At 66.6% G+C, this 57,509-nt stretch carries 46 protein-coding genes (2 of these 46 only partly in view); 20 read left to right on the top strand and 26 right to left on the bottom strand.

Going from position 1 to position 57,509, the window contains the following annotated elements; all coding sequences use genetic code 11:
* Positions 1-4,694, bottom strand: the 5' portion of a protein-coding gene (locus ACSQ3S_RS19335) for a response regulator (protein ID WP_436143464.1). It extends 376 nt beyond the left edge of the window; only the first 4,694 of its 5,070 coding nucleotides appear in the window; it begins with the start codon at positions 4,692-4,694; its stop codon lies beyond the left edge, outside the window.
* Positions 4,695-4,812: 118 nt separating this feature from the next.
* Between ACSQ3S_RS19335 and ACSQ3S_RS19330 the strand changes: the two genes are divergently transcribed.
* The gene (locus tag ACSQ3S_RS19330; RefSeq protein WP_436143463.1) at positions 4,813-5,763 is read left to right on the top strand and encodes a 2-hydroxyacid dehydrogenase; all 951 of its coding nucleotides are present in this window, start codon (positions 4,813-4,815) and stop codon (positions 5,761-5,763) included.
* On the opposite strand, the gene ACSQ3S_RS19325 is transcribed toward ACSQ3S_RS19330, so the two are convergent.
* The 4 genes from ACSQ3S_RS19325 to ACSQ3S_RS19310 are packed head-to-tail and all read right to left on the bottom strand — an operon-like array spanning position 5,747 to position 8,704.
* Positions 5,747-6,505: a GGDEF domain-containing protein gene (locus ACSQ3S_RS19325; protein ID WP_176650941.1), complete on the bottom strand. Its 759-nt coding sequence runs from the start codon at positions 6,503-6,505 to the stop codon at positions 5,747-5,749. The two genes, ACSQ3S_RS19330 and ACSQ3S_RS19325, sit on opposite strands and share 17 nt — an antisense overlap.
* A complete protein-coding gene (locus ACSQ3S_RS19320; RefSeq protein WP_176650940.1) occupies positions 6,505-6,891 on the bottom strand; it encodes a DUF1987 domain-containing protein in 387 nt (128 codons plus the stop codon). Before ACSQ3S_RS19320 ends, ACSQ3S_RS19325 begins: the two co-directional genes overlap by 1 nt.
* Positions 6,892-6,908: 17 nt before the next feature.
* Positions 6,909-7,466 carry a SiaB family protein kinase gene (locus tag ACSQ3S_RS19315; RefSeq protein ID WP_353398560.1) on the bottom strand — a complete coding sequence of 186 codons (558 nt, stop codon included), beginning with the start codon at positions 7,464-7,466 and terminating at the stop codon, positions 6,909-6,911.
* Between the two features lie 17 nt (positions 7,467-7,483).
* Complete coding sequence (locus ACSQ3S_RS19310) at positions 7,484-8,704, bottom strand: SpoIIE family protein phosphatase (protein WP_176650938.1); 1,221 nt, start codon at positions 8,702-8,704, stop codon at positions 7,484-7,486.
* 196 nt (positions 8,705-8,900) lie between these two features.
* Between ACSQ3S_RS19310 and ACSQ3S_RS19305 the strand changes: the two genes are divergently transcribed.
* From ACSQ3S_RS19305 to ACSQ3S_RS19295, 3 genes are all read left to right on the top strand, one after another.
* The gene (locus ACSQ3S_RS19305; RefSeq protein ID WP_436143462.1) at positions 8,901-10,547 is read left to right on the top strand and encodes a methyl-accepting chemotaxis protein; all 1,647 of its coding nucleotides are present in this window, start codon (positions 8,901-8,903) and stop codon (positions 10,545-10,547) included.
* Positions 10,548-10,631: 84 nt separating this feature from the next.
* Positions 10,632-12,062, top strand: a complete 1,431-nt coding sequence (locus ACSQ3S_RS19300) for a hypothetical protein (RefSeq protein ID WP_436143461.1) — start codon at positions 10,632-10,634, stop codon at positions 12,060-12,062.
* A gap of 28 nt (positions 12,063-12,090) precedes the next feature.
* On the top strand, positions 12,091-12,957 hold the full coding sequence (locus ACSQ3S_RS19295) for a type 1 glutamine amidotransferase domain-containing protein (protein WP_436143460.1): 867 nt from the start codon (positions 12,091-12,093) through the stop codon (positions 12,955-12,957).
* Between the two features lie 11 nt (positions 12,958-12,968).
* Here ACSQ3S_RS19295 and ACSQ3S_RS19290 read toward each other — a convergent pair whose 3' ends face one another.
* The 7 genes from ACSQ3S_RS19290 to ACSQ3S_RS19260 form a co-directional block, all read right to left on the bottom strand.
* A complete protein-coding gene (locus tag ACSQ3S_RS19290; protein ID WP_436143459.1) occupies positions 12,969-15,080 on the bottom strand; it encodes a TonB-dependent receptor plug domain-containing protein in 2,112 nt (703 codons plus the stop codon).
* 98 nt (positions 15,081-15,178) lie between these two features.
* Positions 15,179-15,982, bottom strand: coding sequence for a hypothetical protein (locus ACSQ3S_RS19285; protein WP_436143458.1), 804 nt, complete (start codon positions 15,980-15,982; stop codon positions 15,179-15,181).
* A complete protein-coding gene (locus ACSQ3S_RS19280) occupies positions 15,979-16,797 on the bottom strand; it encodes a citryl-CoA lyase (RefSeq protein WP_436143457.1) in 819 nt (272 codons plus the stop codon). Before ACSQ3S_RS19280 ends, ACSQ3S_RS19285 begins: the two co-directional genes overlap by 4 nt.
* 10 nt (positions 16,798-16,807) lie before the next feature.
* Positions 16,808-18,727, bottom strand: coding sequence for a thiamine pyrophosphate-binding protein (locus tag ACSQ3S_RS19275; RefSeq protein WP_436143456.1), 1,920 nt, complete (start codon positions 18,725-18,727; stop codon positions 16,808-16,810).
* Positions 18,728-19,041: 314 nt separating this feature from the next.
* Entirely contained in the window at positions 19,042-23,139 is a 4,098-nt protein-coding gene (locus tag ACSQ3S_RS19270; protein WP_436143455.1) for an EAL domain-containing protein, read from the bottom strand.
* Entirely contained in the window at positions 23,139-24,281 is a 1,143-nt protein-coding gene (locus tag ACSQ3S_RS19265; protein WP_436143454.1) for an ABC transporter substrate-binding protein, read from the bottom strand. Before ACSQ3S_RS19265 ends, ACSQ3S_RS19270 begins: the two co-directional genes overlap by 1 nt.
* A gap of 115 nt (positions 24,282-24,396) precedes the next feature.
* Entirely contained in the window at positions 24,397-25,326 is a 930-nt protein-coding gene (locus ACSQ3S_RS19260; protein ID WP_436143453.1) for an ABC transporter substrate binding protein, read from the bottom strand.
* Positions 25,327-25,470: 144 nt separating this feature from the next.
* On the opposite strand from ACSQ3S_RS19260, the gene ACSQ3S_RS19255 reads away from it, so the two are divergent.
* Positions 25,471-26,853: an MATE family efflux transporter gene (locus tag ACSQ3S_RS19255; RefSeq protein ID WP_176650753.1), complete on the top strand. Its 1,383-nt coding sequence runs from the start codon at positions 25,471-25,473 to the stop codon at positions 26,851-26,853.
* Here the strand turns inward: ACSQ3S_RS19255 and ACSQ3S_RS19250 are convergent.
* Positions 26,834-27,736, bottom strand: a complete 903-nt coding sequence (locus tag ACSQ3S_RS19250) for a LysR substrate-binding domain-containing protein (RefSeq protein WP_436143452.1) — start codon at positions 27,734-27,736, stop codon at positions 26,834-26,836. The genes ACSQ3S_RS19255 and ACSQ3S_RS19250 overlap by 20 nt on opposite strands.
* A 118-nt stretch (positions 27,737-27,854) precedes the next feature.
* Here ACSQ3S_RS19250 and ACSQ3S_RS19245 point away from each other — a divergent pair, with 118 nt between their 5' ends.
* Entirely contained in the window at positions 27,855-28,598 is a 744-nt protein-coding gene (locus tag ACSQ3S_RS19245; protein ID WP_176650755.1) for an SDR family NAD(P)-dependent oxidoreductase, read from the top strand.
* 33 nt (positions 28,599-28,631) lie between these two features.
* Here ACSQ3S_RS19245 and ACSQ3S_RS19240 read toward each other — a convergent pair whose 3' ends face one another.
* From ACSQ3S_RS19240 to ACSQ3S_RS19225, 4 genes are all read right to left on the bottom strand, one after another.
* Positions 28,632-29,042: a hypothetical protein gene (locus ACSQ3S_RS19240; protein WP_176650756.1), complete on the bottom strand. Its 411-nt coding sequence runs from the start codon at positions 29,040-29,042 to the stop codon at positions 28,632-28,634.
* A gap of 11 nt (positions 29,043-29,053) precedes the next feature.
* Positions 29,054-30,256, bottom strand: a complete 1,203-nt coding sequence (locus ACSQ3S_RS19235; protein WP_436143451.1) for a hypothetical protein — start codon at positions 30,254-30,256, stop codon at positions 29,054-29,056.
* 247 nt (positions 30,257-30,503) lie between these two features.
* Complete coding sequence (locus ACSQ3S_RS19230) at positions 30,504-30,944, bottom strand: carboxymuconolactone decarboxylase family protein (RefSeq protein WP_353398598.1); 441 nt, start codon at positions 30,942-30,944, stop codon at positions 30,504-30,506.
* 106 nt (positions 30,945-31,050) lie between these two features.
* Positions 31,051-34,722, bottom strand: a complete 3,672-nt coding sequence (locus ACSQ3S_RS19225) for a CHASE domain-containing protein (RefSeq protein WP_436143450.1) — start codon at positions 34,720-34,722, stop codon at positions 31,051-31,053.
* A 229-nt stretch (positions 34,723-34,951) separates the two neighbouring features.
* Between ACSQ3S_RS19225 and ACSQ3S_RS19220 the strand changes: the two genes are divergently transcribed.
* From ACSQ3S_RS19220 to ACSQ3S_RS19200, 5 genes are all read left to right on the top strand, one after another.
* On the top strand, positions 34,952-37,570 hold the full coding sequence (locus ACSQ3S_RS19220) for an ATP-binding protein (RefSeq protein WP_436143449.1): 2,619 nt from the start codon (positions 34,952-34,954) through the stop codon (positions 37,568-37,570).
* Positions 37,571-37,710: 140 nt separating this feature from the next.
* Positions 37,711-38,127 carry a DUF2141 domain-containing protein gene (locus tag ACSQ3S_RS19215; protein ID WP_353398605.1) on the top strand — a complete coding sequence of 139 codons (417 nt, stop codon included), beginning with the start codon at positions 37,711-37,713 and terminating at the stop codon, positions 38,125-38,127.
* 12 nt (positions 38,128-38,139) lie between these two features.
* The gene (locus tag ACSQ3S_RS19210; RefSeq protein ID WP_436143448.1) at positions 38,140-39,636 is read left to right on the top strand and encodes a carotenoid oxygenase family protein; all 1,497 of its coding nucleotides are present in this window, start codon (positions 38,140-38,142) and stop codon (positions 39,634-39,636) included.
* Positions 39,637-39,653: 17 nt separating this feature from the next.
* Positions 39,654-40,817 carry a sensor histidine kinase gene (locus tag ACSQ3S_RS19205; RefSeq protein ID WP_436143447.1) on the top strand — a complete coding sequence of 388 codons (1,164 nt, stop codon included), beginning with the start codon at positions 39,654-39,656 and terminating at the stop codon, positions 40,815-40,817.
* Positions 40,818-40,837: 20 nt separating this feature from the next.
* Positions 40,838-41,596 (top strand): LytR/AlgR family response regulator transcription factor, encoded by a 759-nt coding sequence (locus tag ACSQ3S_RS19200; RefSeq protein WP_436145052.1) that lies wholly within the window; start codon positions 40,838-40,840, stop codon positions 41,594-41,596.
* Between the two features lie 3 nt (positions 41,597-41,599).
* Here the strand turns inward: ACSQ3S_RS19200 and ACSQ3S_RS19195 are convergent, their stop codons facing one another.
* The 3 genes from ACSQ3S_RS19195 to ACSQ3S_RS19185 are packed head-to-tail and all read right to left on the bottom strand — an operon-like array spanning position 41,600 to position 44,323.
* Positions 41,600-42,367: a transporter substrate-binding domain-containing protein gene (locus ACSQ3S_RS19195; protein ID WP_176650764.1), complete on the bottom strand. Its 768-nt coding sequence runs from the start codon at positions 42,365-42,367 to the stop codon at positions 41,600-41,602.
* 19 nt (positions 42,368-42,386) lie between these two features.
* The gene (gene purT / locus ACSQ3S_RS19190) at positions 42,387-43,598 is read right to left on the bottom strand and encodes a formate-dependent phosphoribosylglycinamide formyltransferase (RefSeq protein WP_436143446.1); all 1,212 of its coding nucleotides are present in this window, start codon (positions 43,596-43,598) and stop codon (positions 42,387-42,389) included.
* A gap of 17 nt (positions 43,599-43,615) precedes the next feature.
* Positions 43,616-44,323 carry a DUF481 domain-containing protein gene (locus tag ACSQ3S_RS19185; protein WP_436143445.1) on the bottom strand — a complete coding sequence of 236 codons (708 nt, stop codon included), beginning with the start codon at positions 44,321-44,323 and terminating at the stop codon, positions 43,616-43,618.
* A 161-nt stretch (positions 44,324-44,484) separates the two neighbouring features.
* Between ACSQ3S_RS19185 and ACSQ3S_RS19180 the strand changes: the two genes are divergently transcribed.
* Together ACSQ3S_RS19180 and ACSQ3S_RS19175 are read left to right on the top strand one after the other, a co-directional pair.
* On the top strand, positions 44,485-44,889 hold the full coding sequence (locus ACSQ3S_RS19180) for a DUF4124 domain-containing protein (protein ID WP_436143444.1): 405 nt from the start codon (positions 44,485-44,487) through the stop codon (positions 44,887-44,889).
* Positions 44,890-44,900: 11 nt separating this feature from the next.
* Positions 44,901-45,515 carry a PEP-CTERM sorting domain-containing protein gene (locus ACSQ3S_RS19175; RefSeq protein WP_436143443.1) on the top strand — a complete coding sequence of 205 codons (615 nt, stop codon included), beginning with the start codon at positions 44,901-44,903 and terminating at the stop codon, positions 45,513-45,515.
* Between the two features lie 4 nt (positions 45,516-45,519).
* On the opposite strand, the gene ACSQ3S_RS19170 is transcribed toward ACSQ3S_RS19175, so the two are convergent.
* Positions 45,520-46,428, bottom strand: coding sequence for a LysR family transcriptional regulator (locus ACSQ3S_RS19170; RefSeq protein WP_176650769.1), 909 nt, complete (start codon positions 46,426-46,428; stop codon positions 45,520-45,522).
* A gap of 131 nt (positions 46,429-46,559) precedes the next feature.
* On the opposite strand from ACSQ3S_RS19170, the gene gcl reads away from it, so the two are divergent.
* From gcl to ACSQ3S_RS19140, 6 genes are read left to right on the top strand one after another with little or no spacing between them, the layout of a single operon-like run.
* A complete protein-coding gene (gene gcl, locus ACSQ3S_RS19165; RefSeq protein WP_176650770.1) occupies positions 46,560-48,335 on the top strand; it encodes a glyoxylate carboligase in 1,776 nt (591 codons plus the stop codon).
* A gap of 11 nt (positions 48,336-48,346) precedes the next feature.
* Complete coding sequence (hyi, locus tag ACSQ3S_RS19160) at positions 48,347-49,126, top strand: hydroxypyruvate isomerase (protein WP_436143442.1); 780 nt, start codon at positions 48,347-48,349, stop codon at positions 49,124-49,126.
* A gap of 2 nt (positions 49,127-49,128) precedes the next feature.
* Positions 49,129-50,052 (top strand): 2-hydroxy-3-oxopropionate reductase, encoded by a 924-nt coding sequence (locus ACSQ3S_RS19155; RefSeq protein ID WP_353399240.1) that lies wholly within the window; start codon positions 49,129-49,131, stop codon positions 50,050-50,052.
* A complete protein-coding gene (locus tag ACSQ3S_RS19150) occupies positions 50,052-51,320 on the top strand; it encodes a glycerate kinase type-2 family protein (RefSeq protein WP_176650773.1) in 1,269 nt (422 codons plus the stop codon). Before ACSQ3S_RS19155 ends, ACSQ3S_RS19150 begins: the two co-directional genes overlap by 1 nt.
* A 14-nt stretch (positions 51,321-51,334) precedes the next feature.
* Positions 51,335-52,777 carry a pyruvate kinase gene (gene pyk, locus ACSQ3S_RS19145; RefSeq protein ID WP_436143441.1) on the top strand — a complete coding sequence of 481 codons (1,443 nt, stop codon included), beginning with the start codon at positions 51,335-51,337 and terminating at the stop codon, positions 52,775-52,777.
* Between the two features lie 32 nt (positions 52,778-52,809).
* Complete coding sequence (locus ACSQ3S_RS19140; RefSeq protein ID WP_436143440.1) at positions 52,810-53,643, top strand: urea transporter; 834 nt, start codon at positions 52,810-52,812, stop codon at positions 53,641-53,643.
* Here ACSQ3S_RS19140 and ACSQ3S_RS19135 read toward each other — a convergent pair.
* Positions 53,630-54,523 (bottom strand): LysR family transcriptional regulator, encoded by an 894-nt coding sequence (locus tag ACSQ3S_RS19135; protein WP_436143439.1) that lies wholly within the window; start codon positions 54,521-54,523, stop codon positions 53,630-53,632. The genes ACSQ3S_RS19140 and ACSQ3S_RS19135 overlap by 14 nt on opposite strands.
* Positions 54,524-54,618: 95 nt before the next feature.
* Between ACSQ3S_RS19135 and ACSQ3S_RS19130 the strand changes: the two genes are divergently transcribed.
* Positions 54,619-55,569, top strand: a complete 951-nt coding sequence (locus tag ACSQ3S_RS19130; protein WP_436143438.1) for an SDR family oxidoreductase — start codon at positions 54,619-54,621, stop codon at positions 55,567-55,569.
* 3 nt (positions 55,570-55,572) lie between these two features.
* Here the strand turns inward: ACSQ3S_RS19130 and ACSQ3S_RS19125 are convergent, their stop codons facing one another.
* The 4 genes in view from ACSQ3S_RS19125 to guaD are tightly spaced (at most 19 nt apart) and all read right to left on the bottom strand, a layout consistent with a single transcriptional unit that may run on beyond the window.
* Positions 55,573-56,310 (bottom strand): substrate-binding periplasmic protein, encoded by a 738-nt coding sequence (locus ACSQ3S_RS19125; protein WP_436143437.1) that lies wholly within the window; start codon positions 56,308-56,310, stop codon positions 55,573-55,575.
* Between the two features lie 19 nt (positions 56,311-56,329).
* Positions 56,330-56,518: a 4-oxalocrotonate tautomerase gene (locus ACSQ3S_RS19120; RefSeq protein ID WP_353398646.1), complete on the bottom strand. Its 189-nt coding sequence runs from the start codon at positions 56,516-56,518 to the stop codon at positions 56,330-56,332.
* Positions 56,519-56,529: 11 nt separating this feature from the next.
* Positions 56,530-56,697: a hypothetical protein gene (locus ACSQ3S_RS19115; RefSeq protein WP_436143436.1), complete on the bottom strand. Its 168-nt coding sequence runs from the start codon at positions 56,695-56,697 to the stop codon at positions 56,530-56,532.
* Positions 56,698-56,701: 4 nt separating this feature from the next.
* On the bottom strand, positions 56,702-57,509 hold the 3' portion of the coding sequence (gene guaD / locus ACSQ3S_RS19110) for a guanine deaminase (RefSeq protein WP_413447259.1). The gene runs 515 nt beyond the window's last position; 808 of the gene's 1,323 nt are visible here — the last part of the coding sequence; its start codon lies off the right edge, out of view — the gene reads right to left on this strand; the stop codon is at positions 56,702-56,704.

Here is a 57,509-nt window from a genome sequence, read left to right as displayed (position 1 = left end):
GCCGGTTCTGCCGCCTCGGGCGGCGGCTGCAGCTGCGGCTCCGGCGGCGCGCGCTCCGCGTGCGGCTCGACCCAGGTGGCCAGCACCGCGTACAGGGTGTCGGGATCGATAGGCTTGGTGACGTAGTCGTTCATCCCCATCGCCAGGCAGCGTTCGCGATAGCCGGCCACCGCATGCGCGGTCATCGCGATGATCGGCAGCCGGGCATGGGCTTCGTCTTCGCGTATCAGGGCGGTGGCCTGGTAGCCATCCATGTCCGGCATCTGGATATCCATCAGCACCGCGTCGTAGGCGCCGGCGGCGGTCATGCGCACCGCCTCGGCGCCGCTGCCGGCCAGCTCGACGCGCACGCCGGCGCGCTGCAGCACCTCGCTGGCGACCTGCTGGTTGATCGAATTGTCGTCCACCACCAGCACCAGCGAACCGCGGATGCGCTGCACCGCCAGCGACGGCGCCGCCGGTATCTTGACGGCCGGCTGGCCGGCATCGAGCCCCAGCGCGGACAGCAGCGCGGTGCGCAGCAGATAGGGATTGGCCGGCTTGTCGAGGAAGGGCATGACGCGGCTTTGTTCGGCGGCCTGCGCGTTGTGCTCGCGCGCATAGGCGGTCACCATCAGCACCGCCGGCGGCGGCTGTCCGCCGTTCTGCTCACTGTCTTGCTCACTGAGCTGCGCGATGCGGCGCAGCGTTTCGATGCCGTCCATGTCCGGCATGTCGGCGTCCATCATCAGCAGGTCGTACTGATCGAACTGCAGCGCCGCCAGCGCCGCCGCGCCCGACGCCACGGTGCGCACCCTCAGTCCCAGGCTGGCCAGCTGGATCCGCATCATGTGACGGGCCGCTTCGCTGTCGTCCACCACCAGCACGCGCTTGCCGTGCACGGCGGACGGCAGCGACGGCAGGCGCGGACTCTGGTCTGCGGCGGGCTGCAGCCGCACGGTGAAGCTGAAGCTGCTGCCGACACCGGGTTCGCTGTCGACCTGGATCACGCTGCCCATCTTGCGCACCAGTTGCTGCGAGATCGCCAGTCCGAGACCGGTGCCGCCGTACAGCCGCGTGGTGCTGGCGTCGGCCTGGGCGAAGGCCTGGAACAGGCGCTCCTGCTGCTCCTGGCTGATACCGAGGCCGCTGTCCTCGACGGTGAAGCGCACGCCGATCTGGCCGTCGCCGCCGTCGATCAGGTCGAGGCCGTCGGCGTTGTCCAGTTCCACGCGCAGCTCGATGTGGCCGCGCGCGGTGAACTTGAGCGCGTTGCCGACCAGGTTGACCAGGATCTGGCTCAGGCGCAGCGGATCACCCAGCAGGTTGGACGGCACGTCCGGCGCGGCCCAGATCACCAGCTCCAGTCCGCGCTCGGCGGCGCGCCACGAGAACAGGTCGGCCAGCTGGTTGAGCGTGTCGGGCAGGTCGAAGGGCAGCGCCTCCAGTTCCAGCTTGCCCGACTCGATCTTGGAGAAGTCCAGCACGTCGTTGATGATCTCCAGCAGGCTCTGGCCGGCGCGGCCGATCTTGCGGAAGTAGTCCAGCGGCTGCGGCGGCAGGTCGAGGTGGGTGCCGAGGCCGGCGAAGCCGAGGATGGCGTTCATCGGAGTGCGGATCTCGTGGCTGATATTGGCCAGGAACTCGCTCTTGGCGCGGGTGGCCGCTTCGGCGTTGGCGCGCGCCTGCTCGATCATGCGCAGCGCGCGCGCCTTCTGGTAGGCCGAGACGAAGGGTTCCTTCAGCGCCTTCAGCAGATCGAGATCGCTGGCCTCGAAGCTGGCCTGGTATTGGTAGTTTTCGAAAATCAGATAGCCTTCGACCTGGCCGTCGATCACCACGCGCACCGCCAGCAGCGCGCACACGTCTCCCGGCAGCGATTGCTTGTGATGGACTTCGAAGATGTCGGGCGCGATCACGCAGTCGGGCGGAGCGTAGCGCAGCTCGGCCTGGCGCAGGTCGATGCGGTAGGCGTCGGATGCGGCGTCGATGCGGCCCCAGGCCGCGCGCAGGCTCAGGGTTTCGGTGCCGGCTTCGCGCACCAGCGCCAGCGCCGTATCGACGCCCTTGATGACGGTCGATTCGTGCAGGATGGTGTGCAGCAGCGCGTCGAAATCGAGCTGCTCGTTGATCGACTTGACGATGGCGTTGAGTTTTTCCAGGTGCTGCGTGCGCGAATACACCAGCGCTTGCAATGCGATGCCGGTGCGGTGCAGCTGCCGCACGCGCCAGCGCACCAGCGCCCAGGTCAGCGCGCAGGCGGCCAGGAAGTAGCCGGCATAGGCCCACCAGGTCTGGTGCCATGCCGGCAGCACCACCACCCGCAGCGACAGCTCGGCGGCGTTCCACAAGCCTTCGCGGTTGCTGCCGCGCAGGCGCAGCAGATAGCTGCCCGGCGGCAGACGGTTGTAGCTGGCGATCCGGCGGCTGGCGTCGGTCTCCACCCATTGGCTGTCGTAGCCTTCCAGCATATAGGCGTAGCGGTTGCGCTGCGGCGCCGAGTAGTCCAGCGCCGCCAGCTCCACCTCGAAGCTCTGGTTGTGCGGATGCAGCGTCAGCGTCGGTCCCTGCTGGTTGTCCAGCTGGTCCGGCGTGAGCACGTGCTGGTCCAGCCGCACCGCGCTGATGACCAGCGGCGGACGGTAGCCCCAGTCGTTCAGGCGGCCGGGATAGACCACCGCCATGCCGGAGGTGGCGCCGAACACCAGGTCGCGTTCCGCCGTGACGGTGCTGGCGCCGATGAAGAAGGTGCGGAAGGCCAGGCCGTCGGCGCGGGTCAGCGCGCGCGCCTTGAGCGTGCCGGCGTCGATCACGGCGATGCTGTCCGAGGTGGCGGCCCAGATCCGGCCCACCGGGTCCGCCTGCAGCGACATGATGGTGCCGGCGGTCAGCCCGTCGGCCATGCCGATGCGTTCGAACTGCGGCACGCCGCGCGGATCGCGCCCCGTCATCACGCAGATGCCGCCGCCGTAGGTGCCGACCCACAGCCGGCCGCGCGTGTCGAGCACCAGGGAACTGATCACCGGCTCCGACAGCGCGCCGGGCAGGCCGGGATTGGCGCGGATCTGTTCGACCTTGCCGGTGTCCGGATCGAGCCGGTTCAAGCCGTTGCGGGTGGCCACCCACAGCGTGCCGTCGGCGTCGGTGATGACGGCGTGGATGCGGTTGTCGGTCAGGCCGCCGCTTTCGGCGGGGCCCTGGACGTAGCGCTGAATGGTGCCGGCGGCAGGATCGTAGCGCAGCAGCCCTTCGAAAGTGCCCAGCCACAGCTCGCCCTTGCGCAGCAGGATGGTGCCGATGCGCGGATACGGGTTGTTGGCCTGCGGCAGAGCCACGCGCCTGACGCTGTGCGCCTTGCCGGAAGTGCGGTAGAGGCCAAGCTGGGTGCCGATCCATGCCTCGCCGGGATCGGCTTCGGCCAGCGCCAGCACCATGCGGTTCGGCAGCGCCCTTTCCGGCTGGGAGGGGTCGGGCCGCAGCGCGGCGCGGCGGCTGCCGTCGGGGAGCACGATGTCGATGCCCTGGTCGGCCAGCGCGATCCAGACCTGGCCGTGCTGGTCGTTCATCAACGCGCTGACGGCCGACTCCTGCGCGCCTTCACCGCCAAAAACGGAATCGATGCTCTCGCTGTGCGGATCGTAGATGTCGACGCCGCGCTCCGTGGTCACCCACACCATGCCGCTGCGGTCGCGCAGCAGGGCGGCGGTGCGGTCGTTACTGAGGCTGAACGACACGGCCGGCTGGTGCAGGATGCGGCTGCCCTGGCCGCTGGCGGGGATATATTCGACGACGCCGCCGCCGTAGGTGGTGGCCCACCAGGTGCCTGGCACGGTCTCCGTCACGGCCAGCACCATGTTGGCCTGCGGATCCCTGACGCCCTTGATGCCGACGATGCGGCCGCTGTCGGCATCGGCGTCGACCACGCCGATGCCGCTTTTCAGCGTGCCGAAGGCGATCTGGCCGCGGCTGTTTTCACCCAGCGACATCACGGTGTCGCTCCAGCCGCCATGACCCTCGGCGGCGATGGCGACGGTGGCGATGGTGGGGGAGAGCGGCTCGGCGCCGGCCTTCAGGCGCGACAGGCCGGTGCCGGAGCCTATCCACAGATTGCCGGCGCGGTCCATCAGCAGCGCGCGGATCTGGTTGTCGGGCAGTCCCGGATATTCCTCGTGGGTGTAGCGCCGTACCGTGCCCTGGATCGCGTCGTAGTATTTGAGGCCGGACGACGTGCCCACCCACAGGTTGCCCCTGGCGTCGCTGGCGATCGCGCTGACGGCGCCCCGGCTCAACTCATCGTTGACGCGGACGAAGTGCTCGTTGTGCCGGTCGAACATGGCCAGGCCGGAAGCGGCGGTGCCTATCCACAGGCGGCCGCGCGCGTCGGCGTGCAGGGCCTGGATGAAATCGCCGGGGAGCGAGGTGGAGACGCCGGCATCGTGGCGGAAGCTGCGCATATGGTAACCGTCCCAGCGCGCCAGGCCGGCCTGGGTGCCGATCCAGATAAAGCCGTCGCCGTCCTGCGCCAGCGCCATGCCGACGGGATTGGGCAGGCCCTGTTCCAGGCCCAGGTGCTCGAACAGCGGCGTGGCCAGCTTGCCCCAGCGTTCCGGACTGGCGGCGGCATAACCGCAAGCGAGCAGCCAGCACGCCAGCGCGGCCGCCAGCCAGCGCCGGGCGCTTGTACAGACATGCGGTGTGAGGGCGTGAATGTTCAAATCGGGGCGCACTCCGGAAGGTAGCTTCCAGCATACGGAATCGGCGACAGAAAGTCCATGCAAAGCAACGGGATCGCCGTGGTGCTTGTACAATCGACAAATGGATAAAGATATCAATATGAAACCAGAATTGCTGGTGCTGGCGGCCAGCCCGTCGGCCGACGTCATGGCCCAGCTGGAGCGGCATTTTCACTGTCATCATCTGTGGCGCCAGCCCTGCGAGGCCCAGCCGGACTGGCTTGCCGGCGTGGCGCCCGGGGTGCGCGGCGTGCTGACCACCGGCGTGATCGGCATCGGCCCCGCGCTGCTGGAGCAGTTGCCGCGGCTGGAAATCGTCGCCGTCAACGGCATCGGCGTCGACGCGGTGGCGCTGGACGTGACCCGCGCGCGTGGTATTTTTGTTACCAATACTCCCGGTGTGCTGACCGAGGATGTGGCGGATCTGGCACTGACGCTGCTGCTGGCGGCGGCGCGGCGGCTGCCGGCGCTGGACCGCCATGTGCGCAGCGGTGCGTGGGAACGCGGCATGCCGCTGGCGCCGACGCGGGCACTGCGCGGCAAGGTATGCGGCGTGTTCGGCTTCGGCCGCATCGGGCAGGCGGTGGCGGCGCGGGCATCCGCGTTCGGCATGCGGACCATGTATTTCCAGCCGCGCGTGATCGAAGGCGCGGCGGTGGAGCGTTGCGCTTCGTTGCTGGAGCTGGCGCAGGCCAGCGACTACCTGGTGGTGTGCGCACCGGGCGGCGCGGCCACCCGGCATGCGGTGAACGCCGAAGTGCTGGCGGCGCTGGGACCGGAGGGAACGCTGGTGAACATCGCGCGCGGCTCCCTGGTCGACCAGGCGGCGCTGATCACGGCGCTGGAGGAGGGCACGCTGGGCATGGCGGCACTGGACGTGTTCGACAACGAGCCGCATGTGCCGGCGGCGCTGCGTGAACTGGACAACACGGTGCTGGCGCCGCACGTCGGCAGCCTGACCGTGGAGACGCGCCACGCGATGGGACAACTGGTGGTGGACAACCTGCGCGCCTATTTCAGCGGCCAGCCGCCGCTTACGCCGGTTCCTTAGCCGGGGCGCATGCCGGCGGCAGCTGGCAGTGCAGTTTCACGCAATTGCGGCCGGCGCGCTTGGCGGCGTATAGCGCTTCGTCGGCGCGGCCGTAAGCCAGTTCGAAGCTGGTGCCGGCGGGGTTCCAGCTGACGCCGACGCTGGCGGTGATCTGGCGGTTGATCGGGGGCGCGAACACCTGGTCGGCGATGGCGTCGCAGACCGATGCCGCCACGGCCTTCGCCTCGTCGGCGGAGCTGGTCGGCCATACCACCGAGAATTCCTCACCGCCGACGCGGCCTATCGCCACCTCGGGGCCGAGCAGCGCCTGCAGGCAGGAGACCACCGTCTGGATCACGGCGTCGCCGGCCGGGTGGCCGAAGTCGTCGTTGACCCACTTGAAGTGATCGATGTCGAGCACGATCAGCGCCATGTCGCCGCGCTGCAGGCAGCCGGTGGCCTGCTCGATGACGGCGGCGCGGTTCAGCGCCCCGGTCAGCGGATCGTGGGTGGCGCGGTATTCCAGCTGCTGCGCCAGTTCGTGCAGCTGGCGGTTCATCTGGTTCATATCCAGCTCGGCGCGGTCGCTGCGGCGTATCAGGCGGCGGCTCTCGCGCATCAGGCGCTCGTAGTGGACGATCATCTCGGACAGCGCCGCGCGCGCGTCGGCTTGCGGATCGGCGTGGGCCGCCCTGGCGTTGGCCAAGGCCGCGCTTTCCAGCGCGAACAGGTCGGCTTCTTCGCGGCCCGGGATGGTCATCATCAGTTGCTCACCGCGTGATCGTGGAAGTCGAGGGCGTCGAAATCGTCCCGCAGTTCCTGGCCGAATTCGAGGATGGTGTCGTCGTCCTCGTCGTGGTACCAGTTCAGGCGCACGTGGTTGCCGGCGATGGCGGCCTTGTTCAACGCATCGAAGAAGGCGAACAGCATCTTGGTGCTGGAGCTGTTGAAGTAGGCCAGCGAGACGTTGACGGTGATGCTGCTGTCCTTGCAGCCGTCGAGGAAGGCCTGCACGCGGGCGATCAGCGGGCCATAGAAGGCGGCGGCGTTTTCCGGATAGGATTCGCCCTTGATCGACAGCGTGTGCTGGTCGAAGCGGAAGTCGATCTCCGGCGAGGTTGGCGAGGCGCCGATGAATAGTGGTTCCATAACTGTTCCAGTACTTTCTAGATTATCGCTTTGATGCAGAACACCGTGGTACCGGGGTTGTGCGCTTCCTGGACGAACTCGAACTCCAGCGGTTCGCTGGCGTCGCGCGCCATGGTCAGGAAGCCCAGGCCGGCGCCCTTGCTGTCGGCCGGCGTTTCGTCGCGCAGCGCTTTTTTATAGGCGGACTTGATCTCGTCCATGGTCATCGTGTGCAGCGGTTCGAGGCGGTCGCGGATCAGCCCCACGTTGGCGCTGGCGACCGGGTTGGCGCACAGCAGGAAGAAGCTGTCGTCCTTCATGCCGATGCAGAACGAGCCGCGGCGCATCTGGTTGTCGCTTTGCTCGTGCGGCGTCAAGGTGTCCGACGAGTAGTGCATGATGTTCTGCGACATTTCGACGAAGGACGAGAAGATGCGCCGGCGCGTCGGCCCGGCGGCGCCGGCCGTGTCCAGGCGCGCCTTGATGGTTTCGGAAATGGCCGCCACCACGTGCTGCGAAAAATAGCCCACGTAGAAAAAGATGATGTGGCGCTTGCGCGCCACGTCCCAGAAATCGTTGAATTCTTCGTACAGCAAATCGTGCTCCTGATGGACTAAGGGCGGAAACAGAAAAAGGTCAGGTCGTCGCGGCGCGGCTGCTCGCCCTGCCAGGCCTGGTAGTCGTCCAGCATGGCCTGGCTGACGTGGCGCGCGCACTGGGTGCGCTGGGCCAGCAGCACGTCGCGCATGCGGCGCTTGCCGTAGGCGATCTCCTTGCTGCCGCCGATCTGGTCGATCAGGCCGTCCGTGGTCAGGAACAGCAGGCTGCCTTCGGCGATGGCGATGGTCTTGTTGGTCCAGCTGTGATCCAGCGGCGTGTCGACGTAGCCGACGCCCATGCGCTCGCCGTCCACCGTCTGCACCGCCTGCTGGTCGGGATCGAGCTGGTACAGCGCCAGTTTGGCGCCGGCGAAATGCAGCCGGCGGCTGGCGTTGTCGAACCACAGGAAGGCGGCGTCCATGCCGTCGTTGGATTCGGCGGCGCCGCTTTCGATCTGGCCCAGCATGCTCTTGACGCCGCGATTGACTTCGCCGATCAGCGCGGCCGGATCGCGGGGCCCCAGCTGTTGCAAGGCCTGCGCCAGGGTAGACGATGAAATCAGGGTCATGAAGGCGCCCGGCACGCCGTGGCCGGTGCAGTCGGCGATGGCGGCGAACCAGCCGTCCGGATAGCGGGCGAAGTGATAGAAATCGCCGCCGACGACGTCGCGCGGCTGCCATTCCAGGTGGGCGTCGTCCAGCGCCTCGTTCAGCGCCAGATCGGAGGGGCGCAGCAGCGAGCGCTGGATCACGCTGGCGTAGTCGATGCTGTGCATGATCTGGCGGTTCTTCTCGGCCTGCATATTGGCCACCACGTTCATCAGCTGCAGGCCGAAGCCGACGCCGGCCAGGCTGCCTTCGCGGGTGACGATGAAGCCGTCGGCCAGCGCCTTCTCGCCCGATTCGACGGCGCGAAAGGTCAGCTGCTCGATGCTCATCGCGGCGTCGACGATCAGCGGTTCCTTGTCCATGAAGGCGATGCAGCTTTTCTTGCCGTACAGCTCGTGATAAAAGGGCTTGGACATCTGCGACATGAAGATGTTGCGGCTGATCAGGCCGATCGGGCGCTCGCCATCGATCACCGGCAGACTCATCAGATCACGGCGCTCGGTGAACAATTCCAGCACCATGAAATTGCTGGTGTCGGACGGCACCGACACCGTTTCCACGCACAGGTCGGCGGCGATGGAGAGGCGGAATCGGGGCAGGTGCAAACGCGAGGCATTGAACTCCATGACCTGTAACCTTTGGATGACAACAATGCCGGCAATGCTACCGGGAAATTATTACCGCCTGATTACAGCTTAACCAAAAGAAAAGAATGTTATCAGTCTGTGCACATTTAGTTTCCGTACGGTAATGGCCCCGTAACAATTGGTGAGTATATTGAGTCTCATCTTGTGTTGCGTGCACCTCTCTTATATGAATGCCATGAAAACCCCCAATCTGAATACCGGCGCCCGCGTGGTGGCCTCGTTTGCCATCCTGCTGTTGGTGATGGCCTGCATGTCCGGCGTGTCGCTGTGGAGCCTGCAGTCGGCCAACGACACGGCGTCCAACCTGGTCAACGACAAGCTGGCCAGGCAGCAGCTGACCTCCGACCTGCTGGGCATGACCGAGCTGAACGGCTTGCGGGCGATTTCAATCGCCCGCAGCGACAGCCTGGAGGTGGCCGACATCTTCCAGGCGCAGCTGGCCGCCGGCGAGAAAGCCGCCGCGGCGATGGAAACCAGGCTGCTGGCGATGCCGGCCGACGCCGACGAGGCCGCATTGCTGCGCGCGGTGACCGGCAAGAAGTCGGCCTACCTGGGCCTGCGCGCCGAACTGTTCAAGATGAAGGACAGCGGCCGCGTGCAGGAAGTGGGCGAGCTGCTGGACAACAAGATGCCGGCCGTGTTCCAGGGCTATACCGGCGCGCTGGGCAAGCTGCTGAGCTACCAGAGCCAGGAAGCGAAGGCGCTGGCGCAGCAGTCGGCCAGCCAGTTCCAGCGCAGCCGCGCGCTGCTGATCGGCCTCGGCCTGGCGACCCTGGGACTGGGCGCGGTGCTGGCGCTGCTGCTGACGCGCAGCATCGTGCGGCCGTTGACGCAGGCGGTGACCTTGGCCGAGCAGGTGGCGGCGGGCGAATTGCACGTGGCGATCCAGCACGGCCGCAGCGACGAGATCGGCCAGCTGTTCGATGCGCTCAGCCATATGACCAGCCGCCTGGCCGACACCGTGGGCCGGGTGCGCGACGGCGCGGTGGCCATCGATTCGGCGTCGCGCGAGATCGCCAACGGCAATATGGACTTGTCGCGCCGCACCGAGCACCAGGCCGGCGCGCTGGAGGAAACCGCATCGGCGATGGCGGAACTGACGTCGGCGGTACGGCAGAACAGCGGCAACGCGCGCCAGGCCAACCAGCTGGCGCTGTCGGCCTCGGCGGTGGCGGGCAAGGGCGGCAAGGTGGTGTCGGAGGTGGTGGCGACCATGGACAGCATCAATGACTACGCGCACAAGATCGTCGACATCATCGCGGTCATCGACGGCATCGCCTTTCAGACCAATATCCTGGCGCTGAACGCGGCGGTCGAAGCGGCCCGGGCCGGCGAGCAGGGGCGCGGTTTCGCGGTGGTGGCGTCCGAGGTGCGCAACCTGGCCCAGCGCTCGGCCGGCGCGGCCAAGGAAATCAAGAAGCTGATCAACGATTCGGCCGAGCGCATCGCCAGCGGCAGCGAACTGGCGCAGGCGGCCGGCGCGACGATGGACGAGATCGTGTCCAGCGTGGAAAAGGTGACCACCATCATGTCGGCGATCAGCACGGCCAGCGCCGAGCAGGAGCACGGCATCGAGCTGGTCAACGTGGCCATCGGCGACATGGACGACGTCACCCAGCAAAACGCCGCGCTGGTGGAGGAGGCCGCCGCCGCGGCCGACGCCATGCAGGAGCAGGCCAGGGAGCTGGCCGAGCTGGTCGGTTCGTTCAAGATCGACGCCGACCAGTGGGACAGCCGCGCCAGCATCAGCCGCTTGCCCGCCGGCCGGCAACGCCCCGCGCGGCCGGCGCTGCAACTCCAGTCGCTGCCGCGCGCAGCCTGACCCGGCCGCGCCTTGCGCCGCCGCAAGGGCGGCGCCGACCTCCTTTGATCTAATGAACGATGCGTTCAACCAAAGGAGGCCGTTATGAAAACGCCGAAATCGTTCCTCTGCGGGGCGGCCGTGATTGCGGCCGCCATCGCGATCGCGTCGTTGCCGCCGGTGCAGGCCCAGGTGGCGCAGCCGCTGCCGCCACCGGCCCAGCCGGGCCATCCGACCAGCTACGCCAAGGTCGACATCACCGAGGACTTCGCCGTGACGATGGCGCGCATGCAGGCGGCGCGCGCGGCCATCATGCAGCGCCAGCTCGACCTGCTGGCGGCCCGCTACGACCTGGCCAGCCGGCCGGCGCCTGGCGTGACCATGTTTCGCGGCAAACCGGTGCAGGAGGGCGTGCGGGTGCGCCTAGCCAAGGGCTTGAGCTGGGAGCAGCTGGCCGCGCTGAGTCCGAACGAGATCCGCGAGCGCAACCTGTTCCCGGCCGGCTTCCTGCCGCTGCCGCATCCCAACCAGGCCGAAGGCGGCATGCTGTTTCCGCAGTTCGAGATCGACGAGATCCAGCGCCAGGAGGCGCGCACCTTGAAGCGCTTCGACCTTGATTTCGACCTGCCGGACCATTTCCTGCCCGAGTTCCCGGCGCCGATTTTCCTGACCACGCATCCGGAAATGGGCGACGTCTCGCAAGGCAAGCTGCTGACCATCGACAACTTCCACCAGATGTTCAACGGCGTGCTCAATCCCAAGCAGCTGGAAGGCCTGCGCCTGCTGCTGACGCCGTTCCCGCAGCAACAGTTCAACCAGACCGAGGACCGGCGCACCGAGCGGCCCAGCCGGGGCGTGACCTGTTTCGATTGCCACGCCAACGGCCACAGCAACGGCGCCACGCACCTGGCCGGCGACGCCAGGCCGCAGGAGCTGCGTCATCGCATCGATACGCCCAGCCTGCGCGGCGTGAACGTGCAGCGGCTGTTCGGCTCGCAGCGGGCGCTGAAGACGGTGGAGGATTTCACCGAGTTCGAGCAACGCGCGGCGTATTTCGACGGCGATCCGGTGATCGCCACCAAGAAGGGCGTCAATCCGCTGGAGCGCGGCAGCCAGGTGCACTTCATGGCGGAATTCCAGGAGCTGCTGGATTTCCCGCCGGCGCCCAAGCTGACGGTGACCGGCAAGCTCGATCCCAGGCTGGCCACGGCGGCCGAGCTGCGCGGGCAGGCCGTGTTCAACGGCAAGGGGCAATGCATCAGCTGCCACGCGCCGCCGTATTTTTCGGATAACCTGATGCACAATCTGAGGACCGAGCGCTTCTTCAAACCGCAGACCATCAACGGCATCAAGGCGGTCGGCGACGGCCCGATCAAGACCCTCCAGCTGCGCGGCATCAAGGAATCGCCGCCCTATCTGCACGACGGCAGGCTGCTGACCCTGGAGGACACGGTGGAATTCTTCAACCTGGTGCTGGAAACGCACCTGAATACGCAGGAGAAGTCCGACCTGGTGGCCTTCCTGCGCACGCTGTGACGGTTGTGTCGTTGCTAGAATGGGGGCTATGAATAAATCCTCCCGCATCCTGATTCCGATTCCACTGCATGACTTTGATCCGACCGAGGTCGCGCTCAGCTGGCGCATTTTGCGCGATGCCGGCCACCGGATCGAGTTCGCCACCGTCGACGGCACGCGCGGCCATGCCGATCCGAGGATGATCAGCGGCGTGGGCCTGGATCCGTGGGGTTGGCTGCCCGGCCTGCGCAAGTTGCGCCTGATCGGCCTGATGCTGCGGGCCAACCGCGACGGCCGCCAGGCCTATGCGGCGCTGGAACAGGATGCGGAGTTCCTGCGGCCGAAGCGGTTCCGGGACGTCGGCGTGGCCGACTACGATGCGCTGCTGCTGCCGGGCGGCCATGCCAAGGGTATGCGGCCATATCTGGAAGACCGGACTTTGCAGGCGCTGGTCGCCGGATTTTTCGACGGCGGCAAGCCGGTGGCGGCGGTTTGCCACGGCGTGCTGCTGGCGGCGCGCTCGGTGTCGCCGCTGACCCGGCGCTCGGTGCTGTACGGCCGCAAGACCACCGCGCTGACGTGGAAGCTGGAGCGCAGCGCGTGGAATGTCACGCGCTTCCTGGCCCGCTTCTGGGACCCCGGCTACTACCGCACTTACGGCGAGGACAAGGGCGAGCCCGCAGGCTACAGGAGTGTTGAGCAGGAGGTGCGGCGCGCGCTGGCGTCCGCCGATGATTTCGTCGACGTTCCGCCGGGCACGCCGCATTATTTGCTGAAGACCTCGGGCATGGTGCGCGACACCGCCGGCGACGACCGCGCGGCCTGGGTGGTCCGCGACGGCAACTACCTGTCGGCGCGCTGGCCGGGCGACGTGCATGCGTTCGCCCGCCAGTTTGCGCAGCTGCTGGCGGAGTAGCGCCGCCGCGCTTACATCTTGTATGACGCCTGCAGCGAGACCGCGCGCGGCGCCATCGGCAGGTCGAACGGCAGCTGCAGGCCCGGCGACGGCGACGGTTCGCGCACATCGGCGTTGAAGGCGTTGCGCAGCGCCGCCGAGAAATTCCACTGGTTGCGCCCGTTGCGCGTGGCCAGCGTCAGGTCCAGCGTCCTGTAGTCGGCCACCGGCGCGCGCAGGTCGCCGGCGGGACGGGCCCGTCCCGCCACCCAGTTCAGCTGGCTGCTGAACACGTAGCCGCTGCCGACCTGCCAGTCGGCGCGGCCGTACAGGTGGTTGTGCGGCGCATAGCCGGCATCGAGGCCGGTGGCCTTGTCGGTCGAACGCTGCCAGGCATAGTTGCCCACCAGGCGCAGTTCCCGGTTGACCGCCCAACTGGTTTCCAGTTCGACGCCGTGGCCGGTCTGGCTGCCGGTGTTGGCGTAGATTAAGCCGGTGCCGGCGATGGCGCGCGGCACCAGGCGGATGATGTTGCCCATCGAATAGCGGTACAGCGTGAGGTTGGCCTGCACGTCCGACGCCGCCTGCCAGGCGAACGCGGCCTCCAGCGTGCCGTTGGTCTCCGGCTTGAGGTCCGGATTGCCGAGCGCGACTGGGTTGGCGGTGCTGTAGGCTTCATTAAAGGCGGGCGCGCGGAAGGCGCGGCCGTACAGCAGCTTGGCGGTCAGGTCGAAGCTGGCGTCCCACACCAGCGCCAGGCGCGGATTGGTGGTGCCGCCAAAATCGGAATAGTGATCGTGGCGGACACCCGCCGTCAGGTTCCAGTCCTGGGCCAGGTGCCATTCGTCCTGCAGGTAGAGGTAGTCGATGCGGCGCCGGTGCGGCGTCAGGAACGACTCGGTGCCGTAGAAATCCATCAGCGTGGGCTGCGGTATCGGCGTGCCGTTGACCGCGTAGGTGAAGTTGCGGCGCTCGCGTGTGCGGTACATGTCCAGGTCGTCGTGGCCGATGCCGATGCGGATATGGTGCTGGTCCAATCCGCTGTAGTCGGCGTAGGCGCTGCTGCGGAAGTTGCGCTCCCAGGTCTCCGGCGCGCCGATCATGCCGTTCGGGAAGACGCCGGTGGGAAAGCGCAGGCCGGCCGGCAGCAGGATGTAGGGCTCGGGTATCTGTTGCGAATACGTCTGGCCGTTGAGACTGAAGCCCACGCCCCAGTCGCGGCTGAACTGCGGGTCGGTCCACGACAGGTTGCTGATAAAGCGTTCGCCGCGGCCCTCGCCGACCGGGTCCAGCGCGGAGGCGATGCCGGCGCCGGAGCCCATGTTGTCGCGCAGCTTGTAGTTCAGGCGCGCGCGCCACTTGCCGTAGGCGATGTCGAGGTTGGCGTCGATCGCGTCGTTGCCGACGTTGACGCTGCCCGGCGCCAGGCTGGCGTGGGTGCCGAGCAGTTTGTCGTTGCGGGTTTGCGCGTCGGCCTGCACGGTGCTGTGGAAGCCGTCGGTGCCGCCCACGCGCAGGTAGGCCTGGATCTCGAACGGGCCGGCGCTGCCGCCGTGCTGCACCCACGCGTCGCGGGTGCCGAAAGAGCCGCCGCGGGCGCCGAGTTCCGTTCCCGCCGCCTCCGCCGCGCCCTTGGTGATGATATTGATGACGCCGGAAAAGGCGTCGGAGCCGTACAGCGCCGAACCGGGTCCCCGGATGACTTCGATGCGGGAGATCAGTTCGACCGGGTAGCCGCCCCACAGATTGCCCTTGTTGCCGGTAAACAAAGTGGTGATCGGGACGCCGTTTTGCAGCACCAGCACCTGCGGTCCCTGGCCGCTGTAGATGCCGCGCACCACGTAGACCGACGAGTAGCTGTTGGGGCTGCGGCTGATGTGCATGCCGGCCACCGTTTCCAGCACCTGGTCCATGTCGCTGTAGCCCATGGCCGCGATGTCGGCCGCGGTGATGACCGCCGCCACGGCCGGCGCGCGCCGCAGCGTCTGCAGGCTGCCGGTGGCGATGCTGACGCTGTCGCTGTTGCCGTAGACCAGGCTCAGCTCGTCTTCTTCGCTGGGGGGCGGGCCCGCCAGGACCTGCACCGATGGCAGCGTCAATGCGGCTGCCAGGCATAAATGGGAAGCGTAGGAAGACTTCGGCATCCGATCTCCAAATGTGTCGTTTTTTCCATTGTAGCCGTAGGAAACACAGTATTGGGCAAAAAAACTGCCGATCTGGGTAGCTTGTTGCTAGTCTGTAACTACCGCCCGGTCCAGGCCCGTGCGGCGGGGCCCTCGTAGGCCACGGCGGCGCACGGCGTCGGGAACAGCGTGCCCTCCGGCTTTTCCGTCGCTTCCGCCACGCACGGCGCCATGCCGCCCATGAAAACCGGCACCCGCAGCAACTGGTATTCGCGCACGGACAAGCCCATGTCGGCCACCAGCGCCGCGTGCAGGGCGGTGAAATTCATGTGCAGCTGCTGGTAGCGCGTCAACAACACTTTTTCAATTTCGAAGGCCAGCGCCAGATGCGCGCCCTGGTGCAGGCCCAGGCGTTCGGCGATGGCCAGGATGACGGGCAGGCGCTCGTCGGTCGAATTGATGGGGCGGCCGTAACCGTAGATGCGGCGCTGCGCCGTTTCCCCCCAGACGATATCGGCCAACGCCTCGCCCGCGCGCACGCGTTCCAGCGTGGTCTGCAGAAAGCGCATCGAGCGCAGCGCGGCGTTGCCGCCATACACCGTGGCTTCGGAGACGGCCACGCCGGCGATCATGCCGAGGTTGACGCTGCTGCGCGCATTGCCCGCCAGCGCGGCGACGCGGTTGTTCCACAGCCGGGAGTCCGGATAGCTGGTACTGACCCACAGCGCCTGCACCAGTTCCAGCTGCTCCGGCGCCAGGTGGCGGCCAATCACGCCGTAGGCATACAGCGCCACCCAGTCCAGCTGCTGCAGGTCGCGGTGCAGGTTCTTGCCGCGATAGACGGCGTGGCTGCCGGGGAAGGCGGCGCCCACGCTGGTGCGCAGCACGCCGCTGTTGTGCTGCAAGAGTTGCGGGCCTTTCATGCGGCCTCCTTGGGCGTGGCGGCCGGGTCCAGCTCCAGCCGGTAAAACGGGAATTGCTTGAAGCCGACGGTCTGCTGCTCCAGCGCGTGCGCGGCGGCGCCGGGCAGGCGCAACAGCAGACACAGCATTTCTCCTTCATCCGGGCTGAAGCCCAGGTCGTGCAGCACGCAGGCCGCCAGACCGATCATGGACAGCGGCAGGCCGACGGCTGCGGCGGCCTGGTCCAGGTTGGCGTGCAGCCAGCTGGTACCGGGACCGGCGCCCAGGCCGGCCAGCGCCGCCGCGCACTGGCGCACGGACAGCGGCGTGCCCGCGCCATGCGCATCGAAGCCGGGTACGTGAGCGCGGTCGGGGAAAATCTCCACCGGATCGTCGGCGCTGGCGGCCAGGTAGCCTTGCCATGCGGCCAGGTCCGGGCCGCAGCGGCGCCACATGGTCATCGCGTCGTGCACTTCGCGCGCGCCGCCGTTGCGGCCCGCGCCCACAGCCAGCGCGGCGATCAGCGCGGACGCGGCGGGCGAACCGCCGACGCCGGCGCACATGGCGGCATGCACGGACGGGTCGCGCGGGCCGGGATTGGCCAGCGCCACGGCCAGCGCTTCCAGCACGTCCAGCTCGGCGCCGGTGGGCAGTTCAGGTCGCATCAGCAGCCACAGCATCTGCACCCAGCGGGCCTGGCCCACCATTGCACCGTGCACATCGTAGCCGCGGCAGCGCGCGGTGTTGGTGGCGAAGGGGTTGTCCGCCTCCGGGGTTTCCTGCCAGATCGCGGTGTGGATCAGGTCCTTGGGTGACGGCGCGGGGGCGTTGGCCATGGCGCGCTCCTTATTCGCCGCCGTTGAGCAGCACCTTGAGGCGGCTGCCCATCGGCGGGATGGCTTCGGGATCGATCTGCACGTCCAGCAGCGTCGGGCCCGGGTAGTTGCAGATGGCCTTGATGTCGAGCGCCTGCAGGTCGGCCGCCGAGCGGATGGTGTGGCCGCGTCCTCCCAGCGCGCGCGACAGCCCGGCAAAGTCGGTCTGCGGCAGCGCGTGGGCGATCTGCTCGCCGCCGCCGAGGCGCTGGCCGTGCTTGACCATGCCCAGCGCGGCGTCGTTGAGGATGACGAAGATCACGCACTGCTGCTCGGCCACCGCCACCGACAATTCCTGGCCGCTCATCAGCATGCTGCCGTCGCCGGTGATGCAGACCACCGGCGCGGTCGGATTGCCGGCCGCGGTGCCGACCGCCGCGCCGATGGCCCAGCCCATCGGCGCGAAGTGCGACGTCAGCCGCAGCCAGCCGCCGCTGCTCTGGCGCTTGCCCAGTTCGCGCGGACGGTCGCCGCAGCCGGTGCGGCGCTCGCCAAGGCGGCGGTCGCGCGGCTGCAGGTAGTGAATGGCCCAGGCGGCGCTGCTGCCGGCATCGGCCAGGAAGCGGGTGCCGTGCGGGAACAGGCTGCCCAGCTCCTTCATCAGGCGCTGCGGCTTGAGCGGCACGGCGTCGCTGTCGAAGGCGACCTCGTCGGCCATGATCGAGGCCGGATCCCACTGCAGGTTGCTCTGTTCGCGCTTGGCGATGCGCCGCGCGCGGGCGTAGCACGCCTTGCCCAGCCTGGCGGCATGGTCCGGCGTCATCGCGGCCAGCGCCTGCTCGTCGCCGACGATGCCGTCGACCAGGCGGCTGAACACGGTCGCCAGCGCGCCGCGCACGTGCAGGCCGGCCATCGGCGTACGCGACAGGTGCTCTTCGGTGTTGCCGATGTGGACCAGGCGGTTGTTGAGCAGGCTGTCGCTCCAGCCGCCGGTGTCCCATTCGCCCATGCTGCAGCCGGCCGCCAGGATCAGGTCGACCGACGGATCGCGCAGCGCGGCGTCGGCCGTGGCGTGGCCGCCGAAGCCGAAGGTGCCGCGATACAGCGGGTGGCGCGGATTGACCAGGCCCTTGCCGTCGGTGGTGGCGATGAAGGTGGCGCCTTCGAGGTCGGCGAACTGCAGGATGGAATGGATGGAATCGCCGCAACCGCCGCCGATCAGCATCACCACGTTGCGCGCCTTGGCCAGCAGCGCGCGCAGCTTGTCGATGGCCGCGTGGTCGATCAGGCCGGCCGGGCTCTGCAGCGCCGACAGGTCGTAGCTCGGCGTGCGCTGCTTGCTCGGCGCGCGGAACACGTCCGACGGCACGCTCAGGTGCACCGGGCCCGGCGTGTTGTGGCTGGCGTGCTGCAGGGCGGTGACCAGCTTCCATTCCAGCTGGTCCGGGTGCGACACCAAGGTGTTGTAGCGGGTGCAGTGGCTGAACATGGCCAGCACGTCGACGCCGGTGCACGACGATTCCTGCAGCCCGGTCTTGCCGAACGAGGGCAGGTTGGGCTGGGCCGTGATGACCAGCACCGGAATGCCGTTGGCGTGCGAGGTGGCGACCGCCGTCAGCATGTTGGTGGCGCCGGGGCCGGAGGTGGACATGCAGACGCCGAGCTTGCCGGTTTCGCGCGCATAGCCGTCGGCCATGAAGGCGGCGCCGGCTTCGTTGCGGGCGACGATCTGGCTCAGGTTGCCGCCGTTGCGCTGGTGGCGGGCGATGGCGTTGTACAGCGGCTCGATGGCGCCGCCGGGCACGCCGAAGATGTAGTCCACCCCCAGCTGCTCGAGATAGGCGACCAGCAGGTCGGCCATGTCCATGGCGATGTTAGCGTTAGCTGCGGCGGTGGTGGCAACTACAGGGCGTGACTGCTCCTGTCGGTCAAATTCGACATTATCAAACATTACGGGTTCCTAAAATGGGCAACGCGGCTTGTGGGCTAAGCCGATATCTTAACTAGCAGGCTGGCAACACACATTGTGATTAAACAATAATTGTTGCAGTGCGAGATCATAGCTTAAAAATATGGCAAAGTGTTAGATTTGGTGAGAATTTATGAAAATATTCTGTGCGCTTTACAACGGACGAAAAAAAGCCGGAAGCGCTTGCTTCCGGCCTGGGCCCGGGGAAATGGGGGTAATTGCGCGGGAAATTGCGTAGCAAGTTTACCGGAAAACGACCGGAAAACGACCGGAAGCGCCGCCGCCGGCGCGACGCCTCAGGCGCCCAGGCGGGCGGTCTCGTGCCGGCTGACCAGGGCGGCGAACTGCTCGGCCGGGATCGCCGGGCTCAGGTGGTAGCCCTGCATCAGGTCGCACTGGCGCCCGCGCAGGAAGTTCAGCTGGGCCTCGGTTTCCACGCCCTCGGCCACCACCTCCAGCCGCAGGCTGTGCGCCAGCGCGATGATAGCGCTGACAATGGCGGCATCGTCGGCGTCCTGCGGCACGTCGCGCACGAAGGAACGGTCGATCTTGATGATGTCGACCGGGAAGCGCTTCAGGTAGGACAGCGAGGAATAGCCGGTGCCGAAGTCGTCGATCGACAGCCGCACGCCCAGCGAGTGCAGGCGGTGCAGCGCGGCCAGCGTGTCCTGCGCGTTTTCCATCAGTGTGCTCTCGGTGATCTCCAGCTCCAGCAGGTCCGGCGCCAGGCCGGTGTCGGCCAGCACCGCCTCGACCGAGGCGGCGAAGTCCTTCTGCAGCAGCTGGCGCACCGACAGGTTGACCGCCACCCGCAGCGGCGGCAGGCCGGCGCGGACGAACTGCTGCAGCTGGGCGCAGGCGGTGCGCAGCACCCAGTCGCCGAGCGGATTGATCAGGCCGGTTTCCTCGGCCAGCGGGATGAAGTCCACCGGCGCGATCATGCCGCGGGTCGGGTGGCGCCAGCGCACCAGCGCCTCCATGCCGATGATGCGGCCGGTGGTCAGGCAGGCCTGCGGCTGGTAGTGCACTTCCAGCTGGTGCTGCTGTTCCAGCGCGCGGCGCAGGTCGCTCTCCAGCCGCACGTGCTCGGAAATCGAGTGCTCCATCGACGACTCGTAGAACTGGAAGCCGGTGTTGGTGCGCTTGGCGCGGTACATGGCGCTGTCGGCGTGCTTGACCAGCGTGGCGACGTCGCCGCCGTCGTGGGGGTACATGGCGATGCCGACGCTGGCGGTGACGAAGATGTCGTGGCCGTCGATCGGGAACGGCGCCGACAAGGTGCGCACGATGTTGTGGGCCGCGGTGGCCGCCGAGGCCGGGTTGTCCAGCTCGTTGAGGACGACGGTGAATTCGTCGCCGCCGAGGCGGGCCACGGTGTCGTCGCCGCGCACGGCGGTGCGCACGCGCTTGGCCACGGCCTGCAGCAGGCGGTCGCCGACGTGGTGGCCGAGGTTGTCGTTGACGTACTTGAAGCGGTCCAGGTCCATGAACAGCACGGCGACCTGGCGGCCGTCGTGGCCGGCCTGCTCGATGCTCTTGCCCAGCAGCTCGAAGAACAGGGTGCGGTTGGGCAGGTTGGTCAGCACGTCGTTGTAGGCCAGGTGGCGGATGCGCTTTTCCGCCCGGTTGGCTTCGATGATGCGGCGCACCCGCTGCGACAGCACGGCGTAGTGGATCGGTTTCGGGATGTAGTCGCTGGCGCCGGCGGCGAAGGCGCGCTCGACCGACGAGTTGTCCTGCAGCGCGGTGATCATCAGCACCGGGATGTCGGCGGCGTTCGGCAGTTCCTGCATGCGGGCGCAGGCGGTGAAGCCGTCCATCACCGGCATCATCGCGTCCATCAGGATCACGTCCGGCTGGAAGCGCGCCAGCATCGCCAGCGCCTGCGCGCCGTCGGCCGCCTCCTCGACGCGGAAGCCGTCGCGCTGCAGGGTGTGGCGCAGGGTGCTGCGGGTGCTGCGGTCGTCGTCGACCACCAGCACCTGCGGGGTGTCGTCGCCGACGGCCGGCGCTTCGGCGTGGACGCCGCTGATTTCGCCGTACAGGAAGGCGGCCAGCGTGTCGTAGTGGGCGCGCAAAGGCGCCAGCAGCGGCACGATCTGCGCCGGCTCGCGCGCGGCGGCGAACTGTTCGGCCTGGAACGCCAGGCCGGCCAGCGTGTCGGCGCCGAAGTTGCTCGACGAGCCTTTCAGCGCGTGGGCGCGCATGCGCGCGGTGTCCATGTCGTTGGCGTGGACCGCGTGTTCCAGCTCGTCCAGGCAGGCCGGCGTGTCTTCCAGGTAGGGCGTGATGGCGTGGGGCAGGGTGTCGCCCAGCACTTCGCGCAGCTTGTCGAACACGGCTTGGTCGACCGGACCCGGGCCGGCCGACGTTGGCGATGGGGGCGACGCCGATGCCGGCGCCGAGGGCAGGGCCGGCGCCGGCATGGCTGCGGCGTGGCCCGGCGTGGCCAGCAGGCCGGTGTGCGGCAGCCATTTCTCCAGCTTGCGGCGCAGCTCGACCAGCGTGATCGGCTTGGCCAGGTAATCGTCCATGCCGGCGGCCAGGCATTTCTCTGCGTCGCCGACCTGGGTGTTGGCGGTCATCGCCACCAGCGGCGTGCGCCGGCCCAGCGCCAGTTCGGCCAGGCGGATGTGGGCGGTGGCTTCGTAGCCGTCCATTTCCGGCATGCTGCAATCCATCAGGATCAGGTCGAAGCGCTCGCGCTGCGCGGCGCGCACGGCCTCGACGCCGTCGGCGGCGAATTCGCAGACGCAGCCGTTCATCGCCAGCATGCCGGCGGCCACCATCTGGTTGGTGCGGTTGTCCTCGGCCACCAGCACGCGGAACTGGCGCTCCGGCAGCGAGGCCGGCGCCGGCGCCGGCAATGCGGCCGGCGCGCCATCCTGCTCGGGCGCCGGACGGCAGCGGATCGAGAAGGTGAAGGTGGTGCCGCTGCCCAGCACGCTGTGCACGCCGATCTGGCCGCCCAGCAGCTCGGCCAGCTGTTTGCAGATCGCCAGGCCGAGGCCGGTGCCGCCGTAGCGGCGCGTGGTGGTCGGATCCGGCTGCACATAGGCTTCGAACAGGTGGCGGCGCACTTCCTCGCTCATGCCGATGCCGGTGTCGCGCACTTCGAACGACAGGCCGAATTCCGTGTCGCCGACCGGCGCCAGCGCGACGCTGACCGCCACCTCGCCGTGCTCGGTGAACTTGACGGCGTTGCCCAGCAGGTTGATCAGGATCTGGCGCAGCCGCAGCGAGTCGCCGCAGATGCGCTCGGGCACGTCCGGCGCGATGGTCCAGCCTATGCCCACGCCTTTTTGCTGGGCCGGGCGGGCCACCAGTTCCATCACTTCGGCCATCAGCGTGCCGAGGTGGAACTCGGTTTCCTCCAGCTTCAGCTTGCCCGCTTCCATCTTGGAAAAGTCGAGGATGTTGTTGATCAGTGCGATCAGCGTGCGCGACGAGTTCCAGGCGACGTCGACGAACTCCTGCTGGCGCTGGTTCAAGCGGGTTTCCTTCAGCATGTCCAGCATGCCGACCACGCCGTTGAGCGGCGTACGCACCTCGTGGCTGACGGTGGCGGCAAACTGCGCCTTCATCTGCGCCATGTTGACGGCGGCGTCGCGCGATTCCTTCAGCTCGGCCTCGCGCTGTTCCAGCACGTTCATCATCTGGTTGAAGGCGTGCGCCATCTCGATCAGGTCGCGCGGGCCGGCGGGCGCGGCGCGCATGCCCGATTCGCCGGATTCGGCGCGGCGCATCAAGGTCGACAGCGCGTTGAGCGGATTGATCATGTGGCGTGTCAGCAAGCGGCCCAGCACCAGCAGCACCACGGCAAACGACAGCGTCAGCGCCAGGTTGCCCAGCAACAGCGACCAGGTCAGCTGCTTCAGCGTGTCCTTGCCGATCTGCACGTGCACATAGCCGAGCAGTTGCTGCTGATGCTCCTGCAACTCAAACGGCGACGCCTCGCTCTGGCCGCCGTACACCGGCGCGGCAAACATCCAGCCGTCGGCGTTCTCGCCGACCAGGCCGGCGTGCGCCGGCACCGCGATTGCCAGCGCGGCGTCGTTGAGGCGGGCGCCGTCCTGCACCTTCGACAGCAGCACCGTGCGCCTGGCGTCCATGATCTGCAGGCCGGCCACGTCGGGGAAGGACAGCGTCGAATTGACCACGTCGCGGGCGTTTTCGGACGAGTGGAACAGCAGCGCGAGCGTGCTCTGGCGCGCCAGGTTGTCGGCGATGCGCTGGCCCTGGCCGATGAAGTAGTCGCGCATGCGGGCGTTGGCTTCCCACGAGTTCATCAATGCGGAGAACACCGCCAGGCCCAGGATGGCGGCCGACACGATCATCGTCAGCTGTCGTTGGAAACCGGTACGGCGCAGGAAGTTGCGGAACATTTTCATCATCAGGGCTGCGGATAAACGAAGTCAAAGCTGCGCTGCTGCAGCGCGCCCAGGTTGAGGCCGATGTGGCTGGCCGTCCGTAAATTAATTGCCGTCTGCAGCTCGCGCAACGGCACCAGCGCGCGGCGGCGGACGTCGCCGGCGATCACGCCCATCGCCGAGCTGGCCAGCGTGCGGCCCAGCTCGACGTTGTCGGGCGCCATCGCGAACAGCGCGCCTTTCTTGACGTGCAAGGCATTGCTGGAGAACAGCGGCACGCCGCTGTTCCAGGATTCGCGCAGCACCAGCGGCAGGATCGTGCTTTCCTCGACGGTGGTGCTGTCGTGCGGCAGCCAGACGGCGTCGTGGCGGTTGTCGGCGGCGGCGATCAGCTGCGGATACAGCTGGGCCGCGCGCGACAGGTCGGCGGCCACGTGGGCCTGCAGTTCCAGTCCCTGCGCCTTGGCCGCCTCGCGCGCCAGCTTGATCAGCCATTCGGATTTCTGCGGGTTGTAGACCACGATCACGCGCTTGAGCTCGGGCAGCAGCGCGCGCAGCTTGGAAAACAGCATGGCCGGATCGGGCGTCATGCTGATGCCCATCACGTTCTCGGCCTCGGACAGCAGCAGCACGCCGCCGGCCAGCACGGCGATTTCGCGGTCCAGTCCGGCCGTGGCGTTCAAGCCCTGGCGGCCCAGCGCGATGACGACCTTGGTGCCGTTGCGCTTGAGCGTGGCGTTCAGTTCGGCGGTATCGACGCGCGGATCGACCGGATAGCTGCGCACCTTGAGCTTGGTGCGTTCCTCGATGCCCTGGATCATGGCGATGAAGGCGGAGCGGAACGGCTCCTCCGCATTCGGATAGACGACGGCGATCGTGCCCTTGCCGATCGAGGCCTGCACTTCCGGACGGCGCAACTGGTCTTCCAGCTGGGCCAGGGTGACCGTGCGCACGTCGGCCCGCGGCGCCGCCGCAAAGGCGGGGGCGGTCGCAATGGCCGGGCCTGCCGGTTCGAACAGCATGCCGCCGGCAGCCGCGCCGGCGCCAAACACGGCAACGCTGGAGGGAAGCGCCGTACCCGACGCCCACGCCGGTCCGGCCAGTGTCAAGCAGAACAGGGCGCCCGCCGATCGCAAGCGCCCGCCAAGAAATATTGTTTTTTTCATCAGACTCTTTACTGCTACTACCGCGGCGCCAAAGAAGGGCGTTGTTAAGATGCCTTCACAGTATAAGCGGAGTCTTTCCCTGAGAGAAAGAAAATTGGGTATTGCAGAGATTGCTTTACGGTTCCGGGAATATAGCATCGAAGCTTCGTTGCTGAGCAGATACAAGATTGAGCCCGAGGTGGCTGGCGGTACGCGAGTTGAGCGCGGTGCGCACCGCCCGCAGCGGCACCAGGCCGCGCCGGGTGGCGTCGCCGTTTTGCATGGCCAGCGCCAGCGCGGCCAGGTCGCGGCCGAGCTGGACATTGTTCGGGTACAGGCCGAACAGCACGCCTTTCCTGACGTGCAGCACGCTGCTGGAAAACACCGGCAGGCTGCGGCCCCACGATTCCTTCAGCACCAGCGGCAGGATGGTGGTTTCCTCGACGGTGGTGGCGTCCTGCGGCAGCCACAGCGCGTCGCGGCGGCCGTCGGCCGAGGCCAGCAGGCTTTCGTAGGCGCGCGCGGCGCCGGCCAGGTCGGTGGCCTCGATCGCCGTCAACTCCAGGCCGAGGCCGCGCGCCGCCTCGCGCGCCAGCCGTATCAGCGCGTCGTTGGCCTGCGGGTTGTAGACCACGATCACGCGGCGCACGCCCGGCAGCAGGTTCTTCAGCAGGCCGAACAGCAGGGCCGGGTCCGGCGTCAGGCTGATACCGTGCAGGCGCTCGGCGTCGGGCGCGGTGCCGCCGCCGGCCACGCCGCCGACCACCACGCCCAGCGACGGATCCAGCGTGCCGGCCGCCTTCATGCCCTGGCGCCCCAGCGCGATCACCACCTTGCCGCTCTTGAGCGTGTTGCGCAGGTCGACCAGGTCGCTGTTGGCGGCCAGCGGTATGCCGCGCGCCTTGGCCTTCGATTGCTCCTCGATGCCCTGGATGATCTCGGCGAACACCGTGCGGTAGGGATCGGCGAGCTCGGGATACAGCACCGTCAGCGCCTGGGCGAGCGCCGGCCTGCCCAGCAACAGGGCGCAGACGCAGGCTACGGTTCGGACGGTCGATCTCACCATGGCAGTGGCGGCAAAATTGGAACAGCCGCAGTGTATCCTTTGCTAACGATTCTACTGCGATAGTAAATTTCAATGATAGTGCTGAAAGCGCTTCCACATGTTATAAACTCGGGTAAATAGGCAACACTTACTTTCCATCATCCCATGCCCGCCACCAAAACGCCGATCCGCACCCCGCCCATGTTCAACCTGGCCTGGCCCCTGCTCGTCGAATTGGGGCTGGCGATCGCCTCCAGCGTCATCGGCACGGCGCTGGCCTCGCGCATCTCCGACGAGGCAGGCGGCGCGTTCGCCATCGCCAGCCAGGTGTCGGCCACGCTGTTCATCCTGTTCCGCATCATCGGCGCCGGCGTCAGCGTGGTGGTCACGCAGAACCTGGGCGGCAACCAGCGCGACGCCGCCAACCGGGTCGCCTGCGCGGTGGTCGGCGCCAGCACCTGGCTGGGCGCGGTCACCGGCCTGATGGCGCTGCTGGGCGCCCACGGCCTGCTGCATCTGCTCAACGCGCCGGCCGAGGTGCTGCCGCTGGCGGCGCCGCTGCTGCAGGCGCTGGCGCCGGCCATGCTGCTCGACGCCTGGAACGCGTCGATGGCGGGCGTGATGCGCGCGCACCTGCGCACCCGCGACACGCTGGTGGTGCTGGTGATCATGCACATCAGCCACCTGGCGCTGGCGATCCCGATGATGCACGGCTGGGGCCCGATCCCGGCCATGGGCCTGCCCGGCTACGCGGTCGCGCTGGCGATCAGCCGCGCCATCGGCCTGGCGCTGCACCTGCTGATGTGGCGCGTCCACCTCGGCATCCGCGTGGCGCGCGACGACTGGTGGCGCCTGCCGCGGCGCGAGCTGGCGGCGGTGCTGCATATCGGCCTGCCCGGCGCGGCGGAAAATATCGCCTGGCGCCTGGCCTTCATGGTCAGCGTGGCGACGGCGGCGGAGCTGGGCGCCAGGTCGCTGGCCACGCAGGCTTACGTGCTGCAGCTGATGGGCGGCGTCATGATGTTCAGCATCGCCACCGGGCTGGCGGTGGAAATCGTGGTCGGCTACCTGATCGGCGCCGGCCGGCTGCGCGAGGCGCACGGCGTGGTGCGGCGCGCGCTGGCGCGCGGGCTGGTGGTGTGCGTGCTGATCGCCGCCTGCGCCGCGCTGCTGGGCCGTTGGCTGCTGGGCTGGTTCACGCAGGACCAGGAGATCATCGCCGCCGGCGCCACGCTGCTGTGGATCACGGTGCTGCTGGAGCCGGGCCGCACCTTCAACCTGGTGGTCATCAACGCGCTGCGCGCGGCGGGCGACGCGCGCTTTCCGGTGATGGCCGGCGCCTTCTCGATGCTGTTCGTGCTGGCCGGCGGCAGCTGGCTGCTGGGCGTGGTGCTGGGCTGGGGCTTGCCCGGCGTGTGGATCGCCTACGCGGCCGACGAATGGATACGCGGCCTGATCATGTGGCGGCGCTGGCAGACCCACGCCTGGGTGCCGCACGCGCGCGCCTCGCGCAAGCGGCTGCGGCCCGTCATCGTGGTTGAAGGCTGAAGCGTTCCGCGATCCAGTCGATGAACACCCGCACGCGGTTGCTCAGGTGCCGGTTGGGCGGAAACACCACGTAAAACGGGTAGGGCGCCGGCTGCCAGGTCTTCAGTACCGGCACCAGCGCGCCGCTGTCGATGTGCGCGCGGGCGAGGTAGTCGAAGGTCTGGATAATGCCCAGTCCCGCCAGCCCCGCCTCGAAGTGCGCATTGCTCTCGTTGACGCCGACCGCGTGGCGCACCCGGATTTCCAGCTTCTCGCCGCCGCGTGAGAAATGCATGGCCATCGCGCGCCCGGTGCTGGCCGACAGATAGCTCACCACCCGGTGGTCGCCTTCCAGTTCCGACGGATGTCTCGGCGTGCCGTGCCGCGCCAGATAGCCGGGCGTGGCGCAGGTGACCCAGGCCGCCTTGCCGACCTGGCGCGCCACCATCGACAGGTCCGTCACCGGGCCGCCGCGTATCACGCAATCGACGTTGTCGCTGATCAGGTTCACATGGCGGTCGCTGACACCCAGGTCCAGCTGGATGCCGGGATAGCGGGCCAGGAACTCCGGCAGCGCCGGCACGATGATGCGGGTCGCCACCGACGAACCCATGTCCACCCGCAGATGGCCGCGTGGCGTGCCGTGCGCGGCGCCGAAGCTGCTGTCGATGTCGCCCAGGTCCTTCAGCAGCCGCGTGGCCTTCTCGTAGTAGGAAGCGCCGTCCGCGGTGACCGATACGTGGCGCGTGGTGCGCTGCAGGAGCTTGACGCCGAGATGCGTCTCCAGCGACTGCACCAGCTTGGTCACGCTGGCCTTGGGCATCCGCAGCGAATCGGCGGCCTTGGTGAAGGTGCCCGCTTCCACCACGCGGGCAAAGGTGCGCATTGCGAGTAGCTGGTCCATGGTTTCTCCTGTGTTCTCGATTATACACACAGGGGAATAAAGTATTCATTTGTAGCTACTTTATCGAATAATCTGCCGGGCTTACAGTGGAGGCACTCAACCACTGAAGGAGCACATCATGAAACTCGAAGGCAAAGTAGCGCTGGTCACCGGCGGCACCACCGGCATCGGCCTGGCGACCGCACTGGAATTCGCCAAGCAGGGCGCCAAGGTGTATATCACCGGCCGCCGCCAGCAGGAGCTGGATGCGGCGGTGGAGGCCATCGGCCATGGCGCGGTCGGCGTGCGCGCGGATTCGGCCATGCTGGAGGATCTGGATCGGGTGTATGCGGAAATCGGCAAGCGTTCCGGCCAGCTCGACATCCTGTTCGCCAATGCCGGTGGCGGCGACATGCAGCCGTTGGGCGCGATCACCGAAGAACACTTCGACCGCGTCTTCGGCACCAACGTGCGCGGCACGCTGTTCACTGTGCAGAAGGCCCTGCCGCTGCTGAAGGACGGCGCCTCGGTCATCCTGACCGGTTCGACCACCTCGGTGCAGGGCACGGAGAATTTCAGCGTCTACAGCGCCAGCAAGGCGGCGGTGCGCAACTTCGCCCGTTCCTGGCTGCTGGACCTGAAGCCGCGCCGCATCCGCGTCAACGTCATCAGCCCCGGTCCGGTGGGCACGCCGGGCCTGGCCGGACTGGTGCCGGCCGAGCACAAGGACGGCCTGTTCGGCCACCTGGCCAGCCTGGTGCCGATGGGGCGCCTGGCCGAGCCGGACGAGATTGCCAAGGGCGTGCTGTTCCTGGCATCGGACGACAGCAGCTTTGTCAACGGCATCGAGCTGTTTGTCGACGGCGGCATCGCGCAGATTTAAAACTGAGAAGGCGCCTTGCGGCGCCTTCTTTTTCTATTGCACGGTGAGGATCACCTTGACGGTGTCATCGACCGCCGACTTTTCTATGTAGCCGATGGCGCTGACGTCGGCCGCCACCGCCTTCTTTACCTCGGCGCTGGAACCCAGTTCCTTGGGCGCCGAGGCCTTGCCGGTAAATACCAGCTTCGACCAGATCGCCTTTACCTGCGTGCTGTCCTTGTCCAGCACCTTTTTATAGAACTCGTTGCGCAGCGGCCCGTCGGTGTGCTCGATGGGCGTGAACAGGGTCGATTTCCCGAGGAAGAACTGGCCGGCCTGTTCGCTGAACATGCGCGTGGCCGGATTCTTCGGGTTGACGATGACGACGATTTCCGTCGCAAACACGGGCGCAACGGCCAGCCAGGTGCCTGCCGCAAGCAGCAATTTACCGATAGTCGTTTTCATAATGGTTCTCCTCAGAAGACGAAATCGATGGCTGCTGCGTAGACATTGACGGTGCTGCCCGCGAAACCCGGCTTTGGATTCAGGAAGTAGCCGGCGCCGTCGCGGGTCTTGACGCGATCCATCTGCACCTTGAACGCGGCCGATTTGTAGAAGTCCCAGCGCAAGCCGATCGCGGTGGACGATTGCAGGCCCGATTTGATGGCGCCATTGGTGCCGGCGCTCAGCGCGGCCAGCGGGCCGGTGGTCGGCAGCGTGCTGAAGCTGCGGATGCTGTCCTGCTTGACGTCGCCGTACGAGGCGTACGGCACGAATTTTCCGTAGCGGTAGCCCATCATGACGTACCAGGAACTGGTGTCCGGCACCAGCCGCGTATCCGTCTTGCGCTTGGCGTATTCGGCCTGGCCGATGATGTTGTTGTAGTCCATCGCGATGCCGGCCGAGGTGAACGTGCCCTTGACATCGGTCAGCGGCACCTGGTTGGCGACGGCGGTCAGGCCGAACTGCTTCAACGCGCCCACCAGGCCGGTCAGGCTGGGGTTGTTGTAGATGCCGAAGGTGGCTTGCGAGCGGCCCAGGCGATAGGTGAACGGACCGTTCTCCACCACCAGCTGGGTCGAGACCACCGGCTTGAATTCGACGTAGTAATTGCCGGGCGCGCGCACCTTGGAGCGGCCCACCGCCGCCTGCGCCGTCACGGTGGTGTCGCCGAAGCTGTGCTGGTACACCACGTCGCCGCCGTCCGCATTGTCGACGGTGACCTGGCGGTACACTTCATTCGGCGGCCGCAGCATGGTGTTGGCGTAGCCGACGTTGCGCACGTCGGAAATCATGTACACCGGCAGGCCGATACGCCCCAGGCGAACGGAGAAGTCGTCATTCAGCTTGATCTTGGCGAAGGCCCACGCCAGCTCGGCGCCGAACTGGTCGTTGGAGCCGTTCTTGCGCACCAGCCCTTGCGCGGTAAAGGAAATCGTATCGCTCCATTTCGCCGTGGCCTGGATGCCGAAGTTCGAATCGACCCCGGCGCGCGCGTCCTTGCCGACGCCGGCGGCCTGGTTGACCCGGTTGAACTCTGCTTGATCGGAATTGGTCATGGTCAGGGCGCCGGTGCCGAAGCCGCTGATGGTGATCGGCATGCCGTCCTGCGCGTGGGCAGTGGCGGCGAAGGCGCTGAGAATTGCTAAGGCTGATATCGCAAGCTTGGGTTGTTTCATCGTGTACCCTCCAGAGGTTAATGGCGTCGTCTTGTATGTGTTTTGCGCCTTATTTAGTGTGGACCGGGGAGGCGTACTTGTGTGTGTTTTATACCGGAATGTCACAATTCCGTTGTTCAGTGGCAACGATCGCGGCGCTGGAAGCGCTATCACGTGATGCAAACGGCAAGCTTGTCTAAAGGATGTCTGCCGTTTCTTGATCTGGCGCAGCCTGGCCGCGATGTCACACTTTATGCGCGACGCGCGCCTACAGCGCAGGCATTTTGCGGAAGCCTACGCCCAGCCGGTTCCAGCCGTTGATGGTGTTGATGGCCAGCGTCAGGTCGACCTGCTCCTTCGGCGAGAACTGGGCCTGCAGCAGTTCATAGTCGGCGTCCGGCGCGTGGGTGGTGGCGAGCGAGGTCAGGGCCTCGGTCCAGGCCAGCGCCGCCTGTTCGCGCGGGGTGAAGAACGGCGTCTCGCGCCAGACGCTGACGCCATGCAGGCGGCGATCCGTTTCGCCGGCCTTGCGCGCGTCGGTGGTGTGCATGTCGACGCAGAAGGCGCAGCCGTTGATCTGCGAGGAGCGCAGCTTCACCAGTTCCAGCAGCGACGGCTCCAGTCCCAGTTTGCTGACCGCCACTTCCAGCGCGACCATCGCTTTCATGGCGTCGGGAGAGGCGGTGTAGAAGTCGGTACGTGCATGCATGATCTTTTCCTTCAAGGTGGTTGGTTAGTGCAACCATTTTAGGAGGCCAATCATTGACTGCGGGTGGCCAATCCGGCCTAAAACGGGTAGACCACTAATGGAGGGCTTAGCGCCCGGCGGCGGCGCGCTGGGCGGCGGGCAGGTTGCGGGCGATGGCGCGCAGCATCTGCTCGACGTCGATCGGCTTGGCGATGAAATCGTTCATGCCGGAGGCGATGCACTGCTCGCGCTCGGACAGCATGACGCCGGCCGTCATGGCCAGCACCGGCAGCTCCAGCTTCAACTCATGGCGGATCCTGGCGGTCGCTTCGAAGCCGTCCATTTCCGGCATCTGCACATCCATCAGCACCAGGTCGTAGCGGTGCCCGTCGCTGCGCAGCCGGTCCAGCGCGGCACGGCCGTTGTCGACGGCGTCGATGGAGGCGCCGGCGTGCGACAGCATGGCCTGGGCCACCAGCTGGTTGATCGGATTGTCCTCGACCAGCAGGATGCGTACGCCGTCGATGCGCAGGCCTGCCGGCGGGCCGCCGTCCGCCGCCGGCGCCGCGACGGCCGCTGCATCCCCGGCGCCGGCGCTGGCGGCGCGGTCGCGCGCATAGTCCAGCGCCTGCAGCACCGTTTCACCCAGCCGCGCCGTGGTGACGGGTTTTAGCAGCACCGCGTCGGCGGCCTGCGCGCCGTTCGTGTGCAGCAGCTTGCCCTGGCCGAAGGCGCTGACCATCAGCACCACGGCCGGCCCGTCGTCCGGCATGGCGGCGCGGATCGCCTGCATGGTTTCCAGGCCGTTCAGGCCGGGCATGTTCCAGTCGACCAGCACCGCGTCGTAGCGCGCGGCGCCGCGCAACAGCGACAGTGCCAGTTCGCCGGATCCGGCGCGGTCGGCGCTCCAGCCCCGCGCGCGGATGGTGCGGCACAGGTAGTCGGCGCTGACCTCGTCGTCGTCGACCACCAGCAGATGGCGGACGGTGGCGACGGCGCCCGGCTGCGCCGCTTCGCCGGCGCGCTGCAGCGGCACCGTCAGCGTGAAGACGCTGCCGTTGCCCGGCGTGCTTTGGACCTCGATGGCGCCGCCCATCAGCGCCGCCAGCCGGCGCGAGATCGTCAGACCGAGGCCGGTGCCGCCGAAGCGCCGCGTCATCGACGCATCGCCCTGCGAGAACGGCGCGAACAACAGCGCCAACTGGTCCGCCGGCACGCCAATGCCGCTGTCGCGCACCGTGAAGCGCAGGGTCGCTTCGCCAGTGGGCGTGGCGCCGGCCAGCTCCACCAGCACATAGACCGAGCCCTTCTCGGTGAACTTGATGGCGTTGCCGACCAGGTTGATCAGGATCTGCTGCAGGCGGTGGCCGTCGCCGAGCAGCGACTGCGGCACGTCCGGTTCCACGCCGATCGCCAGCTCCAGGTCCTTCTCGCCCGAATTGACGGTCATGATGGTGGCGATCGCCTCCAGCACGGCGCTCAGCTGGAACGGCGCCGGCGCCAGCTCCATGCGGCCGGCCTCGATTTTGGAGAAGTCCAGCACGTCGTTGAGTATGCTGAGCAGCGAATTGCCGGACGACCGTATCATCTCCAGGTACTTCTGCTGGTCCGGCGACAGCGTGGTATTGCCCAGCAGGTGAGTCATGCCCAGCACCGCGTTGAGCGGCGTGCGGATCTCGTGGCTCATGTTGGCGACGAATTCCGACTTGGCGCGGCTGGCCGCTTCGGCCAGGTCGCGGGCGACGATCAGCGAGCTTTCCGATTCGCGCAGCGCGGCGGTCTTTTCCTCGGCCAGCGCGCTGGCATAGGCCTGGCGCGCCGTCAGCGCGCGCACCACGCCGAAGAACAGCAGGCTGATAATGGCCCCGGCCAGCAGCACGATGTGCGATTTCTGGCGGTCGATCGAGTTTTCAAACGCCGGCAGCGACGTGAAGCGCAGCGTCCAGCCGTGCTGCAGCAGCGTCAGCGGCGCCGTCTGCCGGTAGGGATTGGGGTACTTCTGCAAGTCGTCGGCGCCGCGGCGGGCGCTGGTGTACAGATGGTCGGCGGGCGCGGTGCCGGCGCCGTCGAAGATCTCCAGCTGCACCTTGCTGTCGGCGTTGCCAAGCAGGCCGGTCATCAGGTCGTCGGCGCGGATCGGACTGTAGGCGAAGCCCTGCAGCGCCGCCATGCGCTGTTCCATGCCGGCGGTGTCCGGCAAGCGCGCCTGCGTGCGATAGACCGGGACGTACAGCAGGAAGCCGGGCTGGCCGAGCTCGGGCGCGTCCTGCACCAGCACCACCTTGGACGACAGCACCGGCGCGCCGGTGCGCGCCGCCTCCAGCAGCGCGGCGCGGCGTATCGGCTCGGACATCATGTCGTAGCCGAAGGCGCGCCGGTTGCGTCCCAGCGACGGTTCCAGATACAGCACCACGGCCGACATCGAGCGATCGTAGGGTGAATCCGGGGCGGCCCAGATATGAAATCCGGCCCAGTTGTCCAGGCGGTGGACGCGCTCCTCCAGCGCCTCGTGCTGGCCGGTCCGCAGCCAGGCGGCGTAGCCCAGGCCCAGCACGCCGGGGAAGTTGCGCGGCAAATCCAGTGCGTCGGCGAAAGCGCGGAACTGGGCGCGGCTGGGCTCCGGCTCGGCCTTGAACAGCGCCTGCGCGCCGCGCAGTCCCGCTTCGTACAAGTCCATGCGGCGCTCGATGCGTTCGGTGATCTCGGCGCATTCGGCGTCGAACTGTTCGCGCGCGCGGCGCTCGGTACTCAGCGCGACGAGGTGCCAGACCGCCACCGTCAGGCCGAAGCCGACCAGCAGCGTGGCCCATTGCGCGGCGCTGTGATCGCGGACGCTGGCGTTCATGCGCCGGCGCTCGCTGGCGTCGGCGCACAGCACCATGCCGATCAGGCTGCACAGCACGACGAAGCTCTCGAGCGCGATGAGGGAGTCGTTCAGCGTGCCGACGGCGAACGGACCGAGGCCGCTGACGCTGCCCAGCACCGCGCCGCCGGCCGTCAGCAGGCACGCCAGGCTGGCACCGCGCAGGCCGAAGCGGTACGAGGCCTGGGCCACGCACAGCATGAACACATAGGGCAGCCATCCGAGGCCGTCGCCGGCCGAATAGCGGCGGCCGAACACCAGCGCGATCAAGGCCGACAGCGCGGCCAGCGACAGCAAGGCCTCCGCCCAGCGCCGCCGCGGCGACTGCTGCACATCGCGGGCGCCGGCGCCGGGGCGGAGCCAGGCCAGGATCGCCGGCGCCACCACCAGCACGCCAGCGGTGTCGCCGACCCACCAGGTCAGCACCACGGTGGTGTAGGCGGAAGCGGGCACCAGGCCGCCGACGACCAGCGTGATGCTGCCGATGCCGGCGCTGACCACGCACATGGCCATCGCGATCAGCGCGAATTTGTAGACGTCCTGCAGTTGGCTCAGCGGCTGCGCGGTGTCGGTGTGGCGGCGCATCAGCCAGGCGCCGGCCAGCGCCTCCAGCGTATTGCCGGTCGCGATCAGCAGCGAGGCGGTCACCAGCCCGGCGCTGAACGGCACGCCGTTGGCGGTGAAGGTGGCGAGGTTGGCGGCCAGTGCGCCCAGCAGGATGGCGGGCCAGGCGCGGTAGCCCATCGCCACCACGGCGGCGAAGGCGATGCCCGACGGCGGCCAGACCGGTGTGGCGTTGGAGGTGGCAAAGGCCAGCAGCAGGCTGGCGCGCGCGATCAGGAAGTAGCAAGCCGTCAGCAGCACCAGTGCGAGCGGAGTGGGGCCTCGGCCCGGGTGGGATGCCGCCGTGGTAACCGGATCGTAAGCTGCGCGCATGGCAGATGATGGGGTTGTCTCGTAAGCAACCACTATACCCCGAAAACAGACCTGGGAATGTGTGTGCGGCGCCACAGCCGCATTTGTCGGGTTTATAGTGAGCGGACGTAGCCAAACAGGCCTGCGACATGTAATACTTTGATATCATCTTTCTAGCGAGTGCGCGCTGCCCATGGCGTTCAAAAAGTTTTTGCCGTCCACTCTCAGATTCCGGCTCAGTAGCCTGGTCATGCTGCTGGTGCTGGGCGCCACCGTCACGGTGACTGTGGTGGCGCTGATGTTGGCCGAGCGCGACATGAAAGAGGTGATCGGCAGCCAGCAATACGCGCTGCTGTCCGGGGCCGCCGCCCACATCGACGAGCACCTGGCCGGCAAGAAGGCGGTGCTGGCGGCGCTGGCCGAATCGCTGCCGGCGGCGACGCTGCGCGATCCGGCGGCGCTGCGGGCCTACCTGCTGGCGCGGCCGACGGCGCGCGGCCAGTTCTCCTATCTGGAAATCTATGACGGCCAGGGCGTGCTGACCAGCGCCATGGAAGAGGCCATGCCCGAGCAGCAGTACAGCGCCGCCGGCGCCGACTGGTTCGTGCAGACGCTGAAACGGCGGCGCGGCCAGGTGTCGGCGCCATTCGCCAGCAAGCTGGCCGGCGCGCCGACGGTGCTGATCTCGGCGCCGGTCCTCGACGCCGAAGGCCGCGTCGTGCTGGTGCTGGCCGGCGGCATCAACCTGCTGCACTACGCGCCGTTCGAGGCGCTCAGCGCGCTCAAGCCGGGCAGCACCGGCTTCAACTTCATCATGACGGCCGAAGGGATTTTGCTGAGCCATCCGGACAAGAAGCGCATCCTGCACAGCATCAACGAGCGCCCCGGCGTCAACCTGGCCACGCAAAAGGCGCTGGAGGGCTTCCAGGGCTGGATGGAGGCGGAGAACAAGGATCACGTCAAGGGTATTTATTCGTATCGCCGACTGCAGCACGCGCGCTGGATCGCCGCGGCGCGCTTCCCCAGCGACGAGGCGCTGGCGCCGCTGCGCGAATTGCGCTATGAGGCGGCCATCGCTTCGACGGTGTTCGCCGGGCTGGCGGGCGTGCTGGCGTGGGTGGGCATCGCCCGCCTGCTGCACCCCCTGCAGCGGCTGCGCCGCAACATCGCCGAGGTCAAGGACAGCCGCGCCGGCATCCAGGTGCTGCAGCTGCACCGCAAGGACGAAATCGGCGAATTGAGCGGCGCCTTCTACCGCCTGATGGCCGAACGGGAAGCGGCGCAGATGCGCACCTACGAAAGCGAAAAACGCGCGCGCATCCTGGCCGACAACCTGCCGCTACTGGTGGCCTACGTGGACCGCGAGCTGCGCTACCTGTTCACCAACGAGCACTATCGCACGCAGTGGGGCATCGATCCGCAATCGATGCTGGGCAAGACCGTGAGCCAGGTGTTCGGCGAGGCGGCGTCCGCCCCGTGGCTTGACGACCTGGCGCAGGCGCTGTCGGGCCGCCGCCTGCACTATGAACGGGAACTGCTGCTCAACGGCCAGGTCCAGCATTTCATGGTCGACCTGGTGCCCGATATCGCCGCCGGCGGCGAGGTGCTGGGCACCTACCTGATGGCGATGGATATCACCGACCGCAAGAACGCGGAACTGATGCAGGCTGCCGGCGAGCAGCGCGCCGCCGCCGCCAGCCGCGCCAAGAGCGAATTCGTGGCCAACATGAGCCACGAGATCCGCACGCCGATGAACGCGGTGCTGGGCGTGGCCTACCTGCTGGGGAACACGGAGCTGAGCGCACCGCAAAAGGAATACGTGGACATGATACGGTCGTCGGGCAACGTCCTGCTGGGCATCCTGAACGACGTGCTGGACTTTTCCAAGATCGAGGCGGGCCGCATGGAGCTGGCGCCCACCGTCTTTCAGCTGGACGAAGTGCTGGACGCGGTGGCGCAGGTCATGATGCCGAACGCGGAGGCCAGGGGCATCAGCCTGGCCATCGGCGCCGACAGCGCCGTGCCGCAGTCGCTGGTGGGCGACGCCATGCGCCTGCAGCAGATATTGATCAACCTGGTCGGCAACGCCATCAAGTTCACCGCGCAGGGCCAGGTGGCGCTGCGGGTGGCGCGCGTCGACGGCGGCGCCGCCGCGTATCACGCCGCGTACCAGTACGGCGCCGACGCGGTCGGCCTGCGCTTTGTGGTGCGCGACACCGGCATCGGCATGGACCTGGAGCAGCAGAGCCGTTTGTTCGAGGCCTTCAACCAGGCCGATGCCTCCACCACGCGGCGCTATGGCGGCACGGGTCTGGGGCTGGCCATTTGCCGCCAGCTGGCGGAGCTGATGGGCGGCGGCATCGCCGTCAGCAGCACGCCGGGCATGGGCAGCGAATTCGTCGTCACGCTGCCGTTCCAGCTGGCGCGGACCGAACCAGCCGCGCCGATGGCGCCGCTGAATGAGGAGACGGGCGAGCAGTGCCTCAAGGGATTGCGCCTGCTGCTGGTCGAGGACCATCCGCTGAACCAGGTGGTGGCGCGCGGCATGCTGGAATACGCCGGCGCCAGCGTCGACGTGGCCGAGAACGGCCAGCTGGCGGTGGACCGCCTGCGCGAGCACGGCGGCGACTACGATATCGTGCTGATGGATGTGCAGATGCCGGTCATGGACGGTTTTGCCGCCACCGCCGCGATCCGCGAGGAACTGAAGCTGGACTTGCCCATCCTGGCGATGACGGCCGGCGTGATGCAGTCGGAGCAGGAGCGCTGCGTCGCCGCCGGCATGAACGACTTCATCGCCAAGCCGGTCGATGTCGAGCAGATGCTGGAGATTATCTCGCGCCATCTGCCGGCGCGCCTGCGTGCCTGAGCTGCCTTGATGTGGACGTGGCGCGCATTTCGCGCCGCCGGACCGCATTTCGCGCCGGACGCGCGCATTTCGTCGCATCGGCGGCCGTAGCCAGGCGGCGCTGGCTAGAGTGGCAGCACATTCACTCACCGGAGCACATCATGCGACTTGCCATTCTTGCCGCCGCCATCCTCGCAGCCGCCGCCAGCACGCCATCGCGCGCCGCCGACCTGACCATCGCCGTCACCGGCGTGGCCAGCGCCCAGGGCCAGATCATGGTGGCCCTGTACAATTCCGCCGACACCTTCCAGGCCAAGCCATACCGCGCAGTCGTCGCACCGGCCGCCGCCGGCACCGTGCAGATCGCGGTCAAGGACCTGCCGGCCGGTGATTACGCCTTCGCGCTGTACCACGACGCCAACGGCAACGGCAAACTCGATCGCAACCTGGTCGGCATGCCGACCGAGGACTACGCCTTCAGCAACAACGCCATGGCCAGGCAACGTGCGCCGGCCTACGAGGCGGCGCGCTTCCAGCTGCCTGCCTCCGGCGCGGTGGCCAGCGTCAGCCTGCGCTGATCGGGAGGCGACATGGACAACCGTCGTCAATTCCTCGCGCGCGGCATCGGCCTGGCCGCACTCGGCCTCGCTTCCGGCACGGCGCTGGCCGACAGCGCCACCTTGCGCAGCTTCCACCAGGCGCTGGCGCGCAATCCCATGTTGTCGCTGTATGCCGGCGCGGAAGGCGACCAGTCCGGCGACGCCGTGCTGCATGGCAGCCTGCCCGACGACTTGCGCGGCGTCTTTTACCGCAACGGGCCGGGACGCTTCGAACTGGGCGGAGAGCGTTACCATCACTGGTTCGACGGCGACGGCTTTGCCCAGCGCTGGCAGATCGGCGGCGGCAAGGTAAGCCATCGCGGACGCTTCGTGGCAACGCAAAAGTTCGCCGAGGAGTGCGCGGCGGGGCAGTTCCTGTATCCGGCCTTCGGCACCCATATCGGCCGCAAGGCGGCCAGGAACAACGACACCGTCAATGCCGCCAACACCAATCTGCTGCCGCTGAACGGCCGCGTTTATGCGCTGTGGGAGGGCGGATCGGCGGTGGAGGTCGACCCGGCGACGCTGGAGACGCGCGGGATCAAGACCTGGCGCGACGACATGAAGGCGATGCCGTTTTCGGCGCATCCCAAAATGGATCCGGACGGCGGCCTGTGGAACTTCGGCAATCTGCCGGGCAGCGACCGCCTGGTGATCTACCGCCTGAACGCAGCCGGTGAACTGACCCGCACGGCCATGATCAACGTGCCGCAACTGAATATGGTGCATGATTTCGTCGTCAGCGGGCGCCACCTGATCTTCCTGGTGCCGCCTTACGACATGCGTCCCGGCGACGATTTGAGCTTGCGCGAAAGCCTGCAGTGGAACGGCGAGCGTCCGCTGCGCGCGGTGGTCGTCGCCAAGGATACGCTGCAGCTGCGCCAGGTGTTCGAACTGCCTGGACGTTCGGTCTTCCATCTCGGGAACGCCTTCGAGGACGGCGCCTGCACCCGGTTGGACTGCGTCATGCACGAAGGCGACATGCTGCCAAGGCTGGCGTTGCCGATGCACGGCGAGGCGATTCCATACAGTGCCGGCTCCAGCAGCACGGTGCAGATCACGCTGGACTATGCCGCCGGCCAGGCGCGCGAGGCGCGGCTGTTCGGCGTCGGCGAGTTTCCACGGGTGGCGCCGCAGGTGGTGTCGGCGCGCCATCGCAAGCTGGCCGTGCTGGGCGCCAGCGCAGGCGCCGAACATATCCTCAACACCGTCAACCTGATCGACACCGACAGCGGCAAGGCCGACAGCTACCGCTTCGACGCCGGCTGGCAGGTCGAGGAGCACGTGCTGGTGCCGCGCCGAGGTGCCGGCACCGGCGCGCGCTCGGAAACCGACGGCTACCTGGTCGGCGTGGCGCAGGACGCGCGGCGCGGCCAGACGGTGCTGACGGTGTTTGATGCGCACAACATCAAGGCCGGTCCGAGGGCGTTGGCGCGCTTGCCATATCGCGCGCCGCTTTGCTTTCATGGTAACTTTCTGCCGGCTTGAATATTATGGACACCATTATGAATAACCGCAGCATGCCGCCGCTGGGCCACCCGCTGGAATTGATACCGTTCTTCCGGCGCTGGCCGCCGTCGATGCGGCGCAACCTGCTGTACACGCTGATCTGGAGCTGCGGCCTTGGCACGTTGCTGACCGCGGTGGAGATCGCGTTCTTGCACGACCGTAAGCCGCTGCTCGGCTATCTGCTGCCGATGCTGCTGATCTCCAACCTGATCGGCTTCATGATACACGGCGGCTCGATGCTGGCCAGTTCCCTGACGGACGGCCGGTCGAGCCGCATGAGGGGCCTGCCGCGGCTGATGTTCAGCATCTGCCTGGTGGGATCCAGCGTCCTGCTGGGACTAGGCCTGGGCAACGCGCTGTTGAGCGGGAAGAATCCGTTCGAATTGCTGGCCAACCGCAGCGTGCTGCTGCAATCGCTGGTGCTGGCGGTGGCGATCGCGCTGGTGATGTACTGGGTGCGCGGCTCCGCTGAAAAGCGCCTCGAACGCGCGCTTGACGAGGCGCGGCAGAAGGAGCTGATGGCGTCGACCGCGCGGCTGCTGGCGGAGGCGCGCCTGCGCGCGCTGCAGGCGCAGATCGAGCCACACTTCCTGTACAACACGCTGGCCAATGTGGTGAGCCTGATCGGACCGAAGCCGGCGCAGGCCCAGCACATGCTGGAGCGCTTCATCGATTATCTGCGCGCCAGCCTGGCGTCCAGCCGCAGCGAGGAGGCCACGCTGGGCACGGAGACCAGGCTGGTCGCCGCCTACCTGGACGTGCTGGCGGTGCGCATGGGCGAACGCCTGCGCTACCGCATCGAGCTGCCGGACGAACTGCGGCAGTTCGCCATCGCGCCGATGCTGCTGCAGCCGGTGGTGGAAAACGCCATCTCTCATGGCCTGGAGCCGAAAGTGGAGGGCGGCGAGATCGTCGTCAGCGCGCGCGTCGAGGGCGCCTGGCTATGCCTGCAGATCAGCGACACCGGCGTCGGCCTGCAGGAGACGGCATCGGCCAAGCCGGGCGGCGGCGTGGGCCTGAGCAACCTGCGCGAGCGCCTGCGCAGTTTGTATGGCGGCGCGGCTCGGGTAGAATTATTGGAAAATCAACCTTGCGGCATGACGGTGCGCCTGATGCTGCCTTTGAAAGCGAGTCCGATATCAATACTCCCCGCGCCCTGATCGCAGACGACGAAGAGCATCTGCGCGACTATCTGGAAACCCAGCTGAAAACCGCGTGGCCGGAGCTGCGGGTGATCGCCAAGGCCGCCAACGGCCTCGAAGCCCTGCGCCTGATCGACGAGGAGGCGCCGGACGTAGCCTTCCTCGATATCCGCATGCCCGGCATGACGGGGCTGGACGTGGCGGCACGGCTGGTGGCCGGCGCCAGGCCGCCGCTGATCGTGTTCGTCACCGCCTTCGACCAGTATGCGGTGGAGGCGTTCGAGCATTCGGCGGTGGACTACCTGCTCAAGCCGGCCAGCGAGGAACGGCTGGCCAAGACCGTGGCCAAATTGAAGGGCAAGCTGGCGGCGCCGGCCGCATCGTCCGCTACGGCGGCGATTTCGGCGGCCACGCTGCAGGCGTTGCTGCAGCAGTTGAGTGGCGCGGCGGTGGCTGCGGCCGCCCCGGCGCCCAATCTGCAATGGATACGGGCCTCGCAGGGCGATCAAACCCGGTTGATCTCCATCGACGAAGTGATTTACTTCCAGAGCAACGACAAGTACACCAGTGTGTTCCTGGCCGACGGCGAGAGCCTGATCCGCACGCCGATCAGCAAGCTGCGAGAACAGCTCGATGAGCAGCAGTTCTGGCAGATCCACCGCAGCGTGATAGTCGCGGCGAAGCACGTGGCAGGCACCCGCCAGGACTTTCGCGGGCGCCTGATGGTTCAGCTGAAGGACCGTCCGGAGCAGCTGGTCGTCAGCCGCAACTACGTGGACCTGTTCAAACAGATGTAGAACTTATTTGATCTGGACGTTGGTGGCGGGGATGTGATACGCGTCGTAGTAGTAACGCTTGTACAGCGCGGCCAGCGTGCCGTCCCTGGCCATGTCGCGCATGGCGCGCTCCAGTACCTCAAGCCGCTGCGGTGTCACGCTTTTGCGCGAGACCGCGATGGAACGCTGAGCATCGTGATCGGGCACGCGGTACGGCGCCTTCTCCAGGCGCCCCTCCAGGTGCAGGTCGGCGATCAGCGCTTCGCCCTGGTCCTCCGGTATCAGCACCGCGTCGATGCGGCCCAGCGCCAGCTTGCGGAAGTTCGCTTCCATGTCCTTCACGGCTTCCTTTTTCAGGCTCTTGTCCTGGTCGAAGCGTTCGAAGTATTCCGCGCCCAGCTTGACGCCGATGTGCAGCTGCGCCAAGTCCGCATAGCCCCGGATGACGGTCTGTCGGCCGGCGCGCACGTAGAACACGCGGTCGGCGCCATGTTCGCGATAGGGGGTGTGCAGGAAGTGCAGATAGGCCTTGCGTTCCGGGGTTTCGCGCAGGCCGATGATGATGTCGGCGCTGCCTTGTTCCAGCATAAGCAGGCAGCGTTTCAGCGGGCAGTTGCGGATATCCAGCGCCAGGCCGCTGCGCCTGGCCAGCTCGCGGACAATCTCGGTGTAGGCACCGCCGTAGACGCCGTTGTCTTCGGTCTTCCACGGCAGCAGTTCATCGAACGCCAGCACCAGCGGCGCTTCGGCATGCGCCGGCACTGCCGGCAGCGCTGCCAGTAGCGCCGCCAACAGTGGAGCGCAGAGTTTTTTACCTGGCCAGTACAGGATGGACTTTCGCCGCCGCTTCCTTGGCACGTGCGCGGGCGGTGTCGACATCGTCGGCGGTGGCCAGCGCCACGCCCATGCGGCGGCGCGCGAACGATTCCGGCTTGCCGAACAGGCGGATGTCGGAGCCCGGCACGCGCAGCGCTTCCGCCACGCCTTCGAAGGCGATGCCGGCCGCCTCGTGCTGGCCGTAGATCACCGCCGACGCACCCGGCGATTTCATCGCGACATTGACCGGCAGGCCGAGGATGGCCTTTGCGTGCAGTTCGAACTCGCTTTGCAACTGGGTCGCCATTGTCACCATGCCGGTGTCGTGGGGACGCGGGCTCACTTCCGAGAACCAGACCATATCGTCCTTGACGAACAACTCCACGCCGAACAGCCCGAGGCCGCCCAGGTCGCCGGTGACTTTTTGGGCGATGTCGCGCGCGCGCGCCAGCGCCAGTGGATTCATGCGGCACGGCTGCCACGATTCGACGTAGTCGCCTTGCACCTGCACATGGCCGATCGGATCGCAGAACTGGGTTTCGACCTGGCCGTCGGCGCCGATGGAGCGCACCGTCAGCAGCGTGATTTCGTAGTCGAAGTCGATGAAGCCCTCAACGATCACCCGGCCGGAATCGACGCGGCTGCCGGCCGCGGCGTAATCCCACGCGGCCTTGACTTCGGCGGCGCTGTCGATCTTGGACTGGCCCTTGCCGGACGAGGACATCACCGGCTTGATCACGCACGGGAATCCGATGGTGGCGGTGGCCGCTTCCAGTTCCGCCAGGCTGCTGGCGAAGCGGTACGGCGACGTCGCCAGGCCCAGCGTTTCGGCAGCGAGGCAGCGGATGCCTTCGCGGTTCATCGTCAGCTGGGCGGCGCGCGCGGTCGGGATGCAGGTGATCTTGCCGGCTTGTTCCAGCGCGGCCAGCGTGTCGGTGGCGATGGCCTCGATTTCCGGCACGATCAGGTCGGGCTTTTCCAGTTCGATCAGGGCGGCCAGCGCGGCGCCGTCGGCCATGTTGATGACGTGGGCGCGATGTGCGACCTGGTGGCCAGGCGCATTCGGATAGCGGTCGACGGCGATCACTTCGACGCCCAGACGCTGCAGCGCGATGATGACTTCCTTGCCCAGCTCACCGGAGCCGAGCAGCATGACTTTGGTGGCGTTGGGGGACAGCGGCGTACCGAAAATGCGTGGAGTGTTCATGAATAGTATGGACGTGTTTAGAAAGAGTAGACCAGTGTTACCGAGGTCTGTGTATCGGTGTTCTTTTTATCTTCGGGTACGTTGGTGTCGTTGCGCACGCTGAAGGCGGCCTTCATCTGCATGGTGCTGTTGATTTTGGTGCGCAACGCCGTCTCTGCCAGCGAGTGGATATTCGAGGTGCCGCGTTCGACGCTCAGGTTCTGCGTGAACTGCGCGCTGTCGCTCAGCTTCCATTTCAGATTGGCCGCGCCGCGCACCGTCAGGCCGCTCTCGGTCTCGCCGGTGGAGCGCGCGCCGCTGAAGTAGCCCGGGCCGATTTCCACATCCAGCGTGCTTTCCGGCGTCTTGTATGCCTCGGTGCCGTAGCCGACGCCGACGGTGGAATAGCGCGTGTAGGCGCCGAACTTGTCGTTCACATGGGTGGCCAGCGCAAACAGTTTGTCGTGGTCCTGCAGCAGCTTGTACGCGGCCTTGGCGGATGCCGAGTAGCGCTGGGCGGAGCGCTCGCGCACCTTTTCGCCGTCGGCTTGCGTGACCTGTTCGTCCTTGAAATAGCCGGCCAGGATGTATTCGTTGCTCCAGTCGGGCCGCTCCTGCTTGGCATCGAGCTTGCCGGTGACCGAGGTGCCGACGGTGTTGCCTGAAGTGGAGATGGCGCCCAGTTCGGCGGAATTATTCCAGCCGTGATCGGGGACGGAGTCGGCGACAGCGTAGCCGTGCGCCATGGAGAGGAGTGCAGGGATAAGAAGTATGGCTTTCATCCCGACATTGTACCCGAGGCGGAAAAACCACGGCGCCAAACGGACTGATGCTCTGCGTGCGCGGCCGCACAGATTAACTTGAAAAATTGCGAGAAAATCAATTTACTTGTTAAAAAGGACTGATCATGAACACCTCCCTACGACTGATGCAACTGTTTGCCTGCGCGGCATTGGTCGCCTCCAGCGCGTACTCCGCTGCCGCAGTTAATCGCTGCGTCGGCCCCGATGGCGTGATTCTGTTCACCGACCAGGAATGCCCGGCCTCCAGCCGCCAAGCCACCAGTGACGATGGCAGCGTGGGTATCGCCATCAACACCGGCGGCGTGGCGGCCAGGCCGGACGACGGCGTCGAGCACGTATCGCCAGGCATCGTGCGGGCTTCGCTGCCGCGCAGCGTCTGGGCCGATCTGCCGCGCCCTTTGCAACGTAAAACCATCGGTCTGGACGCGGGAACGCTGCAGGCCGCCCGGGTAACCATGCAGATGCAGGACGAGATGCGCCGTCAACGCCATGTCGCCTCACTGCGCTAATTAAGACAAATATGAAAATTTCACTAATTGCGGCACTCGCCGCATTGACGTTCACGGCCCACGCCAGCGCCGACACCAACGTGGCCTATCTGGCCCAGGTTGCCGCCTATGGCCCGGGCATCGGCGATTCGGCCGGCGCGCAGTACGGCGGCGGCATGGCATCGCTGGACAGCGTCACCGACGGCACGTTCACGCCGCTCGGGCAGCAGTGGAATTATGGATCGGTGTACTGGTCGGGCCTCGACAGCGGCGTGACGATCACGCTGTCGCATCTCGCCTCCGTCAGCAGCCTGGTGCTGGAAGCGGATAATAACGACGACTACCGCATCGAATTCCTCGACCGCGCAAGCGTCTGGCGGAGTCTGACGACGGTCGAAACCGACAGGGCCGAACAGGGGCAGAATTTGTACGGCGGCTTGCTGTCGACGTCGATCGAGGCGCGCGCCTTCCGCATATCCGCCTACGGCGACGATCACTATTCGGTGGCGGAATTCCAGGCCGGCGGCGACTGGATCGCGGACAATACGCCTCCCCAGCCGGTGCCGGAACCGACTACCTGGCTGATGCTGGGCGCCGGCCTGGCCGTGCTGGGCGCGCGGAAAAAACTCGGCTGGTTCTCCAGCTGACCATCTAGCTGATCAACCAGTAGTCCGGCCGCGCGTAAATCTCCTTTAGCATGTCGATGAAGAAGCGGACCTTGGCCGGCAAGTGGCGCTGCTGCGGATAGACGGCCATGATGTCGTACTGCGGCAGCGCATAATCATCGAGCACGGTGATCAATTCTCCCGACGCCAGCTGCGACTGGATTTCCCACGACGAGCGCCATGCCAGCCCCAGTCCCTCGGTGGCCCAGCGGTGCAGCAGTTCGCCGTCGTTGCAGTTCAAATTGCCGTCCGCGCGCACGGTCACCTGCTTGCCCTGAACCTGGAAGTACCAGCCGCGCTGCTGCCCGCCTTGCAGGTTGAAGGCCAGGCAGTTGTGGTCGGCCAGGTCGTCCAGCGTGCGCGGTATGCCGTTGCGCTCGAAGTATTCCGGCGTGCCGCACACCACGCGGCGGTTGCTGGCCAGCTTGACGGCGACAAAACTCGGATCGATCACGCCGCCGATGCGGATGCCCACGTCATAACCGTCCCTGACCAGGTCGACCACGCGGTCGGTCAGGTTGAACGAAATCTGCACGTCCGGATGCGCGCGCACGAAGCCCGCCGCATGCGGCGCCACGTGCTTGCGGCCGAACGCCGCCGGCGCCGACACGGTCAGGTGGCCGGTGGCGCGGTGGCGGCCTTCCGACACCATGCGGTCCGCATGGCCCAGATCCGCTAGTAATTTGCGGCAATGGTCCAGATACAGCATGCCTTGTTCGGTCAGCGTCTGATGGCGCGTGGTGCGGTGCATCAGCTTCACGCCCAGCCTTTTTTCCAGCGCATCGATACGCCTGCCCAGCATGACGGGCGTGATGTGCTGCCCCATCGCCGCGCGTACCAGGCTGCCCTTTTCGGCCACGTCGACGAAGGCCTCGATTTGCGTAAGTTTGTCCATGTCCCGATTATTCCATACTTATTCGATATTGTGGGTATCGAATAAAGCGAGAGTTTGTCTTCTTATCACAGCGCTTCTTTCCCGCTACGATGGCTCCATTGACTTCAATACTCAACTGACAGGGGACCAGCATGGCACGGATGACAGCAGCGCAGGCAGCAGCAATCGTTTTGGAAAAAGAGGGCGTGAACCAGGTATTCGGTGTTCCGGGCGCCGCGATTAATCCATTTTACGCGGCATTGAAGAAGCAGGGTAGTGCCAAGCACATCCTGGCTCGCCACGTCGAGGGCGCCTCGCACATGGCCGAAGGCTACACCCGCGCCACGGCCGGCAACATCGGCGTCTGCATCGGCACCTCCGGCCCGGCCGGCACCGACATGATCACCGGTTTGTATTCGGCCCAAGCAGATTCCATACCAATCCTCTGCATTACCGGCCAGGCGCCGCGTGCCCGCCTGTACAAGGAAGATTTCCAGGCGGTCGACATCGAATCGATCGCCAAGCCGGTCACAAAATGGGCCGTCACCGTGCGCGAGCCGGCGCTGGTGCCGATGGTGTTCCAGCAGGCTTTCCACATCATGCGCTCCGGCCGTCCCGGCCCGGTGCTGGTCGACCTGCCGTTCGACGTGCAGATGGCCGAGATTGAATTCGATCCGGACACCTACCAGCCGCTGGAGCCGTACAAGCCGAAAGCCACCCGCGCCCAGATCGAAAAAGCGCTGACGATGCTGAACGACGCCGAAGCGCCGCTGATCACCGCCGGCGGTGGCGTCATCAACGCCGACGCTGCCGACCTGCTGGTGCAGTTCGCCGAACTGACCGGCGTGCCGGTGATCCCGACGCTGATGGCGTGGGGCGCGATCCCGGACGACCACAAGCTGATGGTCGGCATGGTCGGCCTGCAAACCAGCCACCGCTACGGCAACGCCACGCTGCTGGCGTCGGACTTCGTGTTCGGCATCGGCAATCGCTGGGCCAACCGCCACACCGGCACCATCGAGGTGTACACCAAGGACCGTAAATTCGTCCACATCGATATCGAACCGACCCAGATCGGCCGCGTGTTCGGCCCGGACTTCGGCATCGTCTCCGACGCAGGCGCCGCGCTGAAGCTGATGATCGAAGTAGCGACCGAATGGAAAGCCGCCGGCAAGCTGAAAGACCGCTCGGCCTGGGTGTCCCAATGTAATGAACGCAAGCGCACCATGCAGCGCAAGACCCACTTCGAGCAGGTGCCGGTCAAGCCGCAGCGTGTGTACGAAGAGATGAACAAGGCCTTCGGCCGCGACACCTGCTACGTCAGCACCATCGGCCTGTCGCAGATCGCCGCCGCGCAGTTCCTGCACGTGTATAACGCACGCCACTGGATCAACTGTGGCCAGGCCGGTCCGCTGGGCTGGACCATTTCGGCGGCGCTGGGCGTGGCCGCGGCCGATCCGAAGCGCAAAGTGGTGGCGATCTCCGGCGACTACGACTTCCAGTTCATGATCGAAGAGCTGGCCGTCGGTGCGCAATTCAAGCTGCCTTACCTGCACGTGGTGGTGAACAACTCCTACCTCGGCCTGATCCGCCAGTCGCAGCGCGGCTTCGACATGGACTTCTGCGTACAGCTGTCGTTCGAGAACATCAACGCGCCGGAACTGAACGGCTACGGCGTCGATCACGTCGCCGTGGTGGAAGGCCTGGGCTGCAAGGCGATCCGCGTCACCAATGCCGACGACCTGCCGGCCGCCTTCGAGCAGGCCAACAAGTGGATGGAAGAGTTCCGCGTGCCGGTGGTGGTCGAGGTGATCCTGGAGCGCGTGACCAACATCGCCATGGGCACCGACATCGACAAGATCAACGAGTTCGAAGAACTGGCCCTGAGCGCCGCCGACGCGCCAACCGCCGTCACGCTGATGGACTAAGGAGCAATCACATGACCAAACTTGCAGCCAATCTGACCATGCTGTTCACCGAAGTGCCGTTCCTGGAGCGCTTCGAGGCGGCGGCCCGCGCCGGGTTCAAGGCGGTGGAGTTCCTGTTCCCGTATCCGTACAGCGCCGGTGAGCTGGCCGGACTGCTGAAGGCCAACAAGCTGGAACTGGTGCTGCACAACCTGCCGGCCGGGAATTGGGAAGCGGGCGAGCGTGGCATCGCCTGCCATCCGGACCGCGTGCAGGAGTTCCGCGACGGCGTCTGGACCGCGATCGCCTATGCCAAGGAGCTGGGCGTCAAGCAGCTGAACTGCCTGGTCGGCATCGTGCCGGCCGGCGTGACGCGGCAGGATGCGCAGTCGGTGCTGGTGGAGAACCTGAAGTTCGCCGCCGACGCGCTGAAGGACGAGGGCATCCGCCTGCTGGTCGAGCCGATCAACACCTTCGACATTCCAGGCTTCTTCCTGACCAATACGGCGCAGGCGGCGGCACTGATCGAGGCCACCGGTTCGCACAACCTGTTCATCCAGTACGACATCTATCACATGCAGCGCATGGAGGGCGAACTGACGAACACCATCAAGAAGCACCTGCCGCTGATCCGTCACGTGCAGCTGGCGGACAACCCGGGCCGCAACGAGCCGGGCACCGGCGAGATCGGCTACCGCTACCTGTTCGACCAGCTGAGCGTGGCCGGCTACGACGGCTGGATCGGCTGCGAGTACAAGCCGCGCACGACCACCGAAGCAGGACTGGGCTGGCGTGCGGCGCATGGCCTCTGAAGCTGGCGTTTAAACCACATCATACAAAGGAAAATATCATGTCTCGAGTTGGATTTATTGGTCTGGGCATCATGGGCGCACCGATGGCGCAGCACCTGCTGGACGGCGGCCACAAACTATACCTGCACGACATCAAGAACCCGCCGTTCCACCTGATCGAAGCCGGCGCCACCGTGTGCACCTCGGCGGCGGAAGTGGCGGCGCGCGCCGACATCATCATCATCATGGTGCCGGACACCCCGCACGTGGCCAACGCGCTGTTCGGCGACGAAGGCGTGGCCAAGGGCCTGCGTCCGAACACCATCGTGGTCGACATGAGTTCGATTTCGCCGATCGAAACCAAGGCCTTCGCCAAGAAGATCAATGCGCTGGGCTGCGAATACCTGGACGCGCCGGTGTCCGGCGGCGAAGTGGGCGCCAAGGCGGCCTCGCTGACCATCATGGTCGGCGGTTCGGAAGCGGCGTTCGAAATCGTCAAGCCGCTGTTTGAACTGATGGGCAAGAACATCACGCTGGTCGGCGGCAACGGCGACGGCCAGACCACCAAGGTGGCCAACCAGATCATCGTCGCGCTGAACATCCAGGCCGTGGCCGAAGCGCTGCTGTTCGCCTCCAAGGCAGGCGCCGATCCAGCCAAGGTGCGCTCCGCGCTGATGGGCGGCTTCGCCAACTCGCGCATCCTGGAAGTGCACGGCGAGCGCATGGTCAAGCGCACCTTCAATCCCGGCTTCCGCATCGAGCTGCACCAGAAGGACCTGAACCTGGCGCTGCAAGGCGCCAAGGCGATGGGCGTGTCGCTGCCGAATACCGCGATGGCGCAGGAACTGATGAACGCCTGCAGCGCCAACGGCCTGGGCGGCATGGACCACTCGGCGCTGTGCCGCGCGATTGAAATCATGTCCAACCACCAGATCGCCGAGGCGTAATGAGCACCTTCAATCCACGCCAATTCCTGCTTGACCTTTACGGCTCGGCCGTGAACGCGGTCAGCGCGGAAAAATGCCTGCCCGCGTACCTGCCGGAGCCGCCGAAGAACGGCCGCACGCTGGTCATCGGCGCAGGCAAGGGCGCGGCCGCCATGGCGCGCGCCGTCGAGCAGCACTGGAAGGGCGACATTTCGGGCCTGGTCGTCACGCGCTACGAACATGGCGTGGACTGCGAGCGTATCGAAGTGGTCGAAGCGGCCCATCCGGTGCCGGACGAAGCGGGCCGCGCGGCGGCCGGCCGCATGATGGAGATGGTCAAGGGCCTCAGCGAGAACGACCTGGTGCTGTGCCTGATCTCCGGCGGCGGCTCATCGCTGCTGGCGCTGCCGGCGCCCGGCATCACGCTGGAGCAGAAGCAGGCGCTGAACAAGGCCCTGCTGCGCAGCGGCGCGGCGATCTCCGAAATGAATTGCGTGCGCAAGCATCTGTCGGCGATCAAAGGCGGACGCCTGGCGCTGGCCTGCGCCCCCGCGCGCGTGGTCACGCTGCTGATTTCCGACGTGCCCGGCGACGATCCCGGCATCATCGCCAGCGGCCCGACCTTGCCCGACGCGACCACCTGCGCCGATGCGCTGGCGGTGTTGCGCAAGTACGACATCGCCATTCCCGACAGCGTGCGCGAGCACCTGGAATCCGGCGCCGGCGAAACGCCGAAACCCGGCGATCCACGCTTCGCCCGCAACAGCCATCACGTCATCGCCATCGCGCAGGACGCGCTGGAAGCGGCTGCGGCCCATGCCAGCGCGGCCGGCATCACGCCATACATCCTGTCCGACGGCATCGAGGGCGAATCGCGCGACGTCGCCATCGTGCACGCGGCGATGGCGCGGCAGGTGGCGACCCGCGGCCAGCCGTTCCAGAAGCCCTGCGTCATCATCTCCGGCGGCGAAACCACGGTGACGGTGCGCGGCTCGGGTCGCGGCGGACGCAACGCCGAGTTCCTGCTCAGTCTCGCGGTGGCGCTGGAAGGCCATCCCGGCATCCATGCGGTTGCCTGTGACACCGACGGCATCGACGGCTCGGAAGACAACGCCGGCGCCCTGTATGGACCGGATTCGCTGGAACGCGGCCTGTCGCAGAAGCTGCGCGCCAAGACGCTGTTGGAAAACAACGACGGCTACGGCTACTTCAGCGCCTTGAACGACCTGGTGGTCAGCGGCCCGACCCGCACCAACGTCAACGACTTCCGTGCCGTTTTAATTCTGTAGATAAGGAATACCCAATGCGACGTCAACGTCAGGCCAAAATCGTGGCCACGCTCGGCCCGGCCAGCAGCTCCAGGGAAGCCATCCTGGCGCTATTCGAGGCCGGTGCCGATGTGTTCCGCTTTAACTTCAGCCACGGCACCCATCAGGACCACCAGGCGCGCTGCAACATCGTGCGCGAGATTGAACGCAGCGTCGGCCGGCCCATCGCCATCCTGGCCGATTTGCAGGGACCCAAGCTGCGCGTGGGCCAGTTCGCCGAAGGCAAGGTAAAGCTGGAGGCTGGTCAGGAATTCTCGCTGGACCGCGATCCGGCGCCGGGCGATGCGCAGCGCGTCTGCCTGCCGCACCCGGAGCTGTTCGAGGTGATCGACGCCGGCCAGTCGCTGCTGCTGGACGACGGCAAGGTGCGGCTGGCGGTGCTGGCCAACGAGGGCCGCCGCGTCATCCGCACCCGCGTCGTCAATGGCGGCGTGCTGTCGGATCGCAAGGGTGTCAATGTGCCCGACGTGGTGCTGCCGATTCCCGCGCTGACCGCCAAGGATCTGCGCGACCTGGACTTCGCGCTGGAGATGGGCGCGGACTGGATCGCGCTGTCGTTTGTGCAGAGGCCCGAGGATTTGCTGCAGGCCCGCGCCATCGTTGGCGACCGCGCTTCGCTGCTGGCCAAGCTGGAAAAACCTGCGGCGATGGATGCGCTGGAAGCGATCGTGGCGGTGTCGGATGCGATCATGGTGGCGCGCGGCGACCTGGGTGTCGAGTTGCCGCCGGAGTGCGTGCCGGGCGTGCAAAAGCGCATCCTGCGCGCCTGCCGCCAGCAGGGCAAGCCCATCGTCATCGCCACGCAGATGCTGGAGTCGATGATCTCCACGCCGGTGCCGACGCGCGCCGAGGCGTCCGACGTCGCCAGTGCTATCTATGACGGCGCGGACGCGGTGATGCTGTCGGCCGAATCGGCCAGCGGCGCGTATCCGGTTGAAGCGGTGTCGATCATGAACCGCATCATTTGCGAAGTGGAGAAGGATCCGTTGTACCGTCAGATGATCGACGCGCAGAACCAGGCGCCAATGCCCAACAGCGGCGACGCCATCTGCTCGGCGCTGCGCGACGTGACGCAGATCGTCGGCGCGGTGGCGACCGTGACCTACACCAGTTCCGGCCACACCAGCCTGCGCGCGGCGCGCGAGCGGCCGACGGCGCCTATCCTGAGCATCACGCCGAACCTGTCGACGGCGCGCCGCCTGGCGCTGGCGTGGGGCGTGCATTCGACGGTCAGTCCAGACGTGCGCAATGTCGATCGGATGGTGGCGGCGGCTTGCCAGGCGGCGCTGCGTGAAGGCTTCGGCCAACCGGGCGACCAGATCGCGATCACGGCGGGCGTGCCGTTCGGCCAGCCGGGCAGCACCAACCTGCTGCGCATCGCGCAGATATGGCCGACCGACGAGTCTGTCGCGGCGTGATTCTATCGTCGTCTCGTGGCGCTGCGGTTCCCTTGATATTGCAGCGCCAGTTGGTCGGAATAGGGCAGATCTACTTTCAGGCTTCGCCAATATTTGGCACGGTACTGCTGCTTTGCCTGTACTTGAATGCACCGGCACTGGCGTTGGGCTGCGCGCTCGGCGTCAGTTCCGCGTCGCTTGCGGCATGGGCGATGCGGCTGCCGCCGGAAAACCGTCATAACGGTATATACAGTTTCAACGGCGCGTTGACCGGCATCGGCTTGTGCGCCGCGTATCGGCTGGATGGCGCGCTGCTGGTCTGGATCGCAGCCAGCGGTCTGCTGACCGCCGCGCTGACGCAGGTAATGCAGCGCCTGCGCATCCCGCCATTGACGCTGCCGTTTGTCCTGATGATGTGGCTGGCCATGGCAATAGGCCAAAACTTCGGCTTGCAGCCATCGCCGCTGCCCGGCGATTCCAGCTGCGGCAGCGCCCCATTGAACTATCTGTTTTGCACATTGAGCCAGGCGACCTTTATCGGCCTCGCGCCGCTGGGCATGCTGCTGTGGGCCGCGATGTCCCGGTGCGACTGGCATCTGGCCATGTCGGCGCTCGGGGCGGCATCCATATCCTGGCTCACGTTCATTGCCGCTGCGGCGGCATGGCCCGACAGCGGCATCGCAGTCCACGCCACCGGCGCCGGCATCAACAGCACACTCGCCATGCTGGCATTAGGCAGCCGGCAGTGCCGCCTGCATCTGCGCATGGCGGGCGTAGCGCTGAGCATGGCGCTATCCATTGCCCTCGGCGGCCTCTCGCTCCCATACTTTACGCTGCCGTTCATCCTGGCGACCTGGGTAATGCTAAGCGGTATTAAGCGGCATTGACATACTCGGTCAACCCGTCGGCCAGCGCGGCGAAGGTGGTGGCGCAGGCGGGATTGCTGCGCAGGTTTTCATGCATCGCCAGCCAGGTGTCGAGCGGGATGGTGAGCAGGTCGGGCAGCACGCGCACCAGTTGCGGATCGCGCTCGGCCAACCGGACCTGGCAGATGCCTATGCCCAGCCCTGCGCGGATCGAGGCCAGATGTACCAGGTCGCTGTCGCTGCGCAGAGCGAAGGTGTTGTCTTTCAGGTCGCCCAGCAGATGCTGCAGCTTGCGGGTGAACGCCGTCTCGCGGTCCACACCGATCAGCGCGTGGTTGACCATGTCCTGCCAACTGAGCGGAGTGCCGCGACGCTCGAGATAATCGCGCCGTGCGTGGAAGCCCAGGTCGATGTTGCCGATACGCCGCGCCACCAGCACATCCTGGTCCGGACGCTGCATGCGCACGGCGATGTCGGCGTCGCGCCGCAGCAGGTTTTCGATGCGGTTGGAGGTCGTCAGCTCGATCGTGATGCCGGGGTGGTGTCGCGTCAGCCGCGCCAATATCGGCGGCAGTACCTCGACGCCGACCACGTCGCTGGCCGTAACCCTTACCGTTCCCTTGATCTCTCCATGCCCCAGCCCCGACGCCGCCCGCAGCAGCGCGGAAGACGTGGCTTCCAGCGTTTCGGCATACGAGCGCAGCGCATGGGCGGCCTCGGTCGGAATGAAACCCGTCTGCGAACGGGTGAACAGCGATAGCGACAATGCGTGCTCCAGGCCCTCGATGTGGCGGCCGACGGTCGGCTGCGTCAGGCCCAGCGCGCGGGCGGCGCCCGACAGCGATCCCTCGCGCAGCACGGCGAGAAAGGATCGATATAAGTCCCAGTTTGGTTCGGTCATACGAAATTGTATAGCGCCTATGCGAATTTAGGTAATTTTCTTTTAACTCCGTTTGGCCCACACTGGCTACATCAACTCACCACACGGAGAACACCATGGAAAAGACAGCATTGGTATTGGGCGCGACGGGCGGTATCGGCGGCGAAGTGGCACGTTTGCTGCTGGCGCGCGGCTGGACGGTCAAGGCGTTGCACCGCGCTCCGCTCAGCGCGGCAAAGCAGGGCGACGGCCTGCAATGGCTGGCCGGCGACGCGATGAACCGCCAGGACGTGATCGCCGCCGCGCAGGGTGTGCAGTTGATCGTGCACGCGGTGAATCCGCCGGGCTACCGGAACTGGGGCGCGCTGGTGCTGCCGATGATAGACAACACCATCGCCGCGGCACGCGCCAGCGGCGCGCGCATCCTGCTGCCCGGTACCGTCTACAACTACGGCCCCGATGCGTTCCCCCTCATCGACGAGGAGTCGCCGCAGAATCCCGTCACTCGCAAAGGCGCGATCCGCGTGCAGATGGAGGCACACTTGCAGGCGGCGGCCGCCGAAGGCGTGCGCACCTTGATCGTACGGGCCGGAGACTTTTTCGGGCCGAAAGCGGGCAACAGCTGGTTCGCACAGGGCCTGGTCAAACCCGGCAAGCCGCTGACGGCGATCAGTTATCCCGGCAGCGTGGGTATCGGCCATCAATGGGCCTATCTGCCTGACGTGGCGGAGACGATGGTGCGGTTGATCGAGAAGGACGATCAGTTGGAGACCTTCGCGCGCTATCAGATGGAAGGCCACTGGGATGCCGACGGTACGCAGATGGTCACGGCGATCGCGCGCGCCGCCCGCCGGCCGGAGCTGAAGGCAAGTGCTTTCCCCTGGTGGTTGCTGTCGCTGGCGTCGCCGTTTGTGACGGTGTTCCGCGAACTGCGCGAGATGCGCTATCTGTGGCGGCAGCCGGTGCAGATGTCCAACCGCCGGCTGGTCAAGATGCTGGGCGTGGAGCCGCGCACGCCGCTCGACGTCGCTGTGCGGAGCACCCTCGTTGGCCTGGGCAGCCTGTAAGTATTACGCCAGCCCGTATTTGGCGAGGATGCGCTGCGACGTACCGTCGGCATCCATCGTCGCCTTCGCACGCTGGAACTGCTGGGCGGCAGCGTCGTCGAAGTCCAGCGATCCGGCCAGCCACGCGGTGGTGCTGCGTACCGGTGGACTGACCTGGAAATCCTTTTCGGCGTTGCGGCTTCTGAGCGAACTCTGAATAATGAAGCGCTCCCCGAATGCCGCATCGGCCATGCCCTGGAGAAGAAAGCGATGGACTTCCTCGATCGAGCTGGCTTCGATCAGGTTGTGATAGCCCAGGTCCTGCAGCATCAGGGCCTGGCCGGCGCCGCGCAACGTGGAGATGCGTGCGGACTTCATCAATTCCGGATGCTGGATATCGAATTTGCCGTTGCGTGGCGCGAGGAACAGATAATGTTCTTCATACATTGGCGCCAGCCAGCGGAACTTGTTCTCCCGTTCCGGCAAGCGGGTAAGTGGAAAAATGACGGTGGCCGTCATGGCCGTCGCCAGGAACTGAGCGCGCTTCCATGGGAAGAAGTCCACCTTGGGCTCGAGCCTCATCCTTTTGCACAATTCCATCAGCAGCTCGTACAGCGCACCGGGTCTGTCGCCGCCGTTCTCGAGGACCAGCGGCGGCAGGTGTGCGGTGACTACACGCAATTGCCGGCTTTCCGCCGCCAGGACGGAAGCAGGCGTGCAACCAAGTGCCAGTGCCAGGTTGAATAAGGTACGCCGTTTCATGGCGCTATCCTACCCGATTTTAGTCCTGCTCGGACCACAGCTTGCCGGCGGTGGCCCAGTTCTCCCGCTTGCACTCGTGGATGATGATGTCGACCGATTCGGCCGACGCGCCCAGCGTCTGCACGGTGGCTTCGGTGACGGCTTTGACGAATGCGCGCTTTTGCTCCAGCGTGCGGCCTTCAAACAGTTGTACGTTAATAGTCGGCATGGTGCTTCCTTTCAGGAGCGATAGTTCGGGCTCAGTTTATCCAGTTTGCGGAGCAGCGCGGGCCATTCGAGGCGTCCGTCCGGGCTGCCGTCTCCCAGCAGCTGCCGATGCGTCTTCAGGCAGGTTTCGTGCGGCGGCATATCGAGATCGACGCGTGCCTGCCATTCGTCCTTGTTCATCCGCTTAGTCCTGGCGCTGGTGCACGACGCTGCCGGCGGCGTAGGTGGCGGAGATGGCGCGGTCGTCGCCCAGCATGGCGATGGCGAACAGCAGCTCTTCGATCGAATCGGTGCGCTCGGTGCGGCGTGCCAGCAGTGGCGTCGCCTTCGGATCGAGGACGATGAAGTCGGCCTCGGCGCCGGGCACGAAGTTACCGATCGTGCCTTCCAGCTGCATCGCGCGGGCCCCGCCCAAGGTGGCGAGGTAGAACATGCGCATCGCCTGCAGGTAGGTACCGCCCATGCGTGCCACTTTGTAGGCTTCGTTCATCGTCTGCAGCATCGAGAACGAGGTACCTCCACCGACGTCGGTCGCCAGCGACAAAGGGACCCTCTTCGCAAAGGCACGCTCGAAGTCGAACAGGCCGCTGCCGAGGAACAGGTTGGAGGTAGGGCAGACGGAGATCGCCGACTGGGTCTCGCCCATGCGGGCGCGGTCGGTGTCGTCGAGCCAGATGCAATGGGCGTACATCGAGCGCGGACGCATCATGCCGAAGTGGTCGTACACGTCCATATAGCTGCGGGCGTTGGGGAACAGCGATTTGACCCAGGCCACTTCATCGGTATTTTCCGCCACGTGGGTTTGCAGGAAGGTGTCCGGATAGGCCTTGGCCAGCGCGCCGGCCAGCTCCAGTTGCTGCTCGGTGGAGGTCGGAGCGAAGCGCGGCGTGATCGCGTACAGCTGGCGGCCGCGCTTGTGCCATTTCTTGATCAGGTCTTCGGTTTCGCGGGCGCCGCTTTCGGCGGTGTCCTGCAGGAAGTCGGGACAGTTG

Origin of the sequence: Duganella sp. LjRoot269, assembly GCF_964254095.1 — a bacterium.
In the GTDB taxonomy this organism is placed as follows: Bacteria; Pseudomonadota; Gammaproteobacteria; order Burkholderiales; family Burkholderiaceae_D; genus Rugamonas; species Rugamonas hordei.
Note: the sequence above shows the minus strand (reverse complement) of the source record. Positions and strands in the feature narration are given on the sequence as shown.

Coding starts and splice junctions, on each gene's coding strand:
- ACSQ3S_RS19330 (WP_436143463.1), top strand. CDS start 4,813: ATGAAACCAGAATTGCTGGTGCTGGCGGCCAGCCCGTCGGCCGACGTC.
- ACSQ3S_RS19325 (WP_176650941.1), bottom strand. CDS start 6,505: ATGATGACCATCCCGGGCCGCGAAGAAGCCGACCTGTTCGCGCTGGAA.
- ACSQ3S_RS19320 (WP_176650940.1), bottom strand. CDS start 6,891: ATGGAACCACTATTCATCGGCGCCTCGCCAACCTCGCCGGAGATCGAC.
- ACSQ3S_RS19310 (WP_176650938.1), bottom strand. CDS start 8,704: ATGGAGTTCAATGCCTCGCGTTTGCACCTGCCCCGATTCCGCCTCTCC.
- ACSQ3S_RS19305 (WP_436143462.1), top strand. CDS start 8,901: ATGAAAACCCCCAATCTGAATACCGGCGCCCGCGTGGTGGCCTCGTTT.
- ACSQ3S_RS19300 (WP_436143461.1), top strand. CDS start 10,632: ATGAAAACGCCGAAATCGTTCCTCTGCGGGGCGGCCGTGATTGCGGCC.
- ACSQ3S_RS19295 (WP_436143460.1), top strand. CDS start 12,091: ATGAATAAATCCTCCCGCATCCTGATTCCGATTCCACTGCATGACTTT.
- ACSQ3S_RS19290 (WP_436143459.1), bottom strand. CDS start 15,080: ATGCCGAAGTCTTCCTACGCTTCCCATTTATGCCTGGCAGCCGCATTG.
- ACSQ3S_RS19285 (WP_436143458.1), bottom strand. CDS start 15,982: ATGAAAGGCCCGCAACTCTTGCAGCACAACAGCGGCGTGCTGCGCACC.
- ACSQ3S_RS19280 (WP_436143457.1), bottom strand. CDS start 16,797: ATGGCCAACGCCCCCGCGCCGTCACCCAAGGACCTGATCCACACCGCG.
- ACSQ3S_RS19275 (WP_436143456.1), bottom strand. CDS start 18,727: ATGTTTGATAATGTCGAATTTGACCGACAGGAGCAGTCACGCCCTGTA.
- ACSQ3S_RS19270 (WP_436143455.1), bottom strand. CDS start 23,139: ATGATGAAAATGTTCCGCAACTTCCTGCGCCGTACCGGTTTCCAACGA.
- ACSQ3S_RS19265 (WP_436143454.1), bottom strand. CDS start 24,281: ATGAAAAAAACAATATTTCTTGGCGGGCGCTTGCGATCGGCGGGCGCC.
- ACSQ3S_RS19260 (WP_436143453.1), bottom strand. CDS start 25,326: ATGGTGAGATCGACCGTCCGAACCGTAGCCTGCGTCTGCGCCCTGTTG.
- ACSQ3S_RS19255 (WP_176650753.1), top strand. CDS start 25,471: ATGCCCGCCACCAAAACGCCGATCCGCACCCCGCCCATGTTCAACCTG.
- ACSQ3S_RS19250 (WP_436143452.1), bottom strand. CDS start 27,736: ATGGACCAGCTACTCGCAATGCGCACCTTTGCCCGCGTGGTGGAAGCG.
- ACSQ3S_RS19245 (WP_176650755.1), top strand. CDS start 27,855: ATGAAACTCGAAGGCAAAGTAGCGCTGGTCACCGGCGGCACCACCGGC.
- ACSQ3S_RS19240 (WP_176650756.1), bottom strand. CDS start 29,042: ATGAAAACGACTATCGGTAAATTGCTGCTTGCGGCAGGCACCTGGCTG.
- ACSQ3S_RS19235 (WP_436143451.1), bottom strand. CDS start 30,256: ATGAAACAACCCAAGCTTGCGATATCAGCCTTAGCAATTCTCAGCGCC.
- ACSQ3S_RS19230 (WP_353398598.1), bottom strand. CDS start 30,944: ATGCATGCACGTACCGACTTCTACACCGCCTCTCCCGACGCCATGAAA.
- ACSQ3S_RS19225 (WP_436143450.1), bottom strand. CDS start 34,722: ATGCGCGCAGCTTACGATCCGGTTACCACGGCGGCATCCCACCCGGGC.
- ACSQ3S_RS19220 (WP_436143449.1), top strand. CDS start 34,952: ATGCTGCTGGTGCTGGGCGCCACCGTCACGGTGACTGTGGTGGCGCTG.
- ACSQ3S_RS19215 (WP_353398605.1), top strand. CDS start 37,711: ATGCGACTTGCCATTCTTGCCGCCGCCATCCTCGCAGCCGCCGCCAGC.
- ACSQ3S_RS19210 (WP_436143448.1), top strand. CDS start 38,140: ATGGACAACCGTCGTCAATTCCTCGCGCGCGGCATCGGCCTGGCCGCA.
- ACSQ3S_RS19205 (WP_436143447.1), top strand. CDS start 39,654: ATGAATAACCGCAGCATGCCGCCGCTGGGCCACCCGCTGGAATTGATA.
- purT (WP_436143446.1), bottom strand. CDS start 43,598: ATGAACACTCCACGCATTTTCGGTACGCCGCTGTCCCCCAACGCCACC.
- ACSQ3S_RS19185 (WP_436143445.1), bottom strand. CDS start 44,323: ATGGCGCACGGCTACGCTGTCGCCGACTCCGTCCCCGATCACGGCTGG.
- ACSQ3S_RS19180 (WP_436143444.1), top strand. CDS start 44,485: ATGAACACCTCCCTACGACTGATGCAACTGTTTGCCTGCGCGGCATTG.
- ACSQ3S_RS19175 (WP_436143443.1), top strand. CDS start 44,901: ATGAAAATTTCACTAATTGCGGCACTCGCCGCATTGACGTTCACGGCC.
- ACSQ3S_RS19170 (WP_176650769.1), bottom strand. CDS start 46,428: ATGGACAAACTTACGCAAATCGAGGCCTTCGTCGACGTGGCCGAAAAG.
- gcl (WP_176650770.1), top strand. CDS start 46,560: ATGGCACGGATGACAGCAGCGCAGGCAGCAGCAATCGTTTTGGAAAAA.
- hyi (WP_436143442.1), top strand. CDS start 48,347: ATGACCAAACTTGCAGCCAATCTGACCATGCTGTTCACCGAAGTGCCG.
- ACSQ3S_RS19150 (WP_176650773.1), top strand. CDS start 50,052: ATGAGCACCTTCAATCCACGCCAATTCCTGCTTGACCTTTACGGCTCG.
- pyk (WP_436143441.1), top strand. CDS start 51,335: ATGCGACGTCAACGTCAGGCCAAAATCGTGGCCACGCTCGGCCCGGCC.
- ACSQ3S_RS19135 (WP_436143439.1), bottom strand. CDS start 54,523: ATGACCGAACCAAACTGGGACTTATATCGATCCTTTCTCGCCGTGCTG.
- ACSQ3S_RS19130 (WP_436143438.1), top strand. CDS start 54,619: ATGGAAAAGACAGCATTGGTATTGGGCGCGACGGGCGGTATCGGCGGC.
- ACSQ3S_RS19125 (WP_436143437.1), bottom strand. CDS start 56,310: ATGAAACGGCGTACCTTATTCAACCTGGCACTGGCACTTGGTTGCACG.
- ACSQ3S_RS19120 (WP_353398646.1), bottom strand. CDS start 56,518: ATGCCGACTATTAACGTACAACTGTTTGAAGGCCGCACGCTGGAGCAA.
- ACSQ3S_RS19115 (WP_436143436.1), bottom strand. CDS start 56,697: ATGAACAAGGACGAATGGCAGGCACGCGTCGATCTCGATATGCCGCCG.